General features: G+C 40.4%; 46 protein-coding genes, 1 tRNA gene and 1 pseudogene (2 of these 48 running past the window's edge). 13 read left to right on the forward strand and 35 right to left on the reverse strand.

Translation table 11 applies throughout. The features are described from left to right. Positions 1 to 495 carry the 3' portion of a lipopolysaccharide biosynthesis protein gene (locus QWY93_RS00530; protein ID WP_290246243.1) on the forward strand. Its footprint begins 999 nt before the window's first position, so the window shows 495 of its 1,494 coding nt (coding positions 1,000–1,494); the start codon falls outside the window, past its left edge; the stop codon is at positions 493 to 495. Positions 496 to 615: 120 nt separating this feature from the next. On the opposite strand, the gene QWY93_RS00535 is transcribed toward QWY93_RS00530, so the two are convergent. Continuing rightward, on the reverse strand, positions 616 to 1,005 hold the full coding sequence (locus QWY93_RS00535; protein WP_290246244.1) for a DUF302 domain-containing protein: 390 nt from the start codon (positions 1,003 to 1,005) through the stop codon (positions 616 to 618). 599 nt (positions 1,006 to 1,604) lie between these two features. Here QWY93_RS00535 and QWY93_RS00540 point away from each other — a divergent pair. Continuing rightward, a tRNA-Asp gene (locus tag QWY93_RS00540) sits at positions 1,605 to 1,728 on the forward strand. A gap of 457 nt (positions 1,729 to 2,185) precedes the next feature. Here the strand turns inward: QWY93_RS00540 and QWY93_RS00545 are convergent. The 8 genes from QWY93_RS00545 to QWY93_RS00575 form a co-directional block, all read right to left on the reverse strand. Then, positions 2,186 to 3,283, reverse strand: coding sequence for a DegT/DnrJ/EryC1/StrS family aminotransferase (locus QWY93_RS00545; RefSeq protein WP_290246245.1), 1,098 nt, complete (start codon positions 3,281 to 3,283; stop codon positions 2,186 to 2,188). After that, the gene (locus QWY93_RS00550) at positions 3,258 to 4,568 is read right to left on the reverse strand and encodes a glycosyltransferase family 4 protein (RefSeq protein WP_290246246.1); all 1,311 of its coding nucleotides are present in this window, start codon (positions 4,566 to 4,568) and stop codon (positions 3,258 to 3,260) included. The genes QWY93_RS00545 and QWY93_RS00550 overlap by 26 nt, the downstream gene beginning before the upstream one ends. 114 nt (positions 4,569 to 4,682) lie before the next feature. Then, positions 4,683 to 5,864 carry a glycosyltransferase family 4 protein gene (locus tag QWY93_RS00555; RefSeq protein ID WP_290246247.1) on the reverse strand — a complete coding sequence of 394 codons (1,182 nt, stop codon included), beginning with the start codon at positions 5,862 to 5,864 and terminating at the stop codon, positions 4,683 to 4,685. A 327-nt stretch (positions 5,865 to 6,191) separates the two neighbouring features. Further along, a complete protein-coding gene (locus QWY93_RS00560) occupies positions 6,192 to 9,143 on the reverse strand; it encodes an FAD-binding and (Fe-S)-binding domain-containing protein (protein ID WP_290246248.1) in 2,952 nt (983 codons plus the stop codon). Between the two features lie 65 nt (positions 9,144 to 9,208). After that, the gene (locus QWY93_RS00565; protein WP_290246249.1) at positions 9,209 to 9,955 is read right to left on the reverse strand and encodes a class I SAM-dependent methyltransferase; all 747 of its coding nucleotides are present in this window, start codon (positions 9,953 to 9,955) and stop codon (positions 9,209 to 9,211) included. 183 nt (positions 9,956 to 10,138) lie between these two features. Next, the gene (locus QWY93_RS19615; protein ID WP_353959645.1) at positions 10,139 to 10,564 is read right to left on the reverse strand and encodes a class I SAM-dependent methyltransferase; all 426 of its coding nucleotides are present in this window, start codon (positions 10,562 to 10,564) and stop codon (positions 10,139 to 10,141) included. Continuing rightward, positions 10,545 to 10,880 carry a class I SAM-dependent methyltransferase gene (locus QWY93_RS00570; protein WP_290246250.1) on the reverse strand — a complete coding sequence of 112 codons (336 nt, stop codon included), beginning with the start codon at positions 10,878 to 10,880 and terminating at the stop codon, positions 10,545 to 10,547. Before QWY93_RS00570 ends, QWY93_RS19615 begins: the two co-directional genes overlap by 20 nt. Before the next feature lie 29 nt (positions 10,881 to 10,909). Continuing rightward, positions 10,910 to 11,278: a hypothetical protein gene (locus QWY93_RS00575; RefSeq protein WP_290246251.1), complete on the reverse strand. Its 369-nt coding sequence runs from the start codon at positions 11,276 to 11,278 to the stop codon at positions 10,910 to 10,912. Positions 11,279 to 11,470: 192 nt separating this feature from the next. Between QWY93_RS00575 and QWY93_RS00580 the strand changes: the two genes are divergently transcribed. After that, positions 11,471 to 11,821 (forward strand): single-stranded DNA-binding protein, encoded by a 351-nt coding sequence (locus QWY93_RS00580; RefSeq protein ID WP_290246252.1) that lies wholly within the window; start codon positions 11,471 to 11,473, stop codon positions 11,819 to 11,821. Positions 11,822 to 12,105: 284 nt separating this feature from the next. On the opposite strand, the gene QWY93_RS00585 is transcribed toward QWY93_RS00580, so the two are convergent. The 5 genes from QWY93_RS00585 to QWY93_RS00605 form a co-directional block, all read right to left on the reverse strand. Then, positions 12,106 to 12,744 (reverse strand): carbonic anhydrase family protein, encoded by a 639-nt coding sequence (locus tag QWY93_RS00585; protein WP_290246253.1) that lies wholly within the window; start codon positions 12,742 to 12,744, stop codon positions 12,106 to 12,108. A gap of 33 nt (positions 12,745 to 12,777) precedes the next feature. After that, positions 12,778 to 14,421 (reverse strand): SulP family inorganic anion transporter, encoded by a 1,644-nt coding sequence (locus tag QWY93_RS00590; RefSeq protein ID WP_290246254.1) that lies wholly within the window; start codon positions 14,419 to 14,421, stop codon positions 12,778 to 12,780. A 135-nt stretch (positions 14,422 to 14,556) separates the two neighbouring features. Continuing rightward, positions 14,557 to 14,826, reverse strand: a complete 270-nt coding sequence (locus QWY93_RS00595; protein ID WP_290246255.1) for a hypothetical protein — start codon at positions 14,824 to 14,826, stop codon at positions 14,557 to 14,559. Positions 14,827 to 15,058: 232 nt separating this feature from the next. Next, positions 15,059 to 15,955, reverse strand: coding sequence for an aldo/keto reductase (locus QWY93_RS00600; RefSeq protein WP_290246256.1), 897 nt, complete (start codon positions 15,953 to 15,955; stop codon positions 15,059 to 15,061). A 42-nt stretch (positions 15,956 to 15,997) separates the two neighbouring features. After that, entirely contained in the window at positions 15,998 to 16,984 is a 987-nt protein-coding gene (locus QWY93_RS00605; RefSeq protein WP_290246257.1) for an aldo/keto reductase, read from the reverse strand. Between the two features lie 206 nt (positions 16,985 to 17,190). On the opposite strand from QWY93_RS00605, the gene QWY93_RS00610 reads away from it, so the two are divergent. Together QWY93_RS00610 and QWY93_RS00615 are read left to right on the forward strand one after the other, a co-directional pair. Then, positions 17,191 to 17,580, forward strand: a complete 390-nt coding sequence (locus tag QWY93_RS00610) for a Dabb family protein (RefSeq protein ID WP_290246258.1) — start codon at positions 17,191 to 17,193, stop codon at positions 17,578 to 17,580. 177 nt (positions 17,581 to 17,757) lie between these two features. After that, positions 17,758 to 20,385 carry a response regulator gene (locus QWY93_RS00615; RefSeq protein WP_290246259.1) on the forward strand — a complete coding sequence of 876 codons (2,628 nt, stop codon included), beginning with the start codon at positions 17,758 to 17,760 and terminating at the stop codon, positions 20,383 to 20,385. 305 nt (positions 20,386 to 20,690) lie between these two features. On the opposite strand, the gene hslV is transcribed toward QWY93_RS00615, so the two are convergent. Together hslV and QWY93_RS00625 are read right to left on the reverse strand one after the other, a co-directional pair. Next, a complete protein-coding gene (gene hslV / locus QWY93_RS00620) occupies positions 20,691 to 21,233 on the reverse strand; it encodes an ATP-dependent protease subunit HslV (protein ID WP_290246260.1) in 543 nt (180 codons plus the stop codon). A gap of 126 nt (positions 21,234 to 21,359) precedes the next feature. After that, entirely contained in the window at positions 21,360 to 23,012 is a 1,653-nt protein-coding gene (locus tag QWY93_RS00625; RefSeq protein ID WP_290246261.1) for a pyruvate dehydrogenase complex dihydrolipoamide acetyltransferase, read from the reverse strand. A gap of 125 nt (positions 23,013 to 23,137) precedes the next feature. Here QWY93_RS00625 and QWY93_RS00630 point away from each other — a divergent pair, with 125 nt between their 5' ends. From QWY93_RS00630 to QWY93_RS00655, 6 genes are all read left to right on the forward strand, one after another. After that, the gene (locus QWY93_RS00630; protein ID WP_290246262.1) at positions 23,138 to 24,097 is read left to right on the forward strand and encodes a YheT family hydrolase; all 960 of its coding nucleotides are present in this window, start codon (positions 23,138 to 23,140) and stop codon (positions 24,095 to 24,097) included. A gap of 29 nt (positions 24,098 to 24,126) precedes the next feature. Continuing rightward, positions 24,127 to 24,825 carry an SOS response-associated peptidase gene (locus tag QWY93_RS00635; protein ID WP_290246263.1) on the forward strand — a complete coding sequence of 233 codons (699 nt, stop codon included), beginning with the start codon at positions 24,127 to 24,129 and terminating at the stop codon, positions 24,823 to 24,825. Positions 24,826 to 24,963: 138 nt separating this feature from the next. Continuing rightward, on the forward strand, positions 24,964 to 25,962 hold the full coding sequence (locus tag QWY93_RS00640; protein WP_290246264.1) for a 3-oxoacyl-ACP synthase III family protein: 999 nt from the start codon (positions 24,964 to 24,966) through the stop codon (positions 25,960 to 25,962). A 17-nt stretch (positions 25,963 to 25,979) separates the two neighbouring features. After that, entirely contained in the window at positions 25,980 to 26,546 is a 567-nt protein-coding gene (locus QWY93_RS00645) for a hypothetical protein (RefSeq protein WP_290246265.1), read from the forward strand. Between the two features lie 89 nt (positions 26,547 to 26,635). Further along, the gene (locus QWY93_RS00650; protein ID WP_290246266.1) at positions 26,636 to 28,216 is read left to right on the forward strand and encodes a toxin-antitoxin system YwqK family antitoxin; all 1,581 of its coding nucleotides are present in this window, start codon (positions 26,636 to 26,638) and stop codon (positions 28,214 to 28,216) included. Positions 28,217 to 28,465: 249 nt separating this feature from the next. Further along, complete coding sequence (locus QWY93_RS00655) at positions 28,466 to 30,778, forward strand: glucosamine-6-phosphate isomerase (protein ID WP_290246267.1); 2,313 nt, start codon at positions 28,466 to 28,468, stop codon at positions 30,776 to 30,778. Positions 30,779 to 31,212: 434 nt separating this feature from the next. Here QWY93_RS00655 and QWY93_RS00660 read toward each other — a convergent pair whose 3' ends face one another. From QWY93_RS00660 to QWY93_RS00675, 5 genes are all read right to left on the reverse strand, one after another. After that, positions 31,213 to 31,725 carry a cupin domain-containing protein gene (locus QWY93_RS00660; protein WP_290246268.1) on the reverse strand — a complete coding sequence of 171 codons (513 nt, stop codon included), beginning with the start codon at positions 31,723 to 31,725 and terminating at the stop codon, positions 31,213 to 31,215. A 250-nt stretch (positions 31,726 to 31,975) separates the two neighbouring features. Continuing rightward, entirely contained in the window at positions 31,976 to 32,839 is an 864-nt protein-coding gene (locus tag QWY93_RS00665) for an ROK family protein (RefSeq protein ID WP_290246269.1), read from the reverse strand. 88 nt (positions 32,840 to 32,927) lie between these two features. Beyond that, positions 32,928 to 33,284: a glycoside hydrolase domain-containing protein gene (locus tag QWY93_RS19620; RefSeq protein WP_353959601.1), complete on the reverse strand. Its 357-nt coding sequence runs from the start codon at positions 33,282 to 33,284 to the stop codon at positions 32,928 to 32,930. Further along, positions 33,215 to 33,508, reverse strand: coding sequence for a glycoside hydrolase domain-containing protein (locus QWY93_RS19625; protein ID WP_353959602.1), 294 nt, complete (start codon positions 33,506 to 33,508; stop codon positions 33,215 to 33,217). The genes QWY93_RS19620 and QWY93_RS19625 overlap by 70 nt, the downstream gene beginning before the upstream one ends. A 194-nt stretch (positions 33,509 to 33,702) precedes the next feature. Next, entirely contained in the window at positions 33,703 to 34,728 is a 1,026-nt protein-coding gene (locus tag QWY93_RS00675) for a LacI family DNA-binding transcriptional regulator (RefSeq protein ID WP_290246270.1), read from the reverse strand. Between the two features lie 1,044 nt (positions 34,729 to 35,772). On the opposite strand from QWY93_RS00675, the gene QWY93_RS00680 reads away from it, so the two are divergent. Next, entirely contained in the window at positions 35,773 to 37,101 is a 1,329-nt protein-coding gene (locus tag QWY93_RS00680) for a DUF6600 domain-containing protein (RefSeq protein ID WP_290246271.1), read from the forward strand. Positions 37,102 to 37,327: 226 nt separating this feature from the next. On the opposite strand, the gene QWY93_RS00685 is transcribed toward QWY93_RS00680, so the two are convergent. Next, a complete protein-coding gene (locus QWY93_RS00685) occupies positions 37,328 to 38,314 on the reverse strand; it encodes a polysaccharide deacetylase family protein (RefSeq protein WP_290246272.1) in 987 nt (328 codons plus the stop codon). Positions 38,315 to 39,640: 1,326 nt separating this feature from the next. Here QWY93_RS00685 and tnpA point away from each other — a divergent pair. Next, positions 39,641 to 40,117 (forward strand): IS200/IS605 family transposase, encoded by a 477-nt coding sequence (gene tnpA / locus QWY93_RS00690; RefSeq protein WP_290246273.1) that lies wholly within the window; start codon positions 39,641 to 39,643, stop codon positions 40,115 to 40,117. Positions 40,118 to 40,154: 37 nt separating this feature from the next. On the opposite strand, the pseudogene istB (QWY93_RS00700) reads toward tnpA, so the two are convergent. From istB (QWY93_RS00700) to QWY93_RS00760, 13 genes and pseudogenes are all read right to left on the reverse strand, one after another. After that, positions 40,155 to 40,875, reverse strand: a pseudogene (istB, locus tag QWY93_RS00700) (IS21-like element helper ATPase IstB). 18 nt (positions 40,876 to 40,893) lie between these two features. Next, a complete protein-coding gene (gene istA / locus QWY93_RS00705) occupies positions 40,894 to 42,141 on the reverse strand; it encodes an IS21 family transposase (RefSeq protein WP_290246276.1) in 1,248 nt (415 codons plus the stop codon). A 52-nt stretch (positions 42,142 to 42,193) separates the two neighbouring features. Beyond that, positions 42,194 to 42,931, reverse strand: a complete 738-nt coding sequence (istB, locus tag QWY93_RS00710) for an IS21-like element helper ATPase IstB (protein ID WP_290246277.1) — start codon at positions 42,929 to 42,931, stop codon at positions 42,194 to 42,196. A 50-nt stretch (positions 42,932 to 42,981) separates the two neighbouring features. Continuing rightward, positions 42,982 to 44,520: an IS21 family transposase gene (gene istA / locus QWY93_RS00715; protein WP_290246278.1), complete on the reverse strand. Its 1,539-nt coding sequence runs from the start codon at positions 44,518 to 44,520 to the stop codon at positions 42,982 to 42,984. A gap of 119 nt (positions 44,521 to 44,639) precedes the next feature. Then, positions 44,640 to 45,104, reverse strand: a complete 465-nt coding sequence (locus tag QWY93_RS00720) for a hypothetical protein (RefSeq protein ID WP_435380180.1) — start codon at positions 45,102 to 45,104, stop codon at positions 44,640 to 44,642. Positions 45,105 to 46,181: 1,077 nt separating this feature from the next. Continuing rightward, complete coding sequence (locus QWY93_RS00725; protein ID WP_290246279.1) at positions 46,182 to 47,381, reverse strand: hypothetical protein; 1,200 nt, start codon at positions 47,379 to 47,381, stop codon at positions 46,182 to 46,184. Between the two features lie 453 nt (positions 47,382 to 47,834). Further along, positions 47,835 to 49,046 carry a glycosyltransferase family protein gene (locus tag QWY93_RS00730; protein WP_290246280.1) on the reverse strand — a complete coding sequence of 404 codons (1,212 nt, stop codon included), beginning with the start codon at positions 49,044 to 49,046 and terminating at the stop codon, positions 47,835 to 47,837. 426 nt (positions 49,047 to 49,472) lie between these two features. Next, the gene (locus QWY93_RS00735) at positions 49,473 to 49,763 is read right to left on the reverse strand and encodes a GIY-YIG nuclease family protein (RefSeq protein WP_290246281.1); all 291 of its coding nucleotides are present in this window, start codon (positions 49,761 to 49,763) and stop codon (positions 49,473 to 49,475) included. 545 nt (positions 49,764 to 50,308) lie between these two features. Continuing rightward, entirely contained in the window at positions 50,309 to 51,376 is a 1,068-nt protein-coding gene (locus QWY93_RS00740) for a glycosyltransferase family 4 protein (RefSeq protein WP_290246282.1), read from the reverse strand. Between the two features lie 520 nt (positions 51,377 to 51,896). After that, positions 51,897 to 53,138: a hypothetical protein gene (locus QWY93_RS00745; protein ID WP_290246283.1), complete on the reverse strand. Its 1,242-nt coding sequence runs from the start codon at positions 53,136 to 53,138 to the stop codon at positions 51,897 to 51,899. Between the two features lie 1,018 nt (positions 53,139 to 54,156). Further along, the gene (locus QWY93_RS00750; RefSeq protein WP_290246284.1) at positions 54,157 to 55,470 is read right to left on the reverse strand and encodes a glycosyltransferase; all 1,314 of its coding nucleotides are present in this window, start codon (positions 55,468 to 55,470) and stop codon (positions 54,157 to 54,159) included. An 87-nt stretch (positions 55,471 to 55,557) separates the two neighbouring features. After that, positions 55,558 to 56,655, reverse strand: coding sequence for a glycosyltransferase family 4 protein (locus QWY93_RS00755; protein ID WP_290246285.1), 1,098 nt, complete (start codon positions 56,653 to 56,655; stop codon positions 55,558 to 55,560). Further along, positions 56,642 to 57,671 carry the 3' portion of a glycosyltransferase gene (locus QWY93_RS00760; RefSeq protein ID WP_290246286.1) on the reverse strand. The gene runs 50 nt beyond the window's last position, so only the last 1,030 of its 1,080 coding nucleotides appear in the window; its start codon lies off the right edge, out of view; it ends in the stop codon at positions 56,642 to 56,644. Before QWY93_RS00760 ends, QWY93_RS00755 begins: the two co-directional genes overlap by 14 nt.

A 57,671-nucleotide genomic window follows, 5' to 3' on the forward strand; every position in this document is an offset into this window, starting at 1 on the left:
AGTTATGCTGTAGCCTTGCCTGTTTTGCTTTTTATTGCTCTTGCCCAGTTGGTGGATAATATTACTTCAGTCAACTATCAAATCATTGCCGTATCCAGACATTATTACTATAACCTGTTTATGGGCTTTTTGACTTTGGTCCTTTTAATTGCCTCCAATTACCTTTTAATTCCCAAAATGGGGGTATCTGGGGCTGCCCTGGCTTCCCTGATCAGCATGGGCTTGATAAATTCCCTACGATACATATTTCTGAAAAAAAGGTACAATTTGACCCCTTTTACCTGGGAAAGCATCAAAACCCTGGCTATCATTGGAATTGTTTGGCTAATCATAGATTGGATACCTGATCTTGAAAACCTTTATTTCAATCTACTAGTCAAAGGAACAATTGTTCTTGCACTTTACTTGCCATTTGTCTATTTCACCAAATGTTCCCCGGATGTGAATATTGTTATGGATAAGTATTTGAGAAAGATTGGTTTAAAGAATCAATAAAATAAAAAAGTCTAAGTCCCGGGACTTAGACTTGATCTTGACAAAAGTTTTAAACTTTGGCATAATAATGGGCCAAATTTAAAACCTGAGTCATTTTAGTTATCAAACTTCCAGCCGCATTTACAGCTCTTCCACCACTTTTTGAAGATTTTCCTTCACTTTAGTTGCCACATCACCTAAGTCCTGGTTCTCCACAGCCATCATAGAAGCTACAGGATCCACTGCAGCAACTTCTACATCACCATTGTCTAATTCCTGCACCACCACATTGCAAGGCAAAAACACTCCTATTTTATCTTCTTTGGAAATGGCCTGGTGAGCAAAATTAGGGTTGCATGCGCCCAAAATTCGGTAATTTCTAAAATTCACATCAAGCTTCTTTTTAAAAGTAGCTTTTACATCAATATCAGACAGCACCCCAAATCCTTGGGACTTCAATGCATCAGTGACTTTTTCAATGGCTTTTTCAAAGGTGATATTTTTCAGGGTTTTATTATAATAATAATTCATAATTGATTTTGATTTGATTGGCTTTAAAATACAAAATCCCATCCACGATTTATGTGAAAAAGGTCACATTTCTCCTTTGATTCCAACATTGACAATACCCTAACCCAAAGAAAGAAATTGTAGACCTAAGAAAGGAAATCAGAATTCTGATTGACTTTTTTCTCCAAATGTTGTTATAAAAGGAAGTTTAACAGAAAATTGAAATTGATTAGCAGATTAAGGAGCTGAGATTATTCCTTCTTTTTTTAGCTTCCTCCCCCTATTTGGGGTATTCTTATCCATTATTAACTTGAATTTTTACCGGGATAAAAATTTTTATTTATAGATAAAATGGCTGTATCTACTTTTCACCATCTTACCTTCTAAGCTTTTCACAATTGGAGTTACCCTTTCTGAACCTCAGCTGTCTATCCAATTACCAAAAATGAAAACCAAAGTCTTTTTTTACTTCTATATTTTCATTTTCATCAATAAAAACACGTTTTTAATAAATATAATGTATATATTTTATTTGTTTGTTCAATTATTTGCAACGGAATCAAACCTATGTTACCTTTGTAATATAAAGCAAAGCGAAAAGCGCTTAAATGCTTACATACTGTAGGGTGTTGAAACTGGCAGACATGCCTCTCTGTCTCAGAGGTGGGGATTCCGGGATAAAGCAAATATCGAGCTCGTGTTTTGCCTAACTGCCCCGTGGAGGTTCGAATCCTTCCCCTACAGCTGGTTATTTTGGGTTTATTGTTAATTGACTAAAGCTATGGGTTCTGTTCATAGCTTTTTTTTTGCCTGATTTTTAAACCTTATGGGGATTTAGGGCAAATATAGAGTTTTTCTGAAGCTATTCGGTAATCGGAGCTATTCGAAATTTTTAATCCCGAATCTTGATAAGCAGAGTTTCTAATCCTGAAGATTGGAATTGGAAAAATAAAAGTAATCTTTCTCCAGGAGTTGATAGTAATTGGGCTTGAACGGAAAAGTGATGGCAGGAGTAGCACTTGTGCTGCTTAAACCAAGGGAAGGGAGTTGCTTTCTTTTCCAGGGCGTTACCTTGAGTTGAAATGATTTACCCCTCCAGTGCGGGGTTATTGTTTTTATTTTTGACACTATCAAGTTTCAACAGCTACAATGGTTTTATTTAGAAATCTTCCAATTATTAACCTTCAAACATTAAAATTATCTACGCACCAAAAAACCTACTAACCTCTACACATACCCTCCTGACCTCTTCCTCTTTTAAATAAGGGTGCAAAGGTAGGGAAAGGGTGTTTTGAGCTATTTTATGGGCCATGGGGAATTCCCTTTCACCGCCAAATGCAGGTATAGCAGGCACTTCCAATGGATAATGAATGGCTGTACCTATCCCTTCCTTGTCTAAAAAAGTCCTCAGTTCATCCCTTTCACCAGTTTGGATGGCCAAAAGGTGAGCATTATGATCCTCGGTCAATATGCCACTATCCACTTGAATTCCTTTAAGGTGCTGAAGGTGCTCCAAATACAATTTCGCCAAAGCTTTTCTTCTATTTTGCCAGGCTTCAAAATAATCCAATTTCACATTTAAAAATGCCGCTTGCAATGTATCGATACGGCTATTTCTCCCTATTAACTCATGGTTATCTCTTTGAAATTGACCATGATTGATCATTAAACGTAGTAAATAAGCCAAACGATCATTTTGGGTAGTCAATAAACCCGCCTCACCTAAAGCACCTAAATTTTTGGTAGGATAAAAGCTAAAGCACCCTATATCTCCCCAGCAGCCAGCACTTTTTCCATTTTGAAAAGCCCCAAAAGCCTGAGCTGCGTCTTCAATTACTTCAATGCCTTGGTTTTTGGCCAATTTCATTAACCTTTCCATATCAACCATTTTCCCATATAGGTGAACAGAGATGATGGCTTTTGTATGTGGTGAAATCAAATGGGCTACTTGATTTATATCCAATAATCCATAATGGTCCACCTCACAAAAAACTACTTTCGCACCCACCATTTTTACCACCTCAGCTGTGGACACCCAGGTCAATGCAGGGACAATCACCTCATCCCCTGCCCCAATTCCTAGCACCCTTAAAGCCAATTCCAAAGCATCCGTCCCATTGGCACAGCCAATGGCATTAGGAACATTCAAATAATTGCTCATCCGATTTTCCAGCTGAGCAACCTCTTCCCCTCCGGAAAAAACTCCTTTTTTTAATCCCTGATCAAATTTGGCTTTAAGCTCCTCGGCCAGATCCTCATGCATTCTGGTAAGCTCAAGAAATGGTATCGGTTTTTTCATCCAGTAATTGGGCTAGTTTTTGGGTCAAAAATTTTCTTTCAAATCGGGAAATATCCCTTTTCTCACTCTCTTCATTCTGATGATCTATCTGTTCTTCCAAAAATTGGGTTATTGAATCTACTGCTTTATGGGCAAATACTTTTCCCGCTCCTGCTTCCGCAATTATTTTGGATGAATCGCCTTCAGGATCCCCTAAAGCAACAATGGTCCTGCCTGTGGCAATATATTCAAATAATTTCCCCGGAATATTCCCCTTTGCATTTTTGGTATCTGTCAGAATCAATAAAAGCATGTCCGCTTTTTCATAAAAGGAAAACACCTCCTTGTGCGACACATATCCAGGAAACTCAACCCGCTTGGACAGCCAGTGATCTTTGGCTACGTAATCCAGTACCTTTTGACTTACCCTGCCAACAAAAGTCAACTTAACCGGCTTTTCTTTAACCTTACAGGCATTTTTTAAGGCTTGCAAAAATGGTACGGGATTCCGGATACTATCAATAATCCCTGTATAAACAATCTCAAAAAATTCCTGTTCAGATTTTTTCTTTTTGAAACTTTCCGGAAGATCAGCACTGTCAAATCCATTGGTAATCAAGGCAATGTCCCGATCGGCGATTTTTTTAAGTTCCTCACGAAAGGTTGGGGAAATGGTTACCACCCCATCCGCTTCCCTGAAAACTCCTTTTTCCAATTTTTCATGCCTTTTCCGGATAGAAGCCATCATGGGTAAGGTATCCAAAAACTCCCAAGTGGACCAAGGATCCCTAAAATCGGCTATCCAGGCAATATCAGTTTTTCGTTTCAAGTCCCTTCCTATCAAATGCATGCTATGGGGAGGCCCAGTAGTAATGACTGCCTTGATTTCATTTTTATGGAGGATCTCCAACAAATAATTAACGGATGGCTTTACCCAAAACACTCGTGGGTCAGGCACTAATGCATTGGCCCTTAACCACATGGCTGTTTGATCCAGCCAGCTTTTGTGTTGCTTTTCAATGATTTTGGCAGGATCCTCTTTTTTAACAGTTTTCCCCTTTTTTAGAAACCGAAATACTCCATAAGGTTCCCAGATCGGAAAATGTAGTACTTCCAGATCTTTTGGCACTTCTTTCAGCAACCCTTCATCCTTCAACTCAAAATCAGGATTTTCAGGAGTAAATATGACCGGTTCCCATCCAAAATCGGGAAGGTATTTGGCAAATTTCAACCATCGTTGAACGCCGGACCCTGCGCTGGGTGGCCAGTAATATGTAATGATTAATACCTTTTTGGGTTTTTCCATCCGGTAAAGATAAAATTTTAACCTGGAGAATTTACTTAAAAAACAATGATAGAAATACCAACTCCCCAATAAAAATGGATTTTTGGCCCGGACTATTTACTGGCCCCGGCAAACTTACTTTTCCTCCTCTTTTTCAGCGTTTACTTTACCATTCAAAAGGAGGTTGTATTTATCCAAAATCAATGCATGCATTTTTTTCCGGTCATACTTCTGACAAACTTCCCGAAACAATCTCTCAGCAAGACCTTGCATGATATCCCTTTTCACATAGGCAAATTCCAAAGCATCCTTAAGGATGGCTTTGTCTTTTACAGGAAATACCAAACCTGTCTTTTTATTAGTTACAATATCCGTATTGCCCATGATATCAGAACAAATGATGGGAACCTGCATAGCTGCGGCTTCAAGCAACACATTGGGGAAGCCTTCCCTATGAGAGGCATGCACCAAAACATCAGAAATAGCAAGGTAATGTTCTACATGATCCGACCAACTGACCTGAACAATTCTAGGGTGATCTTCAATTTTCCTAATGATATTTTCCTCCAAGGGGTTTAAATCTTGTTCAAAATCCCCCAATAGCACCAATTTGGAACGATTGACAATCTTTGAATTCAAAAATGCAGATACCAACTCTTCTATCCCTTTGTCCTTAACCATTCTTCCAATAGCCAAAATGATAAAATCTTCCTCTCCAGGCATTACACGCATGGTAGCAGCCACCAGGTGATTTTCCTTCAAGTTTTCACGATTAAACCGATCCAAATCAACCCCATTGCTGGATCCATCACCCAATACTTCCACTTTCTCAGGGGGAAGAAGATTTTCCCGGATCATAAAATCTTTGAGGGAATTGGCGTTGGGCCAAACATGGGATGCAAACCGGAACGTCCATTTTTCCATGGTTTCAAGTAGTTTCCGTTTATTATCCTTGGTCACGATATAAGGCATGCCTGCAACGGTATGAATCCGCATTTTTACACCCGCAAAATTTGCTGCCATCATTCCCAAAAGGCCAGCTTTGGGAGTATGGGTATGGACTATATCAGGTTTTTCTTTTTTAAATAGCTTCATCAATTGCCATACACATAACAAATCATGGAAAGGGGTGATTTTCCGGGTAAAAGGGATCACTTTATGTTCAACCCCTTCCCTTCGCGTCACTTCATTAATCTCTTTCCCATCTGCACTGACCATCAGAACTTCCCAACCAGCAGCTTTCATATGCTTCATCTGGCCAGAAAGCAATAATTTCAAGGATATAGGAACGGTAGTAATGCGGATAAGTTTTGGCATGGGCAATGGCTGTTTAGAAAGCAAATATAATCCTTATTCAGTAAGGCTAATACTGTTAAGTTGAATTATGAATACACTTATTTGCCTATTATATCAAATATGCTACCAAAAGGGTTTTTCGCCCCAAAAAGGACCCTTTTAAATTGAAAAGATTAACTGGGGACAAATTTGATTTGGGAATTAATAATTAGTCTTCTTGCAGCTATTATAATTTGACCCCAGGTGGTTAAAGTTCTAGGGAATCCGTTCCAAGACCGAATTTCACCCAGTGGATAGTTTAAATATTTAAATAAAAAGGTTGGCAAAAGAGGTTGCCAACCTTTTTATTTAAGACAGCCCAGCTGCGTCAAATAAAATTTCTACAGGATGAAGGGCTTTCTTGCCCGTTCCATCATCAATTTGATGCCGGCAACTAGTTCCAGGAGCTGCAATCAAAGTCGTATCTTCCGCTTTTCTTACTGCCGGGAAAAGTACCATTTCCCCAATTTTCATGCTTACCTCATAATGTTCTTCCTCATACCCAAAGGAGCCCGCCATACCACAACAACCCGAAGGAATGGTTTCCACGGAATAGTTTTTGGGGAAGGACAATATTTTTTGGGAAAACTGGACAGAAGAAAGGGATTTTTGATGACAATGTCCATGCAACATGACTTTCCTCTCAGCCTCCGTAAACTGCTCAGCATTTATTTTCCCTCTTTGGATTTCCTTGGCCAAAAATTCATCTACCATCATGGAATACCGCTTCAATTTATTGGCTGCCCCCACTAGGTCTTTTTTCACCAACCTTGGATATTCATCCCTAAAGGTTAAAATCCCAGAGGGTTCCAGCCCAATCAAGGGCTTGTCCACATTTACAAGGTCTTTAAAGAGTTTGACGTTTTTATTGGCCAATACTTTAGCACGATCCAATAAACCTTTTGAAATAGGACCACGGCCACTTTCCGGATGATCAATCATTAAAACATCATAACCCAAGTGCCGCAACAACCTGATGGCTTTAATGCCAATTTCGGCGTCATTGTAATTGGTAAACTCATCACAAAAGAAATTCACTGCTCCTAAACTTTTTTCCGGGGCAGGTAATTTCGAGTAATTTTTTTTGTACCATTTTCTGAGGCTCACCTTGGCTATCGGAGGCAGGTTCCTTTTTTCTGCCACTCCCAAGACCTTTTTCATTAAAGAACTGGTAGATTTGTTCTCCATTAAGAAATTGGTCAGCCCGGGTGTCATGCTTCCTAATTCATTTAAGGAATTGATATAAGCAAATGCTTTGGAACGCAAGGGAACTCCATTGCTTTTATGGTATTGATATTGGAATTCCGCTTTCAAGCTGGCCATATCCACATTGGAAGGACATTCGGAAGTACAGCCTTTGCAGGACAAACACAGATCCATCACTTCCTTAATTTCAGGATGGTCAAATGGATTGGATTTTGGACTGTTGGTCAAAAACTCCCTAAGGGTATTGGCGCGGCCACGAGTGGTATCTTTTTCATCCCTGGTGGCCATATAACTGGGGCACATGGTTCCTCCTGATACAGGCAACTTCCTGCAATCCCCCGACCCATTACATTTTTCTGCTGCACGGAGAATCCCACCAACATGGCTAAAATCCATGGCAGTTTCATATTCGGGAGTCACCATATCCGGCTTATACCTAAGGGAGGAGGTCATGGGTGCCGTATCCACAATTTTACCTGGATTGAATATATTATCCGGATCCCAGGCATTTTTGATCCTTCTAAATAATTGATAATTATCTTCTCCTACCATGATGGGAATAAAGGCTGCTCTCACCCTACCATCTCCATGCTCGCCACTTAAGGATCCGCCAAATTTCTTTACCAATTTGGCAACAGCCTCTGTAATTTTATAAAAATCCTCTACATCCTTGGATTTTTTTAGATCCAAAATGGGTCTGAGGTGGATTTCCCCTGCACCTGCATGGGCATAATGAACCGGTTTTTGGCCAAATTCTTTCATGATCTCTCCGAATTCATCTATAAAATCAGCCAGATCATCCAAATCCACTGCAGTATCTTCAATACAGGCTACCGCTTTTTCATCTCCCGGAATATTTGCCAATAACCCCAAACCCGCACTTCTAAGGGCCCATACATTGCTGGTACGTTCACCGGTAATGATGGGATAGGCATAGCCCAAGCCTTCTTCCTTCATGGCATCCACCATCCTTTGGGCTTTTTGTAATGCTTCCTCCTCTGTTTGGCCTCGGAATTCAATCATCAAAATCCCCTCAGGATCCCCCTCCACAAAGTACCTGTTTTTACTCTGCTCAATATTTTCTTTGGTACAGTCCAAAATGATCTTGTCCATCAGCTCACACGCGGTGGGATGGTGTTTCATGGCAAACTGGGTGGCCTTCATACTTTCATGGATGCTCCTGAAGTGAGCTGCCACCACTACATCACAGGGATCCGGCAAGGGATCCACATGAATTTTTATTTCAGTGGTAAAAGCCAAAGTACCTTCTGAACCACATAAAAGCTTACAAAAGTTAAATTCATCTGTTTGATCAGAAAAAATTTCTGTATCCAAAAGGTAATCCACTGCATAACCTGTATTTCTTCGCTGGATGGTAGGCTTTGGAAACTGTTTTTTTATGTTTTCCTGATTTACAGGTTCATTAAGTTCCTTATAAATTTGTTGGTAAAGCTGCCCTTCCAGGTTTGATTGCCCCTTCTTCTTTTCAAATTCCTCTTTGGAGACCTTTCCAAAAGTCGCCTCTGAGCCATCACTCAATATAGTATTCAGCTCAAGGGTATGATCCCGTGTGGAACCATAAATGATAGAAGTGGTCCCACAGGAATTGTTACCGACCATCCCTCCTATCATGGCCCGATTAGCAGTGGAAGTTACCGGGCTAAAAAAGTACCCTTGGGGTTTAAGAAAAGCATTAAGTTCATCCCTGATCACACCAGGCTGCACACGCACCCATCCTTCTTCTTTATTAAATTCAAGTATTTTGGTAAAATACTTTGATACATCTACCACAATACCATCCCCCACACATTGACCTGCCAGGGAAGTACCTGCTGTCCTTGGGATAAGGGAAGTATGGTGTTCCCTGGCAAACCCAATTAGTTTTTTTATATCCCCTTTGGACTTCGGTAAGGCTACCGCCAAAGGTAATTCCCGATACACTGAGGCATCCGTGGCATAAAGGGTTCTTATCAATTGATCGTAATGTAAATCACCTTCCAGGTTTTTGGACATTTCCTCCAAAAAAGGTAATAATTTTGCAGCTTCGTTTGACATGCCGTAAAATTAAAACAGTTGCCGCAACTAATAAATAATTATATAAATTATTCTCTATAAAAATATCAATGCAATAGTTTTTCATTTCTGCCAAGCCTGAGCAACATGGGAAATTTCACCCTTAGAATCTGATCCTTTTTCACTTCTTTTTTAACCTCATTCCGAAGGGTATCCACTGGATTTTTTTGATTGGCAGTGATGTAATGCTTTACCGCAGACCAAGTATTAAGGTAACCATACAATTGTTCCAATGTCCATTGGAGGTTGATTTCAAAACAGGGAGCGGGTTGTTCTTTAAAGGGAAAAGGAATCGTAGCATATTTTTCATCCAAATATTTTCTTTCCGGATCCCAATAAGGACCAACAACATTCACGTAAAAATCTTGGATTAAATCCTGAATCCCCTCAACCTGGATTAAATCATACCCCATAATGGCAATAATCCCTCCAGGCTTTAGGGTCCTGTGGGCTTCCCGGTAAAATGCCTCCATATCAAACCAATGGATAGCTTGGCCTACTGTAATTAAATCAAAAGATTGGTCTGGAAAAGGCACTTTTTCAGCAGGACATTGGGAATAGCATATATTATCTCTTTTTGAGGCCTGGGAAAGTTGATTTCCGCTGATATCTGTGGCTTCTACCTTTTCAAAATAGGAAGAAAGGGCGACAGCAACCTGACCATTGCCTGTCCCACAGTCCCAGGCATGGTTTCTTTCCGGGATTAATTGTTTCAAATATAAATAAAAAGCTTCTGGATAATGCGGTCGGTATTTTGAATATTGAGCGGAATGTCCAGAAAAATTATCTTTCATATCTTAAATTTCAATCTCACTGTTCTTTGCATTGAGTCTTTACCCAATATTAGTTTTAGCATCTTAAAAACCTATAAAAAGAATGGCCTTTTGCCAATTTTTAGCCTCTTAATTTCAAACCCTTATGGATCTAATGGGGGAATTAATCCCTTTCTAAATTTAGGGATTTTGCTTTTTTCGGCTCTAAAGCCAATCTTTAGGGCTTTTTTTTCCGAAAACACCCGTGGCACAACCAAAGAAATAATTCTTATAATTCGATTCTAAACCCTTCTTAATCAAACATTCATGAAAATATTGACTATTCTTAAAGCTTGCACAATATTTTCCAAGCATCCTATAATCTCGAGCATTCCCTAAAAAAATTCTTCCAATTAGCGGAATAATTAGTTTTAAATAGAACTTATAAAACCACTTAAGAAAAAGCAACTTTGGCTCTGGAATCTCAATGAAGGCAAAAGAGCCACCAGGCTTTAAAACCCTGTCAATTTCACTTGCTAGAACTTCCTGTTGCTCCCTATTAAAAGTTTTTATTCCAAATGTGGACAACACAAAATCTGCGGACCCAGCTGGGAGGTCATTTTGTAAAACATTAATTTGATTTAAGGAGATATTTTTTTTGTTTTAATCTTTTCAAATGCTCGGATGCTTTACGGTTCATTTCATCCGAGATATCAATGGCAACAACCCTGCCCCTCGGTCCGATCCGCTTCTGAATTTCAGCCCAGGACTCTCCCATTCCCGACATCAGGTCGTAACCATGGGACACCTCATCAATTGCTGGCAAATCTTTAAGACATTGCCTTTTCCAACGAGATGTAAAACCGAATGAAGTGATCAGGTTAGCAAAACCATAGGTTTTTGACATCCTTTCAAATATCCCACTGACAAAATCTGGATCATATAAATCCACTTTTGATTTCTTCATCCAGTTAATTTAAATGGTAAAAAAACCACTCAATTCTCCTTACTCCTCACCAACAAATACCAATCATTGTCCAAGGCCAAATAACCATAATCATAACAATAAACATAAATATTCCCCTTCTTATTGGTATAATGATGAGTGCAGTATTTGAATTGAAAACCTTCCTGCAATAATTTTTCCCGGGTGGTTTTGGTAGTTTCTTCACTCTCCACCATCAAACCTGCCAATACATTCCGGTTCTTTTTTAATGAATTATTAATATTTCTGATCAGGTTGTTCTGGACGGCCTTCAATTGGTTGTTGTAATTATTTCGGCAGTAATCGTCACAAAATTTTTTATCTGCCCTGCCATAAATAGTTTTTCCACAGAAACAGCAAGCTCTATCATTAACAGTCATAAAAATCCAGTTTTAGTTAAAAATTACAGGAATATACATAACAAAACCATTAATAACAAACACTTACAAATGACTATAAATGGGTATAAACGAAAATAATCCGATTATCAAATACCTATTTCACCAAATTTGTTTCATAAGGATTACTTACACTAGTAACCAAAATTATTTTTAACCTAAAATTGTTACATTATGAACACTTTAAGAAACAAAGTTCAATTAATCGGAAGGCTTGGAGCAAAAGCAGATTTCAAGGAATTGGAAAATGGAAATGCCCTGGCCAGAATCAGCCTGGCCACCAATGAGGTTTATAAAAACGGCAAAGGTGAACGCGTAGAAGATACTACCTGGCATCAATTAGTTGCTTGGGGCAAGGTAGCGGAGATCGTCCATAAATTCACAGACAAAGGTTCTGAAATTGCAATTGAAGGCAAACTGATCAACCGAACTTATACGAACAAGGAAGGAGTAAAAAAATACGTCACCGAGGTCCAGGTCAACGATCTGGTTTTGCTGGGAGAAAAAAATAAGGTTTCCCAGTAACTTTAACTTTTCCGGAGCACTTTTTTGCACGGAATTCAACCAATCTTTGGCCATATTGGCTTAAAACCAAGGTAAATATGCCAATAATATCCGAAAATCTGGAAATGAAATGGTGGATTCTCAGCCATTTTCAAACTAGAATACTTTACCACTGGATAGCGTAATTAAATGAATAATCAAACTTTGAAAGCTCCAAAGCACCATGAATTTCATTTAAAACAAAAAAAGAAGGCCATAGAGCCTTCTTTTTTATTTATTATAGTAATTTAAATTACATGCTTTTATTAGTCATGAAGAATGGTTTTGGTGAATTCAACTTCACCGGTTTCCACATCATAATATCCACCAGCAATTCCGACTTCACCTGCATCAAACATTTCTTTCAAAACCGGGCTTTTTTCCAGAATATCATCCATAGTAGAGATAACATTTTGATGGGAAACAGCTTCCATAAACTTAGGATCACCGGGAACCGAATCAGGCATTTCAGCTTTTATTTCCTCAATAGAAGGGTTTACTTTATCCAATAACCCGGTCAAATTACCCATTTTCACCCCGGAACAAGCTCCTTTGATTGCGCCACATTTGCTATGGCCAAGAACAACAATCAACTTGGACCCGGCCACTTTACATGCAAATTCCATACTTCCCAGAATATCCTCATTGATAACATTTCCGGCAATACGGACACTAAAGATATCGCCCAATCCTTGATCAAAAATCAATTCCGCTGAAGTTCGGCTATCAATACAACTTAAAACAATCGCAAATGGAAACTGGCCATCCTTAGTATCATTGACTTGCTCCAGCAAGTTTCGATTTACTTTGAGGTTTTTGACAAACCTTTGGTTTCCCTGCTTAAGAAATTCTAATGCCTTAGCAGGTGTTACTGTTGCTTGGGTTTCAGCAGTATGTGCTTTCATATTCATTTATATTTTTTTAACAATTAAGATCTATTACTTGCTACCCATCAAATCCGTAATCACTTCCTTATGGGAGGTATTTCCATTTTTCCTGTAAGTTAATACATTTTCATGTTCTACTGATACATGATTACCCTCTTCCTGATCGTTTTCCATATTATAAGCTTTTTTAAACCCAATCAGTTTAACACTGATACCTCTTTCCGGTGCCTGGACTTTTTTAAATTGTTGGATCAATTCCAAAATATCATGGGCAATATAAACCGTATCGGAAGCATCAATTACCACTCTTGAATCATCTGGAAGATGGTTTAAAGTTTGTTTGATAGCAGCTTTATTAAGGAAGGATACTTCCTGGGCCAAATCCACATGGATTATATCCCCATCGTGGTAATTTTCTTTTTTGAAATAGTATACTCTTTTGATATTTCCTTTGAGGATAAAGAATACACTGATAACGATTCCCAATGCCACTCCTTTAAGGAGGTCAAGGAATACCACAGCTCCAAGGGTAGCAATAAATGGAATAAATTGGTATTTACCTTGATTCCAAAAATACTTAAACGTAGCTGGATTGGCCAATTTGTATCCGATTACCAAAAGGATGGCAGCAAGTGTAGCCAAAGGAACCATATTAAGAACAAATGGGATACTTAATACGCAAATCAAAAGTAAAAAACCATGGATGATGGCTGACATTTTTGACTTAGCACCAGAATTGACATTGGCGGTAGTTCTTACCACTACAGAAGTCATTGGAAGCCCACCGATAAATCCACTTACAAGATTCCCTATTCCCTGGGCTTTCAATTCAGTATTGGTATTGGTCACCCTTTTCATCGGGTCCATCCTGTCACCAGCTTCAATACAAAGCAAGGTTTCAATACTTGCCACAATGGCAATGGTAATAGCCACTACCCAAACCTCCGGATTGATAATACCGCTAAATTGGGGCAAGCGGATTAAATTTTGAAATTCCTCAGGGCTTGTAGGAACAGGTAAGCTTACCAAGTACTTTTCGGAAATGGCTAAAGAACTTCCTGACAAAACAAACAATTGGTTCACCAACAAGCCAAACATAACTGCAACCAAGGCCGCAGGAATTAATTTCAATTTTTTAAGGAAAGGAATTTTTTCCCAAGCAATCAAAATGCCCAGTGAAATGGCAGTTACAATGATAACTCCTGGCTGGATATCTACAAAGGAAGCGGCCAAATCAGAAAAAATTGCTAATCCGGAACCGATTTCCACATCAGAGCCCAATGCTACAGGTACTTGTTTTAGGAAAATGATTACACCGATACCTGCTAGCATTCCGGTAATCACATTATTAGGTATATAGTTTGATATGCTCCCCGCTTTGAGGAAACCTAACACCAATTGGATAGTACCGGCCAACATTACCGACACCAGGAAAACATCAAATCCACCCAGATCCTGAATGGCTACAATTACAATAGCGGTAAGACCAGCCGCTGGCCCTGAAACACTCACGTGGGAATTACTCAGATATCCTACCAAAATTCCGCCAACAATTCCTGTAATAATTCCGGAAAATAATGGCGCGCCAGATGCCATGGCAATCCCCATACACAAGGGCAAGGCCACTAAAAACACTACCAAGCCCGACGCAAAATCTGATTTAATATTTTTGAAGAGATTCATCTTCTTAGTCATAAAACTTTGTTTTTTATTAATAAAATTTCCTGGGTGAGTTTGAGTTTTTCAAAAAACACTTTCTGTCCCCAAACCAATAGGGTAATTGGGAACTGAATAGCATTATATCCCCTATTCAGGGCCTTAAACAAAACTTTATGACAATTCTGGAGGTGGGCAAAATTGATCCGGCATCACAAAAGCATAGTTTTTTTCCTTGTGCGGATCGAATTTATCTTGATGGATGGAAAGAATTGAAAAATCCACCCATTGATGTTCTTTTTTAATTAAATGTTCTTTGGAAGTTTTGGTGTTTTCTGAATTTTCTTCTTCCTCCACTACCGAATAACAGATGCTAACATCTACATTGCTTTTCACCAAAACCACTATGGCTGGTGTAAAAACAATCAGACCAAAAAACAGCACAAATAGAATGGCTAATTTTTTTCGATGATATGTAAATGCTAATGGGTTCAAAATAATAGCAAGCTGAATCTGGGTAACACCAAAAATAAGGGAAAGTTCATTAAAATCAGAAAAACAGCTTTAATTTTCTTTCGAAAAAAAGTTGTTTTTCAAAACATCACACAAACACAGGTAGTTATTTAAAAATAAAACAATAACCACCCCATAAAACAGGGGTGGTTTTCCATTTTTTTCAACGGTGATTTTGGTAATAATTTTTAGGAAATATTTCTGAAAGTTGGTCTAAATCTTTGGGTAAAGTCCCGTTTTCTTTAATAGCCTCCAGGGTTTCCATAAGTTGTACCTCCGTCCTAATACCTGAAACCACAGATGCTACAGCCTTATGCTGAAGGGGGTATTGCAAAACAAGCTGCCTTGTTCTATCCATATTTTTCCCAAAAGCATGAAGTTGCTTCACTAAATCTTTTACTTCCTCTTTGGACCAATTTAGATATTCTTTTGCTGGTTTGTCCAATAAAAGTCCCTTGGCATAAGCCCCCCTTACCAAAACGCCAATGTCATGGTTTGCCAAAAGGTCCAGGCAAGTTTCCTCAGGCCTCCTGTCAAACAGGCTATATTGCATCATGACGGAAACAATATTGGATTTTTCCACATAAGCTTTTATAACATTAGGCCTGATAGATGAAATCCCATACTCCCTGATTTTTCCTTGATCTTTGAGGATTTCAAAAGCTTCAATCGTCTCATCAATTGGATCCTCAATCGTTCCACCATGTAACTGGTATAAATCAATATAATCGGTCCTCAATCTTTTTAGGCTTTCATCTACAGCATTTAAAATATGAGATTTACTAGGGTTCCAATCCCAACCACTTCCGTCGGGCCTCATTTGGTTTCCCACCTTGGTTGCCAATATGACCTGATCACGCTTACTCTCCAAAGCTTTTCCTACAACTTTTTCATTTTCCCCTGCATCATATAAGTCTGCAGTGTCAAAATAATTGATACCTTCCTCAAAAGCCCGGTTAAGTAACGTTATATTCTCCTGTTCTCCTCCTTTAAGGGACATACAGCCAAAAGACACTTCACTGACTTTAATTTCTGATTTCCCTAATTTCCTGTATTTCATGAAATATTATTTTCGGTTTTTATTATTTATTATTAAATAATGCTACCAAAGATGATGCACATCTGCTTTGATGTATTTTTCATATACATCTTTTACTGCCTCCATTTTTTCCAAAGGTATTTCCGGAAGCTGACTGGCTTTTGCATTTTCGGAAACCTGAGCGGCCCGGGATGCCCCAGGTATCACGGTGCTTACCTCATCAAACATCAAAATCCAGCGTAGTGCCCAGAGCGCCAAAGAAGTCTCACCTTTAAATATTTCCTTAAGTGCTTCCACTGCTTCAAGCCCTTTTTCGAAATTGACACCCGAAAAGGTTTCACCTTTATCAAATGCCTGGCCTTCCCTGTTAAAATTTCTATGATCCCCAGGATCAAACTCCCTGGAGGCTGACATCTTTCCGCTCAACATTCCACTTGCAAGGGGGACTCTAACAATGACCCCTACATTATTTTCTTTTGCGATGGGAAAAAACTCCTCCATTGGTTTTTGCCGAAACATATTAAAAATAACCTGTACAGTGCATACATTAGGGTATTTTACGGCCATCATTGCTTCTTCCACCTTTTCAACGCTTACTCCCAAATTCCTGACCTTCCCCTCCTCCTTCAAACGGTCAAAAAGTTCAAAAATCTCATCCCTTTGGTATACAGAGGTTGGCGGGCAATGCAGTTGGATGAGATCCAATGTCTCCAGCCCCATATTTTTAAGGCTGTCTTCCACATATTTTCTTAGTACCTGGGGAGTGTAACCTTCATTTACATGTGGATCAATCTGCCTACCGCATTTGGTGGCGACAAAAATTTTTTCGGAACGCTCTTTTAGGATTTCTCCTACGGCAGCCTCACTTTTTCCCATATCATAAACATCTGCCGTGTCTATAAAATTGATTCCCTGGTCGATGGCATTATTCAAAATTTCCCGGGCTTTGTTTTGATCGAAAGATCCTCCCCATCCACCACCTACCTGCCAAGTACCCAGCGAAATCTCTGAAACTTTCATTCCTGTTTTTCCTAAAACTCTATAATTCATATTTTTTATTTTAAGATTGATATAATCTGAATGATATTTTTAGCCTCATTTTAAAATTTTCTTTTTTTGAATAAAAAGTACTAATTTAATATTAATTATTGCTTCCAATAATTTAATTCATCCTAATGGACTATTTTCGCTTTTATTAGTATAGTTTTCTACAACCCTTAACGGAAGCCCCAATATTACTTAACTCTATTTAAAGTATGAAAACAAGAAGAAAATTTTTAGGCAGCCTTCCTTTGCTAGGAGTGGGACTTGCTCTTTCCAACCCAATAAAAGCAAAACCAGAAAAATCAATAATGATCCACCAGGTCTTTTTTTGGCTTAAAAACCCTGAAAAGGACCTTAAATCTGTAAAAAAAGGATGCCAAAAACTGGCAAAAATAAAATTTGTTAAAAAAGCTTTTATAGGAGTACCCGCACCCACCGCTAATCGCCCAGTAGTTGACCATTCATTTCATATTTCCCTGACCATTCATTTTGAATCGTTGGATGACCATGATTTTTATCAGAAAAATGATGATCATTTAAAATTTGTGGAACGACACGAACACAAGTGGGAAAAAGTCAGTGTATTTGATATTCACGTTTAAAGACATCAAAAGCTATATTTGGGTTAGTGGGCTTAGGTATCCTAAAAAAATTGTATTTTAAACTTTAGGTTGATTTTCGAGGGACCTTATATGAAAACTGTCTTCTTTATATTTTTAATATTTTTGATCTCCCTATTTCCAAAGGTCAAAGCTGTACAAAACCAAGTCAGCTCTCCTTTGGCTACATTGAACCAAGAAGGTAAAATTGATAGCCTGAATAAATGGTCAGAGGAACATATGGAAAGGGATCTTAACCAAGCCCTTAAAAATTGTCTGGTTGCCCTGGAACTATCCAAAAAAATTAATTACACCTTTGGGAAAACGGAAAGCATGATCAATCTTGGTTGGATATATTACCGAATGGACAATTTCGTCCAGGCCATGGATTATGCTTTCAAAGGTCACCAAAATATTCTTAAATCAAACAACAAAAAGCTCATTGTCCGATCCTACATTAACATTGGAGCCATATATAATGAAGCCGGAGGCCAGTGGGAGCAATCTCTGAAATACTTTAAAAATGCCTACCAGGAAAGCCTTTCCCTTGACAATCCTAGATTAGAAGGAAGGGCATTAAATAATGTAGCCTATACCTATGTCCAGTTAAAGGATTACGACAGTGCCCTTGATTTAGTGATTCCTTTTTTGTCAAGGACCCAAACCCCATCCATGGAGGCTTTCGCAAGAAGAACTTTGGGAGATATCCAATTGGCCAAAAAGGATACTGCTCAGGCATTGGAGAATTACACAAATGCCTATGAAATATTAAAAAAAGAGCTCTCCCACTCTACCCAAGTTTCCTGTATCACCCGGTTAGCGGCAATTTTTCTCAATCAGGGGGAATTGTATAAAGCAAAATTACTTTTAGACAAGGGGCTAGCGATCAGTGAAAAAAACAATTTTCAGGAACATAAAGCTCAAATCAATGACCTAATTTCCCACTACTATCAAAAATTAGGTAATTGGGAAGCTGCATTCAGGTATAAAAACAAATATGCAGAACTGGCAGATAGCCTGGGCCAGCAAGTCAATTCCCAAAATATGGGAAGATTGGAGGCAAAATTTGACTTTGATCAAAAACTGGAAGCCATCAATACCGAAATGGCACTCAGCGAAAAATTGATCAATGAAAAACTGGAACAACAAATTCTTAGGAGGAATATTTTTCTGGCTGGTTTTATTTTAATGCTATTTTTCACTACCATCATTTTTATTAGCCGAAAGAGGATTAGAAAATCAAAAAAAATAGCCGAATCAGCCAATAAGGCAAAATCCGAATTTATTTCCAGCATGAGTCACGAAATCAGGACCCCCTTAAACGGAGTTATTGGATTTTCCGACCTATTATCAGGCACCAAATTAGACAGTACCCAAAGACAATATACTTCCCTGATCAATCAATCAGCAAAATCCCTTATGGAAATCGTCAATGATATCCTTGACTTTTCCAAAATAGAGGCAGGTAAACTGGAAATAGAATTGGCCCAAACGGACATATATAACCTGGGCTTAGAAACCGTAAACCTGATTGCCTACCAAGCACACAAGAAGAATATAGAATTGATCTTGAACATTGAGGAGGATATTCCAAAGTATGTTATGGCTGATCAGGTAAGAATCAAGCAAATCCTTATCAATCTTTTAAGCAATGCCGTAAAATTCACGAAAGAAGGGGAAATAGAATTGAAAATTGAAAAGTTGAATTCTTCAGAACCTGAAACTTCCAAAATCAGGTTTTTAGTACGGGATACCGGGCGGGGAATTAGCAAACAAAACCAGGAAAAGATCTTTGAACCCTTTACCCAGGAAGACAGTTCTACAACCCGAAAATTTGGTGGAACTGGCCTGGGCCTTGCCATTTCCAGAAGTCTCCTGGAAATGATGGAAAGCAAACTTCAACTGGACAGCAAAATGGGAAAAGGAAGTACCTTTTGGTGCGACATAAGCGTTAAAAATATCATTTATCATAAAGAGGAAAATATAAAACTCCTTCCCCAACAGCTTAAAACTTTAGTGGTGGAAGATGTCAAAGCCCAGGCCAAGGTGATTTTGAAAATTTTAAAACAACAAAATATCCAGGCTCATCACGCTTTTGGAGAAAAAGACACCTTGGAACTGCTGAGATCCGGTGAAAAATACGATTTTCTCCTTGTGGATTATCAATTGGAAAACACAGATGGAATTAAACTGATCCGAAAACTAAAAAACCAACTGGGCTTAATTCCTTCCTCCCAGAAAGTTATTTTGATGCACAATTCCTTTACCGAGGACATGAATATTTCTGGAGAAATTCCTGGTTTTTTAATCAAACCCATCAAAAAACACAACCTCATCCAAACCATCAACAATTTTTATAAAGAAGAGGATAAATCCCCATCCCCATCTTATGATCAAAATATCATTGAAGATGACTTTGCCGGATTATCCCCCAACATTTTAATCGCTGAAGACAACCCTGTCAATATGCTTTTGACTAAAAGGGTTCTTATTTCATTGATACCTAATGCCCGTTTTTTAGAAGCAAAAAATGGTTTGGAGGCAGTAAAATTATACCAAGATAATGAGGTTGACCTGGTATTTATGGACATTCAAATGCCCCAACTTAACGGTTACGAGGCTACTGAATCCATCAGGAAATTGGAAACAATCAAGCGGGTCCCTATCATTGCTTTGACTGCAGGAATTCTTAACAATGAAAGGCAGAAATGCCTGGATGCTGGTCTTGACGATTACACCCCTAAACCCATGAACAAAATCACCATAAAAAAATTGATTTTCAAATGGCTTATCCCGAAAGCCATTTAGTAAATAGTCCTAAACGAGATGTCTTTAGGGTACCATATCCGAAATAAATCCAAACCAATAAGCAAGTAATGAAAAAAAACGCCCTAGCTTTGGTCAATCGGCTTTTGGAACCCTTCAATTTGACCATCTGTCAGTTACACCTGTAGTTTTCCAGATGGAAGAACCAACCCTGTCCAATTAATATCAAGGGGCAAATGATTAAAGGTAAGTGGTATTGCTATACCACATACCCATCCCCCCTTTAAACTCATCCCCCAATTATTAGAAAACAAAGAAACACAGCCCAGGGACTGTGTTTCTCCAATTTAGGGATTTACTTTTTCAATGATCAAGTTGCGGTTGGTATAAATGCAAATATCCGCTGCAATATTCAAGCTTTCCCTTACCATCTCCTCTGCAGAAAGGTTTTGTGCAAATTTTTTCATTGCCCTAGCGGCTGATTGGGCATACATGCTTCCTGAACCAATAGTGGCAATATATTCATCAGGCTCAATGACATCCCCTGTCCCGGAAATAATAAGAATATCCTCCTCATTGGCAACAATCATCATGGCCTCCAGTTTACTCAACATCCTGTCGGTTCTCCATTCCTTTGCCAACTCCACAGCTGCCCTTTTCATATTATTCCCATAAGCACCCAGCTTTTCCTCAAATTTTTCCAAAAGGGTAAATGCGTCTGCAGTGGATCCTGCAAAACCGGTAACAATCTTACCATCCTGCAATTTTCTGATCTTATTGACACTGCTTTTGGCCACTGTATTTCCAAGTGTAGCCTGACCATCTGCTCCTACTACTACTTCTCCTTTATGCTTTATGGCGACGACGGTCGTTGATCTTAATTTTTCCATGTCAAATATTTTTTTCCAAAAATCTATAACTATTCAAAAGCAAAAAGCCCTGCCAGTAAAATACTGAACAGGACTTTTTTATTAAGTACTCAGGGTTCCATAATATTGAATGGTTCCCATAAATGTTTAAACCAAAATTCTAACTGGATCTTCCAACAATCCTTTGAAAGTTTTTAGGAAGGCAGATCCTATAGCCCCGTCTACCACTCTGTGGTCACAGGAAAGGGTTACCTTCATTACATTACCGACTTTCATTTCACCATTTTTGACCACAACAGTTTCCTTGATTCCGCCAACGGCCATGATGCAGCTATCAGGTGGGTTTACTATGGCTGTAAATTCTTCGATGCCAAACATTCCCAGATTTGAAATGGTAAAGGTGTTTCCTTCCCAGTCTTTTGGTTGCAATTCTTTGTTTTTGGCTTTTCCACCCAAAGATTTGGCTTCTTCAGAAATCTGGGAAAGGGATTTGCTGTCTGCAAATCGAATTACAGGAACAAGCAATCCTTCTTCAACAGCTACTGCCATTCCAATATGGATATGGTCATTATATCTGATTTTGTCTCCTAACCAGGAAGAATTCACTTTTGGATGTTGGCGAAGGGCAGCGGCAGCTGCTTTGATTACCATATCGTTGAAGGACAACTTCACCGGAGAGATTTCATTCATGCTCTTACGGGCTGCAATTGCATTGTCCATGTTGATCTCCATGGTAAGGTAGAAATGAGGAGCCGTAAATTTGCTTTCCGCCAAACGCTTGGCAATGGTTTTCCTCATTTGGGAAACCTTCTCCTCGGAATAGGACTCTTGTCCAACAGCAGCACCGGCAGCAGCCTGTGGAGCCTGTGCAGCAGGTTCAAAGCTTTCTACATCACGCTTAATGATTCTTCCACCTTCTCCGGATCCTTTTACCTGTGCTAGGTCAATTCCTTTATCTTGGGCCAGTTTTTTGGCCAATGGAGAGGCTTTTATTCTTCCACCTTCGGTGGTGGTAGCAGAAGTGGCCTGAGGAGCTTCAGCTTTTTTACCTTCAGCTTTAGGTTCTTCCTTAGGTTCTTCTTTTTTAGTTTCTTTTTTTGCTGGTTTTTCCTCCTTGGAAGCAGTTTTTTGCTCGTGGGCTTTCAGGAGTTTTTCATAATCCGCTCCTTCTTCACCAACAACAGCAATTACCCCGTCAATTGGAACAGAATCACCTTCTTTAACACCAATATAAAGAAGAATGCCATCCTCATAGGATTCCAGCTCCATAGTTGCTTTATCAGTTTCTACTTCGGCCAGAATATCTCCGGATTTCACCTCATCACCCTCTTTCTTCAACCAAGAGGCAATGGTACCTTCCTGCATGGTATCACTCATTTTAGGCATGGTGATCAGGTTGGCATTGATTCCTGAGGTGTCAATTTCTTCTTCTTCTTCTTCGGAATCACTGGAAGATTTTTCTTCCTCTTCCTCGGAGCTTTCTCCGTTATCGCTGGATTTGGATGCTGAGGAACCCTCTCCTCCATCCTCTACCTCTTTGAGCAGGTCATCAATATTTTCACCTTTTTCACCGATGATGGCGATGACCCCATTAACTGGAACCGCGTCTTTCTCCTCAACACCTATATGCAATAATACTCCCTCATCATAAGACTCCAGCTCCATGGTAGCTTTGTCGGTTTCTACTTCCGCGAGAATGTCTCCGGCTTTAACTTCGTCTCCTACTTTTTTTAACCATGCGGCGATCACCCCTTCTTCCATGGTGTCGCTCATTTTGGGCATTCTTATTACTTCGGCCATAAGTTATTTATATCCTATTCAATTTTTCAGCAATCCAAAAATAGTTCTTAAAATATCTTTATTCAAATTTAATAATAGTATTTTCAACATAAGAAATCCCAATATCGTTAAGATCCTTCCAAAAAATGCCCTTAATCAAAAATTCAAGTTACGATCGCCACCCCCTATTATTCAATGGTCACCTACAAACCATTGTGCCTGGTTTGTTCAGAAGACAAATCACATTACCCTTTGAAAGAGAAAGGATTACCACTCATGACCAGGACTTTCTGGACCTGGATTGGCTCAAAAACAAGTCCTCAAAATTAGTGATCATCAGCCATGGTTTGGAAGGAAATAGCCGAAGACCTTATATGTGTGGAATGGCCAAACATTTTTTTTTAAATGGATACGATGTTTTGACCTGGAATTTCAGGGGATGTAGTGAAGAACTGAATAAAACTGCCATTTTTTACCATTCCGGAGCAACATATGACTTGGACCAGGTGGTCCGCCATGCGGCCCCAAATTATATGGAGATTTACCTGATTGGTTTTAGTTTGGGAGGAAACCTCACCTTGAAGTATATGGGAGAAGCCGTAGACAGAAATCCAAAAATCAAAAAAGCTGTAGCTATTTCAACCCCACTTCACCTAAAAAGCTCTTGTAATAAGATTTCCACCGGAAAAAACATCATCTATTCACGTCGATTCTTGAAAACACTTAAAGAAAAGGTATATTTAAAAGCCCAACGGTTTCCTGATATAATCTCCACCCAGGGCCTTGAAAAAATCAAAACTCTCAGGGAATTTGATGACCAGTTTACCGGCCCCATGCATGGTTTTAATGATGCCCACCATTATTATGAACAATGTAGCTCCCTTTATTTTTTAGAAGGTATCCAGGTTCCCGCTCTTATCCTTAATGCCCTCAATGACCCCTTCCTAAGCCAGGCCTGTTTCCCAGTTGATTTGGCAGTTGCCTTGGATCATATTTTCATGGAATTCCCTCCTTATGGGGGCCATGTTGGTTTTACACCCAGAAAAAGAAAAGAAATTTATTGGTCTGAAAAAAGAGCGTTTGAATTTATCACTTCAGATGAGTAATTTACATACGGATAAAAATCAACCTACTAATGTGCGAAAGGTACTCTCTCGGAAAAACCAAGCAAGAGCTTGAAAGCCGGTTTAATGCGGAAATGCTGGAAGAATTTCAGCCAAGGTTCAATATTGCACCCAGCCAATTATTGCCGGTAATTACCATGGAAAGCCCCAAAGGTTTTTCACATTTTTATTGGGGAGTGACCCCTGATTTTTCTAAAAACAAACCTGTTTCCCAAAAATTTATCCATGCGAAGTCCGAGACTATCAACCAAAGGGTGTCTTATAAAAACTCCTTTAAAAGACGAAGATGCCTAATCCCAGCAGACGGATATTATGAATGGAAAAAAGTAGGCAAAAAAATTAAAATTCCATTCCGGTTTGTTTTACATGATAACAGCTTATTCAGCTTTGCAGGGATTTGGGAGGAATATGAAAATGAAAATGGCCAAATCAACCATACTTTTTTACTGCTTACAGTTCCTGCCAATTTCCTGGTCAAAGACATCAATGAAAGAATGCCCGTCATACTTTCCAAAAATCAAGAACAGGTATGGCTTGATAAATTCAGTCAGGAAGATGATCTCCTGAACCTGATGAAAACCTATCCATCGGAACAAATGGTCACCTATCCGGTTTCCCCAATGATAAACCAGGTGAGCATTGATTCAGAATATATCACCCGAAAAACCAGCCCTATGGATCAATTTGGCAATTACACCTTATTTGGTTGATTCAAACCTTTTTTGGCGATTACCCCTAATTTTTTATTATGTAAATAAAGAAAGAAGCTGCATATTTGGGCTTGAAATTGGAGTTTAGATCCTATTGAATTTTTCAATTGCCATTGGGCAACTTATATAATACAAGCCATGAAAAAATCAAGAATTGCCGGTGTTGGCCATTATGTACCTGAAAATATCATCACCAACCATGATCTTAGCCAAATGATGGACACCAACCATGAATGGATTGTCGAAAGGACAGGTATTCATGAAAGGCGGTGGTTTACTCCAGGCAAAGATACCGTCGCAAACATGGCTGCTAATGCTTCCAGGATGGCCGTAAAAAGAGCTGGACTTGAAATGGAAGAAATAGATTTTATCATTTTTGCCACCTCTACACCTGATTATTTTGCCCCTGGAAATGGCGTATTATTACAAAGGGAATTAGGACTGCAGGGAATTGGGGCATTGGATATCCGGAATGCGTGTTCGGGATTTGTATATGGCCTTTCGGTTGCTGACCAATTTATCAAAACAGGCATGTACCGAAATATCCTTTTGATTGGAGCGGAAATCCAGTCTTCTGCCTTGGATAAGAGCACAGCAGGACGTTCCAATGCGGTAATTTTTGCCGATGGTGCAGGGGCTGCTGTACTCAAGGCTGTTGAAACTGACCAACCGGGCATCCTATCCACCCACTTGCACGCCGATGGGGATTTTGCAGAAGAGCTTTATTTGAAGGATCCTGGCAGCAGCAGGGAAGTCCGGCTTTCCCCGGAAATAATAAATCAGGACAGCTTCCGCATGCAGATGAATGGAAATGTAGTATTCAAACATGCAGTGGTGCGGTTTCAGGAAGTAATCAAGGAAGCCTTGGAAGCCAACAATAAGTCCAAAGAAGATATTGACCTTATGGTACCCCATCAGGCCAACTTGAGGATCAGTCAATATATACAGCAAAAGTTTGGGTTGCCCGACAATAAAGTTTATAATAACATCATGCGCTATGGAAATACCACTGCTGCTTCCATTCCTTTAGCCCTAAGCGAAGCATGGGAGGAAGGGAAAATAAAAGAGGGCGACCTTGTTTGTCTGGCGGCTTTTGGGAGTGGATTTGCCTGGGCATCTGCATTGTTGAATTGGTAATAAAAAAATTAATTGTCATGTACGAGGATATCAGTCTTGATTTGCTAAAGGACAAAAGACTTTTTCAGGAAATCCATCAAACCAAAAACTTTTTTATCCAATTATTTTCTGAACTTGCCAATGCCCTGCCTGAGGAAAAACTTCTGAAAGTACATGAAAAGTCCAAAGGAAAAAAAATAAGCAAGGGCAACGAACTGGAGCATTGCCCCTACCAGGTACTTGACCTGGTCAGGGATTTTGACAAAAAACAGGGATTCAATATTCGATTGCTCAATTGGTGGGGGCATGGCATTTTTATGTTATTATATTATGGAGTAGAAAACATCCCGGATAAACCCAAATACACCTCTTTGGTAGAAAGGGGCTATGAGGTTACCCAAACCGGATCCCCATGGGAATATAAGCAAATTATCAATGACCATAGAAGGGAAGCCCTGCCTTCCATGGACCGTTTAAATGCCCATGTCAATCAATACCATCATGTGCAATTGATCAAACCCCTACCTTACCATAATAATTACCAAGAATTACGGCAAATGCTTTTTGAAGAATTAAATCAAGTAATAAACTTTCACTTACTTTAATGATTTTTATTCGGAATAAATTATAATTTAGAAAAAACATTACCTTTTAAACGTAATTTATCCCTACATCAAACCAGTAATATTGATCCATGAAATACCTAATTCTTTTCCTTGGTCTCTGGATGAGCTCCACTATTGTATGGGGACAAAATCAGACGGTTACCATTTACAATCCAGACTCAACCTTGGTGGCAATGGGTGTGATGAAAGAATGTAAAATGAATGGGTTATGGAAATTTATTGACCCGGCAACCAACAGGCTAATTCAAAAAGGAAGTTATGAAGAAGGGGAAAAGGAAGGCACTTGGACTTCCTATTACCCCAATAATAAAAAGTTTGTAGAAGCCGAATACAAGGACAATAAATTAAATGGTGCATTTAAGCGATATGACAGGGATGGTTTTTTGGTTATGGAGAAAGTCTTCAAGGACAGCATAAGCATTGGGGATTATAAAGAATATTATGGTAGTGCGGACCAACCTGATTATGTCAATCCAAAACAGATCAAGCAGGAAGGGCAATTCAATGATGGAAAAAAAACTGGTGAATGGCTTTCCTATTATCAAAATGGCCAGCTGGCCATCAAAAAAACCTACAAAGAAGACGTGCTTGACGGCCCATACCTGGAATATTCTCCCTATGGGCAATTAATGGTGGAAACAACTTATAAAAACGGGGAACCCCATGGTTATTTTAAGCGCTATGCTTCTAATAACCTAGAAGAAGAAACCGGAGAATATAAGAATGGAGAAAAAGTCGGAAAATGGGTCACTTATTTCCCCGAAACCCGGATTATTTCTTCTGAGAAAGAATACGATAAAAACGGAAACCGCACCGGTACCTGGAAATATTATTATGAAAACAGACGGATTGCTCGCATAGAGCGGTATGAAAATGATATTCCAGTGGGGACTTGGGAAGAATTTTTCCCTGACAAATCCTTGTCCAAAAGGAAGACCTATGAACTGGGAGTACCAGTTGGGGACTATGTGGAATACCATGAAAATGGAAACCTATCCGTAAAAGGGAAATACGAAGCCGGGATGAAATCCGGGCTTTGGAAAAACTTCTATCCAGATGGCCAATTATACTCAGTTGGCGAATATAAAAATGGGGTAAAATCAGGCCTTTGGAAATATTTTAACAAAATAGGAATCCTTATTGCTGAAGGAGAATACCAGTTGGGTTCCGAGCACGGACAATGGTTCTATTATTACGATGGGGGGCAACTCAAGTCAGTGGGAAGTTATTTCTTTGGTTTTGAAGATGGTCCATGGGGACTGTTTTACGACAATGAACAGCTTACCCAGGAAGAGACTTGGGACAACGGCCGTTTAATGGAAGTGGGGCCCTATTATAATTATAATGGTACTGACACCCTTCCAAAGGGGACATTAGAAAAAGGCATGGGAACCCGCATTACTTATTATATCGATGGGACCAAAGAATCAGAAGGGAATTACGAATTTGGCAGACCCCAAGGGGAATGGACTTATTACCATGATAATGGCAATATTGCCTCTCAGGGTACTATGGAAGGTGGGCAAAAGGAAGGAAGATGGAGGTATTATAGCCGTTCGGGAAAACTTAACGATATCATGACCTTTGAGGATGGAGAATTGGAACCAGACACCCTTCCTGAACCGGATTTACCCTTTCAGAATTTTTGACTCCATTAAAAACCACCTAAAGATTAGGCCTATGGAGTTTTGATTGGTGTTAATTGATGAGATGAGAGAAATGAGATATTATAAATTACAAACCTTTATACATTTCACTTTCCAAATCATCCCTTACCCATATACAAGAACTCTTATATTTCCCAGATAATGCTTTCGATTCAACTAAAAGAAAAATAGCCGCTACAAATAATAAATTTTCCAAATTGAATTTGTAAAAACCTTTTAACCAGCTATACTATGGAGTCTAAGGTAGAACAATCTTTTTTGAAGAATTCAGGTGATTCTCCAGGAAATACCCAAATTCCCTATTTATTGGTCAATAATTTTCCCAAACTAGGACTTTTGACAGCCTGTCGTTTTTTGGAATGGGTAGCCGAAAACCCTGAAGGAGTCATTAGTTTGCCTACTGGCAAAACACCTGAATTTTTCATTAAATGGACCCGTCATCTTCTTGAAAACTGGAATTCCCCAAAGGTTAAAGTTCTCTTGGGTCGATATGGCCTTGAAGGGTTGAAAAAACCAGATATGAGAGGTTTACAGTTTGTTCAGATTGATGAATTTTATCCCATCCCCTCCCGTCAACACAACAGTTTTTTTCAATATGTACAAAAATATTACATCCAGGGTTTTGGTCTTGACTACCAAAAAGCCCAGTTGATCAATGGGGATGAAATCAAGCTACATCAAGGTAAGTCTTTTAATGAAGTATTCCCTGAATACCAAATTGACCTCTCACTTCGTCACAGGGAAGCAAGGAACAAACAGGAAGAAATTGAACAACTATCCATTTTTCTGATAGACCAGTGGTGCAGTGAGTATGAACATAAAATCAGGGAAAAAGGGGGAATTGGATTCTTTTTGGGAGGAATTGGGCCTGATGGGCATATAGCTTTTAATATAAGAGGATCTGATGCCTATTCCACCACAAGGCTAACTGCCACCAATTTTGAAACCCAGGCAGTGGCTGCTGGTGATTTGGGTGGCATGGAAGTCTCCTCCAACAGGTTAGTGATCACTATCGGATTGGGCAGCATATTGTACAATCCTTCTACCACTGCCATCATAATGGCAGCAGGTGAAGCCAAAGCCCCTATTGTAAAAGCCTCTTTGGAAAATCCTGTTACCAATATATACCCTGCAACTATCCTCCAAAATCTTAAGAATGCCCGCTTTTACCTTACTCAAGGGGCTGCCTCCCTTCTGGAAGATCAGGTTTTTTCTTTTTACAAAAACGGAAATTGGACTCTTGAAAAAACAGAAAAAGCAGTCCTTTCCCTTTGCCAGGAGCAAAATAAATACGCAAAGAATCTTGAGATTAGAGATTTGGAAACTGGAGAATTCACCCGGTTAATCCCTCATCTTTCGGAAGATAAGGTGGAAACGGTCATAAAAAGTACCATTCAAAAACTCCAACGAGGCCTTCAACAGGAAGAAAATGAAGTTTTGCTACATACAGGCCCTCACCATGACGATATTTCCCTGGGCTTGCTCCCCCATATCACTCACCAACTGCAACAAAACAGTAATAAAACCCACTTTGCCATTTTGACCAGCGGTTTTACCGCCGTCACTAATGCTTTTGTAAAAGAAATCCTTTTTCATATTCAAAAACTCATCCAGGAAAACAAAATCCAAATGTTACAATATGATGATTTTTTTTCTAAGGGATTTCAATCCAAAACCGATAAGGACGTATACCATTACCTGACCCATGTTGCTTCGGATAATCAGGAGGAACAAATTCGTGGTTTATGCCATCGTATGGTACGGGCATTGGTGGAGATTTTCCAGGTAAAAAATAAATCCCAACTCCTAGATAGTATTGAGCGGATGATGGAAATCCTGAACAATTCCTATGATGGGGAAAAAAACCCACCAACAGTTCAGCAGTTTAAGGGGCAGATCAGGGAATTTGAAGAAGAATTGGTTTGGGCCCATTTTGGAGTAAAAGTAAAAAATGTCCATCATTTGAGATTGGGCTTTTATACTGGGGATATTTTTACTGCTCAGCCTGAAAAAAAGAGAGATGTAGCACCGATTGTAAATTTATTTCGGAAAATAAACCCCACCAAAATCAGTTTGACCATGGATCCGGAAGGAAGCGGTCCAGATACCCATTACAAGGTACTTCAGGCTATTGCAGAGGCATTAAGGGAGTGGAAAAAGGAAAAAGACCTAGGACATTTGAGGATTATTGGATATAGAAATGTCTGGCATCATTTTGAACCTTCAGAAGCCAATGTTATCGTACCGGTATCATTGGGAGACCTGGATGTAATGGAAAATTCATTTTCCCATTGTTATCGGAGCCAGGTTAACGCGTCCTTCCCAAGCTATGCTCACCATGGGAAATTCAGCACCTTGGCCAAAAAAATCTGGGTAAACCAGCTCAAAGATATCCAGTTGCTTTTGGGTAAGGATTATTTTTACCAACATGAAAGCCCCAGGGTAAGGGCAAGCCATGGATTGATTTTTTTCAAGGACATGGATGTCGATGAATTTCTCATCCATGCCAGGAAGTTAGAAGAGTCGATAGAGGGGATGGCGTAGATTGAAAGATATTAAAAATCCATAATTAAGGAATTGCAGATGCTTAGAAAGTTGAAAGATTTTATTGTTGAAAGGTTGACAAAAAACTAAATTTCATTGGACATTAATGTCCTAAAAATACAGCCTAACTTCAAATAGGGCGAATACTCCCAGCTAAGGTAACCCGGGCAGTCCCCTTTTTTAGCAGCTTTACAGGTATTACTGTCCCCCTTTCCGCAAAAGTCCAAACCATCTAAAATTCTAAAAAACTAAGCCTTTTCCTTTCAGTGACAATATCCAGGGTTGTAAATCCTGGTTTGTTAGGGTTTCGGGATTTCAAATTTAAAAAAGCTCCTTATTGGGTAATAGCCCTTTAATTGGGCCTAAATCACCATTGAGGTCACCCCCAAAAAAAAAGCCTCCTTTTTAGGAGGCTTAATCATTTTTATATCTAATTAAGTTCTTTGGAAATCATCCTGTACCCTGACAATATCCTCTTCATTGGAAGGGTTATCAGGGTCGGTGTGCATCCAGATTTCTGCGACCACACCCCAATTGTCTAAACCGACTAATCGATGCCTTTCTCCCTGGGCCAATTCCACTACTTCACCCAATACCAGGTTTTCAAGTTTTCCCTCTTCGTCTGTTGGGCTGGTAATAACTCCTCCTTCTCCACCTACCAATTTCCAGATTTCTGCCCTTCTGTGATGGTATTGCCAGGAAAGTCGCTTTCCTGGAGCAACCAATAGGATCTTGGGACTAAGCTTTTGCTTTAATTGTGCTTCAGAAAATTCCACACTTGAAAAAAACTGGGATCTGAATTTCCCAATTTGGCTTTCATCAATCACAAAAAAGCCTCCCCAAGGTCGTTCCCTGTCTTCTGCGGCCACTATATATTCATTGAAATCCAACCATTCTTTGATCTGGTTGAAAATCTCTGCTTTAGTAGCACTTTTTTCTATTTTCATATATCATTAGGTTTAATGGTTATTTCTTAATCAAAATTAAAAATACTAAAACATTATTCCTTATGCGGAATCGTTTTATTCAACCTGAAAATCAAATTAAATAATGAATTCGCCCAATTTGAAATTATTTTGCATTTCATCAACGGAGATATTCATCCAAAATTATATTTCATCTGAGTTCATTATCTACCCTTACATTTTATAAAAAAAAATTCAGAAAGATTAATTCCCCCCTTTTTCAAGGCTTTATTTAAAATGCCCAACAGTGGGCTGCTCCCATTAATGCGGCTTTTTCCCCTAGCTCTGAAATTTTTACAGGAACAGATATCCCCTTTTGATTTAGCTTTTCCTCGAGAAAAGGCAAAAAAATGTGAGCTGCTTTGCAAATATTTCCTCCGAGGAGGATAATTTCGGGGTGATCTTTTGAAATAATCTTTTCTAAAAACTCTGCAAGGCTTTGACCAAACTCGCGTCCTAAATCCTTAACAACACCCTGATTTTCATTGTCCTCTATTATTTCTTTAACCCCTTTAATACTTTTCCCTGTCCTTTCCTTATAATTTTGGGTAAACCATCTTGTGGAAATATAATCTTCCAGAATTTTCCCACGGAATGGGCTGGACCAGAGCGCTGCATCTTTGGCAAAGCCACCTGAATAGCGTGAACTTCCCAAGCCTGTCCCCAAGGTTAAACCAATAGCTTTTTTGACACCAATACCAACTCCACAACAAACCTCTCCCTGTAAAAAACAAGCAGCATCATTTTCAAACCGAATCTGACCCTCAGAAATACCCAATGACTTTGCAAGAAGAGATTTAACATTGACTCCATAAAGTTCTTTAAATTTCCCCTGGTCAATAATCCATGAAATTCCCCCAGCATAATCAAAAGGTCCCGGCATGGCAATTCCTATTTGAAAATTCGGGTCACTTTTTTTCTGGACCTCTCTTATACAATTAGTCCAGGCATCGAGAATCAACTCTTTTCCCCCCTTACTATCCACCTTTTTTCGGACAATGGTATTTTCTTCCATGCTGTGAGTAGCAAGGTTCACCACACCTGCAGTGATATGCGATCCTCCAATATCAACACCTATTACTTTTTTTTCATCCATCTTTCAACTCATCCCAGTCATTGGTTGGTTATTATCCTCTTCATAATCCTTTTGCCTTTACAGAAGTTAATTAAGAAAGCTATATAAATTAACTATTTTCCATTTTTTGATGCTGCTTTACTTTTAAATCCATGATTTGGATATTATTCTTCATTGGATAGTGAAAAAGGGAAATTTTCCTGTTTCGTTCCCTATTCCTATTAGGTGAATTCCCCATTGTAACATCCAAAACGGCCCCCTTCATCAATTGTTTATGGCTCAACCAATTTTTGGAATAGTTTTCACCATTGATCTCCAGCCTGTTGATATATTGATTTTCGGCACTGTTATTTGGTGCATTGATCAACACATCCTTTCCATTTTCAAGATGAAGGGTCATCTTTTTGAAAAGTGGAGTTCCCAAAACATATTGATCAGTGCCTGGACAAACTGGATAAAAACCCATTGCTGAAAAGACATATCAAGCCGATGTCTGTCCATTATCTTCATCTCCACATTAACCATAACCATTGTTTCCCTTATCCAATATTGGGCTTTCCAGGGCGGTCCTGCATAATTATACAAATAAATCATATGCTGTATTGGTTGGTTCCTATGGGCATATTGGCCCATATTGGGGATTTGTATTTTCCTAATTTCATGGATCACACCCCCAATAGTAGCTTTCATCAAAAATTGGGGCTTGGGAAAAAACTTTTTCCAATTGTTCCAAAAAGACACTCTTTCCTCCCATCAAGTCAGGAGGAGTTGAATTTGATGATGGATGGATTAATACCATTTGCCAATATGGGAAACATAAAGGGTACCCAATCCCCTCATGAAAATCTTTTGATTTGAGACATTAAATAATTTCACCCATCACCCTAACTTCCTGAAGACTGCCTTTCTTTGAGGGAAGCTGGCAATACCACTTTGTAATCCTGTCCATTTTCTTCCTTATTGTTGATCAGATTAAACATAATCTTTATGAGATTTTGGGCTATTTCCTCCTTAGGCTGCACAATACTGGTTACAGATGGAGTACTGAATTTAAAAAATTCATTATCATCAAAAGCTATGACAGCTAGGTCTTCAGGAATTTTCACCTTCAACTCCTTCAAAATCTGCATTCCCTTCATTGCAAGATAGTTGGTTGCAAAGAACACGGCCTCCAAGTCTTTATTTTGGGTAAAATAATCCTTCATTGCCTTTTCGGCCTCCTCAGAAGTATAAGAATCAAATGGAATCTTTAAAATTCTTTCTTTGATGCCCTCATTTTTGCACATCTCTTCATAAGCCGCTTTTCGTTCATGCATTTGGGACTGCTCAGAGTCGAGGGTAATAAATCCAATTTGTTTTCTTCCTTTATTCAAAAACAGATCAAGCCCAAGCTTGGTCCCTTGGAAATTGTCAATTACCACATGACTGCAATCCACTTCCGGCATTACCCTATCAAAAAGTATCAAAGGGTTTTTATCATTGGAAAGTTCTTCGATAAATTTGGAATCCATCCCCATTGGAGGGGTTAAGATGTATCCATCTACCTGCAAATCCCTGAACATCCGGATCAATCCTGTAGTTTTTTCCGCATCATTATTGGTACTGCAATAAATGATTTTGTAACCATCAGTAAAGGCCCTGTCCTCAATCAACTTAGCAATGGTGGCAAAAAACGGATTGGAAATATCCTCCACCATAAATACAATAATATTGGATTTCCCGGTGCGAAGGCTTTTGGCCAACTGACTGGGCTGGTATCCAATTTCCTTTACATAATTCCGGACCTTATCAATCAATTTCTGGCTGATCCTGTTTTCTTCTGCTTTTCCATTCAAAACAAAGGAAACCGTGGTGACTGAAATATTTAAGGCTTTGGCAATAGCTTTAATAGAATGTTTCTTTTTTTGCATAATGGGCTATCAGCTTAAAAAGCAATGCTTTTGAATCCAAAGAATATTTTAAATTCAAATATAATTTATTTTGTTCAGATCTTCACTAATAAGGCCCTTCTCCTAACGGCTAAATCGCTTTAAATAAGGAAGTAATTTCGATTTTAAATTTTATTAAATCAAAGCTTACATTCCCAATTTCAAAATATAATTAGCTTTCTATCTAATTGACAATCAAAATAATTAAAGTATTTTGATTAAAAATAATGGGGCAACCTTTACCGTTCCAATTTGGAATTTCCCTCCATAAGGATCAATATGGCTGGGAGGTTTCTTAAAGAAAATTGTACCCCATAATAAAGGGAATACTTTTTTAAGTAAAAATTATAGATCAACTCCTAAAGGAATTGGCAGAAACTTTCCATTATAACTTCCCCTGGATTGGACCCGGGGTTATTACTATTGAATCCTTAAAAAGCTTACTTTCCAGATGTTTACCATTCCCTTTATTTATTTATATATTCGGTTTTCCTGTTTTTCAGTCAAAAAATATTGAAAGTGGGATAATGGCTTTTTGATCAAATGGGAAAATCCTAGTATTAAAACATACCTAAGCCCCGGAAAAAAAATAAAAGTATCTCACAAGGATTCTCAAGCCTGCAGGGCTTGAAAAAAAATAACCCTTGGATACTCCCAGGGAAAACATGATATCCGCTCCTCCTACCCAACTCAAAAGGAGTTGAACTTGATGGTGGGAAAATACATCTCTATAGCATTTCAGTGAAAACTTTTAGGGTTCACAGGTATTGTAAGTGGTAAAAACCTCCAGTTATAAGAAGAAATAAAATTTTAAACCCCTTATTATCAGTTATTTGACAAATAAACAAAAAAATTGGAATGATTTTGGTTTAATTCTTTATAGATAATTACTTATGGTATTAAATTCTTTGTAATCAGAATTAAATTTTAGATTTGTGGGTTTTCGACAAAACATTTATGCTAAAATGAAAAATCTGAACCTACCTGGGATTATCCCGTAAGTACAGTGAAAACTAAACCACTTGTATGATGAAAAAGGAAAAAACAACCCGATGGTTGGGGATGGTCATTTTGGCTTTTGTCATGGCCAGTTTTATTTTCCCCAAAACCGCCAAGGCGGACAGTAGAATTGGTGTCTCCTTTCAGGTATTTTATGATGAATTGGCACCTTATGGAGATTGGGTGAATGATCCAAGATATGGTTACATTTGGTTGCCTTATGTAGGGGCTGACTTTCATCCTTATGGTAGCCATGGACATTGGGCCATGACCCAGTATGGCAATACCTGGGTATCCCATTACGAATGGGGCTGGGCTCCTTTTCATTATGGCCGGTGGTTATATGATGATTATTATGGTTGGGCCTGGGTGCCGGGTTATGAATGGGGACCTGCCTGGGTCAATTGGAGAACCGGAGGAGGTTTTTATGGCTGGGCTCCTTTAGGTCCTGGTGTATCAATACATGTGGGCATACATATACCAGCTTTTCATTGGGTATTTGTTCCGCACAGGAGGTTCACCAGCAGACATATATACAGGTATTATGCTCCCAGAACACGAATCAGGAATATTTACAGGCATACCACGATAATTAACAACACCTATATCCACAATAAAAATGTATATATCAGTGGTCCTGACAGAAGACATATCCAGAGGTACGCCCGGAGTTCTGTGCCTGTTTACCGCATCCACGACAGTGGTAAACCTGGAAGGGCTTCCTTGAAAAGGAACACCTTGAACATTTACCGTCCGGATGTAAGGGCTTCTTCAAGAAGTGTAAATACAAGGCCTTCAAGGGTTACAAGTGCCCAAAAAGCTAGATCCAACAGATCTTCCTGGAGAACAGAATCACGAAACAACTCCCCAAGGATGGCAACACCTTCCAGAAGGCCCTCAGTTTCTGAAAGGAAAAATGTTTCCAGAGGTTCATCCTCAACATATTCAAGGGGAAAGTCCAACCAAATTGAAAGACGATCATCTGCCCAGCAAGGAGCTAGCAGAAACCCTGCTTACCGGGGATCTTCCAGAAACCAGTCTCCTAAAGTGGTAAAGCCCGAACCTTATAACAAAAGGGTTCAAAAATCTACCACTCCCAGCAGAAGAACCGAAAGGGTAAACCCCAGAGAAAGAAGCAAAAGTTCTTCTCCCCAGTATCAACAAAGATCCAGTCAAAGCAGAGGCGGAACCATTAAGAAATCTAGTTCCAGAGGAGAAAAATCATTCTCAAGCCGCTCCAGTGGTAGCAGAAGATCAAGCCCAAGTATTAGTAATTCTTCTTCCAAGAGAAACAAAAGTGTATCCGCCAGCTCTTCAAGAAGATCATCAGGAAACAGCAGAAGGGGGAATCGATAAGAAATTAAAATATTGAATGATAAATAGGGAACTATCTACAGGGGTAGCAGCAGAGCCCATTAGGGCCCGGAAAATTAGGATTACTTGCACCTTCAATTCTTATCAGCAGGTAGATCAAAAAAATGTGGAATTTAAATTGAGTTAATTCAAAAAATCATCATTTTAAATTAAATACGCCTAAGTATTCCATTTTTTAACCATTAACAAACCTCTCGTTCAAAAATTACTATATCACTTTAAGAGGAGATTTTGAAAACATTTCCGTGATAGACTTCATGTTTTTACTTTCCATTTGGAATTTTTCACGGAGCGTATCAAAGTGCTGTAAAATCTCTTCCAACAATAGAAGGTTTTGTTCGGGGTAGTTACCAAAATTATGAGGGTGCCACCATAGGTGATAAACTTTCTTTTGGGAAGCAGCCTCAGATAATTCGGATTTTATTCGGTCTACTCGCCTTCTGTTAAACAAGGAATTCTTTTTATAGGGTCTTAAAAGCCGGGAAGCTGGAATATTTATTGGATACCCCACTCTCCTATCCAAGGTTTCCATGGAGTAATGTGTCTTTCCCCCCATAGGAATAACGGTATCCCCTGTTCTAAAAATCTTTTTTATCAGTTTTTCATCCTCAGTATGTTTCCAGAACCAATCTTTTGGATTACTTCTAATCGCATGAAAACCTTCCTCAAAGCAAATGGCCTGATAATCATCATTATACTGATTTCGGGGAAAAACCAGGGATTCCAGGTTTAAACCAAATTTATCATAAGCAATTTTCCGGGCAGCTCGCAGGTCTTCACGAAACTGGCTAAAGGTCTGCCAAGGCTCCATGGTATAATAATGGGAAAAGGTATGGCTGGCCACTTCCTGTTTAGGGGTTTGGATAATGCTTTCAATTAATTCCGGTGCAAATAAGGACCTGCCATCAGTTTTCCCTTGTTGGCTCACCCAATGATAAGGTGAAAGGTCAGGATTTCGATAATAGGGTTTATTATCGGGTAGGTAAGCTTTCCATTCCTCCCAATTTTCTGCAAAAAGCATCCCCACTGTAGCCCAAGAAACTTCAATTTCATATTTTTCAAAAAGTTGCAACAAACGGGGAATAATTACCCTGGCATTACGGTAATAATATTGCATTTTTTGCAACTGAACTTTATCCAGCCTTCCCCAGTGCAGCTCAAAATCTAAAGAAATTGTAAAAATAGCTTTTTCCATGCTGCTACAATTAAATTAACTATAGGAGTTTAAAATAAATGCAAGATTTAGGCCATCCATTTTCTCGCAAATCAATACTTAAATACAAATTAAGCCATTTGAAATACAAAAACTATTGTTTTTCAAAATAAAAACAAAATTTTACCCCAAACAATAAATTAAGGGCTAGCCCTATCCTTATAACATTAGTCAACAGGGATATTTTCATTTAAGTTCCCCCATAAAAATACAGCAGGCCATCTTTAAGGATAAAATAAGAATTCCTTTTTATCCCCCTTTTATGTCTAAAACCTCAGTATTATTCAACCCCTAACAGGGTTGACTGAATTTCAATCCTTATATCCCCGGGTTTCACCCAGGGTTATTTTTATTGAAGCCTTAACAGGCTTCACAGTTAGGGATCCTTGACCTTCAATTTGGTATTTCAATTCTCAAAAAAGAGTGTGCAGGTTACCAATAAATAAACTACCATAGTATCCCCGGAATAATAATTGAAGCTTTAACTGGCCTCCCAGCCAGGGATCCTTGACCTTCATTTTGACATTTCAATTCTCAAAAATAGGCAAGCAGATCACTAATATCATTGACTGCCCGAGAATCTACCGGTATAATTATTGAAACCTTAACTGGCTTCACAACCAAAGGATCCTAGACCTTCATTTTGACATTTCAAATCTCAAAAATAGACAAGCAGATTACCAATATCATAAACCACCAAAGTAATTCCCAGTATAATTATTAAAACCTTAACAGTCCTCACAGCCACGGATCCTTAACCATCATTTTGACATTTCAATTCTCAAAAATAGGCAAGCAGATCACTAATATCATTGACTGCCCGAGTATCGACCGGTATAATTATTGAAGCTTTAACTGGCCTCCCAACCAGGGATCCTTGCCAATCAATTTGGTATTTCAAATCTCCAAAAAAGGAAAGCAGATTACCAATATCATAGACTGCCCGAGAATCTACCGGCATTATAATTGAAGTTTAAACTGGCCTCCCAGCCAGGGATCCCTGAAAATCAATCCTAAATATTCAAACCTTATTAGGGGAATCTCTTGTTTGAAATATTTATTGAATTAGTTATCAATTTCTAATTCAGGATTTGGGCAAAAATTCTGTTGTGAAATTCATGCCTATTTCTTGGCAAATGCCATTACAAGCCTGAAGGGCTTGAATAATATTAACCCCGGGAGCATCCCGGGGTTAAGGAAATCCTCCTTTCCCCAACTCCGGAGGAGTTGAATCTAAAAGTTTGGTTTTAACAAGAATTCATTTTAATTTATTATTATTCTTTTCCTTTATAAAGATTTTTTCAAGATATGAACAGCTACAGGCAAATTTATTATCACCTAGTTTTCGGAACAAAAAATAGAGAAAATTCCATCCCAGAAGAACATTGCACTTTATTATATAAATATATTTGGGGAATCATTAAGAAAAAAGGATGCAACTTATATAGAATCAATGGGATGCAAGAGCATATCCATATATTCACAGACCTTCATCCTTCAATCTGCCTGGCAGACTTTATTAAAGATATTAAAGTTTCAAGTAGCTTTTGGTTGAAAAATCACGATAATTTTCCCAAGTGGAATGGATGGGCTAATGGATCGGGGTCTTTTACTTGTTCCCATAAAGAAAAAGATAGTGTCATAAGCTATATCAAGGGCCAAAAAGAACACCATAAAAAAGTATCATTTATAGAGGAATATGAAGGGCTTCTTAATGAATATGGTATTCCTTGGATATTCCGGATGATATTGACCCCTGTTCCGGGCATATTGACCCCTCTTTAGGAGAGGTTTGGTTTAATAATCAGATGGCCTGACAATTTTACATTTTTTTTCTGAGACTTTCCCCTTTCAGCTCGATTCTGTAGGAGACGTGTACCAACCGGTCAAGAATGGCATCTGCGATGGTCGGCTCACCTATGACATCGTACCAGCTTGAGACAGGGAGCTGACTTGCAATAATAGTGGATTTTTTACCGTGCCTGTCTTCGATAAGCTCCATAAGATCGATCTGTTGCTGTTTATCCAGGTTTGTCAGGCCGAAGTCATCGAGGATGAAGGTCCGTTTTTGCCAGTTTATCAAAGAACCTGATGGCAGTGCCGTCCAGTCTGACCATCTTGATTTTGATCATGAGCTTTTGGGTGTTGAAGTAAGCGACCTTTTTCCCATGCACACAGGCCTGGTGGCCAAGGGCCGAGGCCAGGTAACTTTTTCCACAGCCGGTAGCCCCCGTGACAAGTACAGCATCCCCATTGGTTATATATTCCCCGGTTGCCAGGGTTGCCAGGAGCATATCATCCAGGCCCCTGGTTTTGTCCAGGGAGAGTTCTTCCAGTGAAGCTTTGTAACGGAACCCTGCGTTGGATTCCAGTCTTTTAAACCTCCTGTTGTCTCTTTCCTGTTCTTCTGCCTGTAACATAAGCTCAAGTCCTTCGGCAAGGGAGAGGCTTTGGTTTTTACGGGTCTCCTGTAGCGTTGTCCATGTTTGGTGCATGCCGTGGAGCCTGAGTTTGATAAGTTGTGTTTCGATCGGATTGGGCATAGTTGTTTAAAGTTTAAGTTATTGATATTGGTCATAATATGTTTTTCCCCTGACATTCCCGTGTTCAGGAAGTTCCCTGGCAGACGGCTCCGCTGTAGCTTCTGTCATATTGTTTTCCAGCATGTTCTTGATAAAGGTATAGGAGTATACTTTGTACTCCATGGCTGTATTGCAGGCTTTCTCCAGTCGCTCCTTATCCACCTTCCTGCCCAGGGCGAGCAGCCCGTCACAGGTCCTGTAAAGCTGTTCGGGGATCTTGCCCTGTTTAAACAGCAGGGAGATGTACCTGGACAAGACCTTTGAGTGTTGGGCGGCTTTGCTGCGGTAATATTCAGGACTTCTGTCCCTATAATGCTGGTGCTGGGAACACAGGTGTTCTTTGAGCGTGGAATAACTCCCTTGATTGAAGCCTCTGCTGTGTATGGCCACCCGTTCCCCTTTATGGAACACATAGAGCATACTCCGTGTATAGATCACCTTTACCCTTTGGCCTATCAGTGTATAGGGGACACTGAAATAGTGGTTGTCCCGGGCCAGATAGATGTGGTTGTTTTTGGCAACGGTCAGCCGGGCATAGTGTCTCAGCTCGAAGCGTTCCCCGGGGAGTTTCCCCAACAGGCCCTTCTCATCGGCGAGAAACTTCTCTTCCCTGCAGTAGGGCTTTTGCTGCATCCGGGTCTGGTTATGGGCTTTTACCTTTTGGCCAATGGCCCTGTTTAAACTGTGTATATCGAAGAACTGCATATTCCTGAGCCTGGCATATACCCGGGAGTAAAGGACCTTTACCTGGTTCTCTACCAATGCCTTGTCCTGCGGCTTCCTCGCCCTGGCAGGCACTACAGCCGTGCCGTAGTGGTTGGCAAAATCCTCAAGGGCCTGGTTGATACTTGGCTCATACTTGTCGGCTTTGTTCACTGCGGCTTTCAGGTTATCGGGGACCAACAGCTGTGGCACACCCCCCAACTGCTCCATACAACGGCTTAGGGCATATAGGAAGTCCGGGATGGTCTGGGAGGCCACGGCCATGGCAAAGGCATAATCCGAATAGGGAAGGCAGGCCACAAACAGCTGGCACCGGACCTCTTCTCCGGTTTCCCTGTCTATGTAGGCGATGGGCTTGCCTGCAAAGTCTATATACAGCTTCTCTGCAGGCTTATGCTCAAGTACCATGGATGGCTTTGCCCGGGCAAGATCCTGTTGGTTGAGGTGGTGGCAATGTCTATTCCGGCGATGCTGGGCCAGTGTTTCCGGCGTATACTGGGCCACGGATTCCGGGAATCATTGGGCCACTTTCCAAGTGCAATAATAGGGTTAAAATTTAATTGTCCAACTTCTTTTTGCTTCTCATGGATTCTCCTTCCAGTTCTATCCTATGTGAGGAGTATACGAGCCTGTCGAGCACGGCATCTGCAATGCTGTCATCACCAATGGTTCCATGCCATTGGCTGACCGGTATCTGTGATGCAATGATCGTTGAACTTTTCTCATAGCGGTCTTCCATGATGTCCATAAGGGCAATCCTGGCCTGCCCATCCATCGGGGCCAGACCAAAGTCGTCCAAGATGAGCACATTGGTTTTTTCGAGCTTTTTGAGCAGTTTATGGTAGGTACCTTCCAGCTTGGCCAATCTTACCGCATCAAAAAACCTGGCCGTATTGTAATAAAGCGTCCTGAACCTGTGCTGGCAGGCCCTGACCCCAAGACACTGGGCCAGGTAACTTTTCCCGGATCCGGTGGCCCCGGTAAGGATGATGTTCGTCCGGTTTTTGATGAAGGCCAGTCCGAGCAATCTCTCAAACAGCCCCCTGTCCAGGTTACGGGAGTTATGGTAATCAATGTCAGTTGCCGCAGCGGCCTGTTTAAACCCTGCCTGACGTATGAGGTTGTCTATGCTTTTGTTCTGCCTGTACTCCCATTCGCTGTCCACTAGAAAGGCCAACAGTTCGTCGGCCGACATGTCCTGATAGAGATGTTCTGTCAGATTCTTGTGGTAAAGTTCCGCCATGGTACCCATGCGCATCTGTTTCATTTTTTCAATGGTGTTGTGTTCGTTCATAATTCATTTGGTTGGGATATTATAATTCGTTTCATCAAGAGGGCGGCCTGTCAGCTGTAGGAGCCCCTGATGTTCTTGTGACCCGGGGTTAAATGATCCTTGGCAGGAGGCAGTTCCTCGAGGTCCATTTTGTTTTTAAGTATCCTTTCAAGGGTATGGTAGGAGGCTTTTTCGAAGCCCAGTGCCCGTTTACAGGCCCTTTCCAGACGCTCCTGTCCATAGCTTTTCAAGAAGGAAAGAATCCCCTGTGCCTGTTTGTAGCCGATTTCGGGATAGGTGTACTGGCCGATCAACGTTCCGATATACTCCTGGGTGTTCGGACCAACTTTTTGTGCCCTCCGGTCAAAGTATTCCGGGCTCCAGTCATTGTAGTATTGGTGGTTGCTGGGCATATGTTCCCCGATGGTGATGTACTGGCCTTGCCGGGAAGCCCTTTTGTGGGATGCGATCCGCTCCTGACGGTAAAATATCTCCACGGTGTTCCGGTTGTACTGTAACTCCACGCTCTTGCCCATATAGCGATAGGGACAGCTATAATAGTTTTTGTCCTCTCCCAGGTAAACATGGGAGGATTTCTGGACGGTGGCCTTTTTATAATAACGGATGCTGTAGATGCTTTTGGGAAGGGGCTGCAGGAACTCCTTTTCGATGTCCAAAAACTGGCTTCGCCTGCTGCCCTGTCCATGGCTGAGCAGGTAGTCATTGTACTCCTCCAGTTTTTCTGCAATGGCCGCATTGAGCTCCTCCAGGCTGAAGAAGGTATGGTTGCCCAAGGGGTAATAGATCCGTTGGTAGACCAGGGTGACCGAACGCTCCACGAGTGATTTGTCCTGCGGGCTATAGGGCCGGGCAGGATCAAGGGCGCAGCCGTAATGGAGGCCAAAATCCGAAAAGGTCTTGTTGAGGACCGGGGCATATTTTGAGGCCTTGTCCACTGCTGATTTGAGATTGTCAGGGACGACGGCATAGGGTACCCCGCCCATCCAGCCCAGACAATAGACCAGACAGCTGATAAAATCCTCCCGTTTTTGGCTGGGCACCGCCCTTATGTAAGTGTACTGGCTGCAGGGCAGGACACCAACAAAAACCTCTACGGCTATCTGCTCCCCAGTCCGGCGGTCAACGTAGTGCAGCTTCTTTCCGCAAAAGTCCACGAAAAGCTTTTCCCCGGCACGGTGGGACAGCTTGCCACTGGCGTTGTTGCGCTTCTTCCATTGCCGGTAGTGCCAGGTGAACTGGCTGTATTTATAGCCTTCCGGATTTTGGGAGATATATTCCTTCCACAGTACCTGCAGGGTACAGCCGGGCTTTTTCATCTCCCCGTCGATGTGGGGAAAACACCCCGAGAGATGCTCATAACGTTCCTTTTCGGTCTGCCCTGTCTCGGTGAAAAGTTCCTGTAGATCTTTGCCGTCAAGGGAGAGCAGTTCCCCGTACCCAAGGGAAAGATCCCTGAAACGCCTGACATAACTGTCAACGGTCTTTCGGTTGACGCCCAATAGGTCTGCCACTTTTCGGTTGCTAAGCCCCTTCTGCTTGAAGGTGATCAAACTTCTTAAATCCATGATGTCTATTCTTTGTCCTGCCATGTAGTTGCTGTTATTCGACTACAAGGCTAATAACTTATCATGGAAAGTGGCCCAATGACCTCCGGTACCAAACAGCTCGGGAATCCTAAAATGGCCCAGTGACCTCCGGAAAACCGACTCTATTTTTGGCCCAGTGATTCCCGGAATGGCTGGCCCGCTATCACCGTAAACCGTGGCCCAGTGACCTCCGTTTTAGACAGGCAAAACTGGCTACGGCCGTATCCATCGGGATAGGACTGCCTGTACTCTTCCCATAAAAGAGTTTTGGTCACCCCTTTGCGCTGGAGCTCTTTTTGATAATAAGCAAGGTTGGAGATAAAGTGTTCGTACCGGGGATCTTTGTAAGAAGGGTCCCCTGAAAGGAACTGTTTCTCAATCTCAGGTACCTCCATGGACAGGAGCTTCTCCGTCGTAAGCCCTGTTTTCTTATTGTTTTCCAACAGCTTGTCCAGCTTAAAAAGATAGCTCTTGACTGTGTTTTTGCTCATCTCCAGCATGCGGGCTATGGTTTTGATGCCCTTGCCCTGCTGCCGTAAAATAATCATCTGCTTGATCTGACTCATCGGTTTTGGTTTACCTGCCATCGGATTATACTTAGCGGTTTCGAAAATGTCCGCTAAAAAACCAAAACCATTCCATAGAGGGGTCAACTTGCTCCGGAATTTAAGCCTCAAAGGGGTCAGCTTGCTCCGGATTTAGCTCAATTTTTTCTTCAGGGGGTCAACATCCGCCGGAATGACAGGCGATTCTGGCCCTTAAAGCCACTTTGGTACCTGAATAATTGCCTAATTCGGAGGGGTCAGTTTACTCCGGATTATCCATTCCTTACCAAAAAGAATATCTTTTGAAATAATCCCTTTTTATTCAACCCCTAACAGGGTTGACTGAATTTCAACATCCTTATATCCCCGGGTTTCACCCAGGGTTAATATTATTGAAGCCTTAACAGGCTTCACAGTTAGGGATCCTTGACCTTCAATTTGGTATTTCAATTCTCAAAAAAGAGTGTGCAGGTTACCAATAAATAAACTACCATAGTATCCCCGGAATAATAATTGAAGCTTTAACTGGCCTCCCAGCCAGGGATCCTTGACCTTCATTTTGACATTTCAATTCTCAAAAATAGGCAAGCAGATCACTAATATCATTGACTGCCCGAGAATCTACCGGTATAATTATTGAAACCTTAGCTGGCTTCACAACCAAAGGATCCTAGACCTTCATATTGACATTTCAAATCTCAAAAATAGACAAGCAGATTACCAATATCATAAACCACCAAAGTAATTCCCAGTATAATTATTAAAACCTTAACAGTCCTCACAGCCACGGATCCTTAACCATCATTTTGACATTTCAATTCTCAAAAATAGGCAAGCAGATCACTAATATCATTGACTGCCCGAGTATCGACCGGTATAATTATTGAAGCTTTAACTGGCCTCCCAACCAGGGATCCTTGACCTTCAATTTGGTATTTCAAATCTCCAAAAAAGGCAAGCAGATTACCAATATCATAGACTGCCCGAGAATCTACCGGTATTATTATGGAGGCCTTAACAGTCTTCACAGCTGGATTTTTTTGTCCAGTCAAATGTATTCACTCCCCCTATTTGAAATGGGAATTGAATTCATTTACAATTTGCTTTTTCGGGGGATTGTTATTGCGAAGACAATAAAGCTTGATTTGATTTTTTTAGAGGAGATGCCTGTTGGGGTAATTTGAGGGAGAGATAAATCATAGCCAATGCAAAAATGGGGAAATAAAAGCTTTTCATCCGCATCATAATTCCCAGATTGCCCAAAATATTGGCATATAAAATTGAAATAAGAAAAAATACAAGCATTCCAAATTTTAGAAAAAAAGGTAATTCGGACCAATTTTTTAATTGGAAACGGTACAATAAAAAAAGCAGGCCTAATAAATAAAATGCATTTTCACATGAGGCCATAAAAGAAAATGCATGATAAGCATCAAAAAACAATGGGCGAAACCAAAAAGTAAATAGTCTATAGGGTTGGGAATAAGCCTCCATATTTACAGCCGAATCAACCCCAGGACCGGATAACAGGTTCAGCTGCCCATTAATAAGTTCAGGGATTCCCTGCCAGGTCAAATTTTCGACCCCGGAATAAAGCAAAGCCAGGGGAAGAAACCCTATTGCTAACCCTATTGCCAACAGAGATAATATTTTTCTCCTAAGGCCCTCCCTTCTCCATTCCAGAAGCCCTACCAGGCCGAGTGCAAATAACAGTATCCAACCCAGATAGGGCCTTACCATGATCAAAAATAGAAATGCAACAAGCCCAAGCAAATAATGCTTTGAAGGGCTATTTAAAACAAATAATAATGCTGCCACACCCCAAAAGCAAAGGGCTTCTTTCCCCACTCCGGCTGTCCAGAAATGGGGATTGGGAAAGTAAAATATCAACAAAATCCAAGGGAATACCCCCTTAGTGTATGGTTCAGGAAGAATTCTATATGCCAACTGATAAAGAAACCGCCAAGCCCAAAAACCTACCAAAGCATAAAGAAGATTTCCGGTAAGAAAGCTCCAATTCAATATTTTATAAGGAATATAATTGAGGGTGTACATGAACAAATAACCCGGACCAAAAAAATCTCCCCAACTATCCCCATTAGGATCAGCCAATGGCCCACTTAGGTTCCAATAGCCCAGGCTGTCTCCCCCATTTTCCATGATGTACAGATAAAAAATAAAAGATAAACCGAGGTGATAACCAAGGATTAACTGCAAATGAATGCCCCAGGGCTTGGGCATGTTTTCCTTTTTGGCCAGCCTGATATTGCTGTAAAAGGTGAATGCAATTAATAATATTATAACCAGGTATTGGGTCATTAATTTTTACTAGCTGTACTTTATTAATTCAAATGATGAAGGCCATCCCACACTCGCTACCCGTCACTGCGAGGAGGACCAGAGGGAGGACGAAGCAGTCTCGACTTCGGTAGACGAGATTACCTGCCTACCGCAGGCAGGCTTCGCTCACCCTAAAGGGATTCGCTCGTAATGACGTCCTAAGGTGACAGTCCCGACTTCTTCAGACGTCACTGCGAGGAGGAACGATGCGGCAGTCTCGCCTTAGTAACACGAGATTGCTTCTCCCGGCCAACCGGGATCGCAATGACGTTATAGGATGACAGTCCCGCACTCCGAAAACCGTCACTGCTTTCCGCCTCAGGCGGAGAGGAAGTCCCGGCTTCGGCAGGCAGGCTTCTTTTCTGGCCCTTCGTCTCCGCTCAGGGACCAGAAAAGAAGCAATGACGGAATTCGATGACATTCCCCTTAATCCTAAAATCCCTCCAAAGCCCTAAGGTAATCCGCTATACTTTTTTCCAAGGAAAAGTGCTCCATGGCAAAATCACGGATTCCTTCCTTTTCCATTTGAAAACCTTTTTTTGACCAGCATAGGGCTTTATCTACAAAACCTGCATCATTATGATCCAGAATATGGACAAAATCCAACCCATCCAAAAGATCTTCCACATCCCCTATTCCCCGGGAAACAATAGTAGGCAAGCCCATCATTAAATAATCCCCTAATTTAATGGGAGCAATTCCCTGCATACTTGGCTTTGGTTTACGGAGACAAAATGCCCTATCGGCAGCAGCAAGATAGGAAGGGACATCCTTTGCAGCAACACTTTTACAAATCACATGTTCTTGCCAGTTGGCTGATATTTTCCCTTTTACAAATTCCAATTGTGGGCTTAGGATTAAGAACATACTATTGGGGTTTTTCTGATAAAATGCAGTAAAAATTGCCCACATTTCCTCCCAGGCATATTGGGGGCCCAGACTGCCTTGGTAAACCCAAAGGGTAGTTTCTTCCTCCAGACCTAATGATTTCCTGATCTTTTCCCTTAACCCCTCTTGAAATGCCATTCCATTGGCATTCCTGCCATTGCTTACTTTATAAAACTTATTCCGGTAAGCATCGCCCAAATTTCCCAGGTGAAATTCAATGGCTTTTTGGCTTCGGGTCAATACCCTATTGGCGGTTTGAAGCTGCAATGTTTCCTGCTTCTTCAAAAGTTTATACTGAAAATCAGACTTTTTTAGCCCTGCAAAATCCAGGCGCTCCTCCAAAGGCAATCCATCAGCATCAAAAACAGTTTTAAATTTCCATTTTCTGAGCCAGGGCTTTAGCCGGTTGAGCATCCAGGCAGGCATGGTGCTCCGGGGCATCACCATATCTACCGGTTGGGTTTCCAGGTATTTTTTTAAAAAACGGGTTCCCCTTAACACCGTCAAATACGTTCCCAAAGCAGGGTGCGGATACCTTGCTATTCTGAAATGGGTGTAAACTATATCCAGTTTTGTTGATAAAACTTTAATTTCCCTGACCTTTTCCTTAGGAGCCCATGAAAATTGCAATACCTGGCAACGGTAATTGCCCCTTTCCTGTAAACCCGATAAAATAGGTAGAAAAAGGCTTTCCAGGTAACTGGTACGATCACTGTCCCAGGTGATGAATAGGAGTTGGGTGGGTTTAGTGTTCAATTTATATTGTATTATTTAACTGGTATGTAGTGGGCCCGCCTACAGTAAACGTCATTGCGAGGACGACCAGAAGGAGGACGCGGCAATCTCGTTCAGGACACGTCACTGCGAGGAGGAACGACGAAGCAGTCTCACTATTAAATGTGGATTGCCATGTCAAGCGAAGAAGTTAGGTTTCCCCAATTTGAGATTGCCTGCCTTCAGTAAACGTCACTGCGATCCGCCTCAGGCGGAGTGGCAGTCCCACCGTAGAAAACGAGATTGCCTCGCTAACCCTAAAGGGATTCGCTCGCAATGACGTTATTAGATAACAGTCCCGACTTCCTACACGTCACTGCGAGGACGGTCCCGATAGTTATCGGGAGAGGAACGTGGCAGTCTCATATTCAGAGGACAAAATCGAAATCCATTTCACCAATGATCAATTTAAAGTTCATCATATAAATCCTTCCATTCGGGATTGGATGAATTGATCAAATCCAACTTCTTTTGCCTACTTCCTGCTTTCAATTGTTTTTCCCTAGAAATTGCCTCCTCAATAGAATGAAAACTTTCAAAATATACCAATTTACTCAAGTGATATCTAAAAGAAAATGAGCTCTTGATTTCATTATTCTTATGTTGATAAACCCGACTTTCCAATTTGGCCGTAACACCTACATAAAGCGTTGTATTATTTTTGTTTGTCATTATATATATACAACCTCCTTTTTTCATGGTACTTGGGTTTTAAAAAATGTCATTGATGATTGCCTACCTAGGTCTAGTCTCCGGTAGGTGAGATTGCCTGCCTACCGCAGGCAGGCTTCGGGGCATTCAATGGTTTATTTTGAAAAAACAACTTTAGTATGCCCCTCGCAATGACGTAGGAGAATGACGGTCTCGGCTTCGTAAACGTCACTGCGAGGAGGATGCCGATAGTTATCGGGAGACGACCGCGGCAGTCTCATTTTCAGTAGACGAGATTGCCGCGCCCTTTTCTTGCCCTCAATCTATCGCAAAAGGGCTCACAATGACGTTGAAAAAAGACAGTCCCGACTTCGTACACGTCACTGCGAGGACGACCAGTGGGAGGACGAGGCAGTTTCGTTCAGGACATGTCACTGCGAGGAGGAACGACGAAGCAGTCTCTCTTTTAAATGGGGATGCCATTTCAAGCTAAGCGATTCCGTATCCTGAATACGAGATTGCTTCAGTCGGCTCATTCTTCACCTCCTTCGCAATGACGTTGGAGAATGGCAGTTCTGGCTTCGAAAATATCCCTAGGCTTCCCCACTTAATTCCACCATCCAACCTTGGATCTTTTCCCAGTTTTTTGCTAAAGTATAATCCTCCTCCACCATTTTTCTTCCCGCTTTTCCCATTTTTTGCCTTAAGGTTTTATCTTCCATTAATGTGGATAAGGCATCCACCCATTCCTCTTTGGAACCGGCCAAAAAACCATTAATCCCGGGTTGAACCACGGTTTTGTTCATCCCAATTGGGGATGCCACTACGGGCAAACCTGTGGCCATATACTGGATCAGTTTATAGGCACATTTTCCCTGTTCCCAAGGAGAATGTTTTAAGGGCATAATGCCTATATCCAAAGCTGATAAATAATCAGCCTCTTTTTGTTCCTCCCAAACCAATTTTTCTTCCTTGCCACTAAAGCCAACACCCTCCCCATTGGCAATAATGGTCAGGGAAAATCCATGCTTTTCTTTCAATTGCTCAAGTGCAGGAAGAATCCCTTTCAAATACCTTAAGGTTGTTGGAGAACCTATCCAACCGATTTTAATCTCCCTTTTTCCATTAAGGTGGGCCGGATCATAACGATTTAGGTCAACCGAGGTGGGTAAGATTTTAATATTTTTGGCACCGGCCACAGAAGCCCTTCGGGCCAAATAACTATTCCCCGCCCAAACCATGAAGCTGTTCTTCATTACTCTGTCAATTTTCTTCCCAAGCAATTTTCGAATCCTCGCTTGAGGGTGCTGATCATAATTGTGAAAGATCGCATCATCATAATCAACTATATAGCGGACTCCCATTCCCGCCCAAAACTTTTCCAACCAGGCCGGAAAAAAGGGAAACAATTCTTTTTCCAGGATCACCAAATCAAATTGTCTGGCCCTTAAGACCCAGCCAAACCTTCTCCAAAAGCATTTCCAAACATTTCCTTTGCTGATTTTTCTTTTATTATACAATTCCTCCAGGTAGATGTCATTAAAAAAAGGGGCTACTGTACATTGGTGGCCTGCCTTTTCCCAGAGGGGAATATACTGGTATGTTCTCAACCGACTGCTGGCGCCGGTCCTGGTATATTTGGGCAAAAAAAGGATTTTCAAATGGTTATTTGTTTTATGGTAATTGTTGAAGAAGCAGTCTCGACTTCGCTAACCGTCACTGCGATCCGCCACAGGCGGAGTGGCAGTCTCATATTAAGAACACGTCACTGCGAAGAGGAACGACGAAGCAGTCTCAGCTTAGTAGTCGAGATTGCCGCGCCCTTTTCCTGCCCTCACCCTAATGCAAAAGGGCTCGCAATGACGTTTTTAGATAACAGTCTCGACTTCGTACACGTCACTGCGAGGCGTTGCGGGGAATTGTGGGCAGGAAGCCGCGGCAGTCTCATATTTGGTAGACGAGATTGCTTCGGGGCACTCATCGGTTACTTTTAAAACAACACTTTTTTTTGCCCCTCGCAATGACGGATAAAATTGACAGTCACGTCACGTCACTGCGAGGAGGAGGAACGACGACAAAGCAGTCTCGACTTAGAAACACGAGATTGCTTCAGGGCATTCAACGGTTACTTTTAAAACAAAACCCTTTTTTGCCTCTCGCAATGACGGTATTTGATGCTAACTATTCCTTTCTAGCTGCTTCTTTCTGGGCAATAATTTCTTTACGCCGTTGATAATATCGCTGTTTCTCCAAATACTTCAGGTACCGGAGTTTTTTATTGTATACAATCAGGAAAAATATAAAGAGGACAAAATAAACCATCATCATATTCTTCATCCGCATAATAGCCCCTAAATTCCCTAAACTATTGGCAAAAGCCAAGGTTACAGGAATTAAAGTTACAAATCCCACTTTCAAAAAAACTGGCATATCCCTTAAAGCTTCAGGGGTCCAATTCCGGACAATAAAAAAACTTAACCATAAGTACAATGCGTTTTCAAAGGAGCTCAAAAAGGCCATAATGTTATGTGCATCAATAAAAATTGGTCGATACAAATAGGTAAAGATCCGCATAGGCAAGGAATAAGAAGAAATATCCACCCCAGAACCTACATTTCCTGAAGACAATAATCCCGCAGTTTTATCCGTCAATTCTTCCATCGACTCCAGAGAAAAATCTTCTATTTTTAAAAACTCCAAAGTACTTGAAGATAAATACACTGTAGCCACCATTGCAACAATTCCTAAAGTGAATTTATATTCTCTCCGGATTTCCGAACCTAAAATAATTGCAATTGCCGCCCCTCCAATTAAAGCCTGTCCCATATGGGGTCTGGCCATATAAACAAAAAATAAGGCAATAGCCCCTTGCCACCAACGGGTATTGTATTTTTGCACGGCAAACATAAACCAGGCAATTCCCCAAAAACATAAGGCATCCTTGCCCACTCCAGCCGACCAAAAATTAAAATTGGCCATATAAAAAATGGTGGGAAATAAAGGAATATTTAGAACTTTATGATTTGTAGGGAAATATTGGGCTGTCAAAACAAACAAATACCTTATTCCACAAAAGCCTAAAAAACCATATAAAATATTCCCTGTAATATAATTCAACCCCAAAATTCTACTGGGAAAATAATTTAACCATAAAATAAAGGTTGTACTTTCCCCAAAGTATTTCATCCATGTTTCTTCTCCTTTTATCAAGACCTGTTCCATCCCTAGCTTCCAATATCCTTGCGAATCCCCTCCAAAATTAAGAATGTACCAGGTAAAAAACAGGCTAAAAAAAAGATGGTAAAATAATAGATAGTGGAGATGGAGCTCGTATTTATTAGGAAGCCCGAATTTCCTTGCCATACTTATATTAGTACTGATCAAGGCAATAAGGCATACGATGATAACGATTAAGTCGAGCAAAATTTATGATTTATACCCCACCCTAACCCTCCCCTTTAGGGGAGGGCAATAAATCGGGAGTTTTTTAATTGGTTATGTTTTAATGCAATTTTGTAAATATAGGGAGACATTTCCAGCTTCGCCAATCGTCACGGCGAGTAAGAACGAGGAATCAGTCTCGAACTCGTTACCGTCACTGCGAGGACGACCAAAAGGAGGACGAAGCAGTCTCAACTTCAAAAGACGAGATTACTTCGCTCACCCTAAAGGGATTCACTCGTAATGACGTCCTTAAATTACAGTCCCCGCTTCGCTAATCGTTACTGCGAGGAGAAACTACGAAGCAGTCTCGAACTCGTTACCGTCACTGCGAGGACGACGCAGGAGGACGAAGCAGTCTCATATTCGAAAGGCGGGATTGCTTCGGGGCATTTAACGGTTCCTTTAAAGGAAACACCCTTTTTATGCCCCTCGCAATGACGGAATTCGATTGCAGTGACCGCTTCCCCATTCGTCACTGCTATTGAAGTAGTCCATGCTTCGGAAAACGAGATTGCTTCATTCCGTTTCTCTTCATTCGCAATGACGTCCTAAGGCGAGATTATTTCGCTCACCCTAAAGGGATTCACTCGTAATTACGTCCTATGATGACAGTCCCTGCTTCGCTACCCGTCACTGCGAGGAGGAGGAACGACGACGCGGCAGTCTTGTCTTCGGCAGGCGAGATTGCCGCGCCCTTTTCCTGCCCTTACCAAAGCGCACAAGGGCTCGCAATGACGTTGGAAGATGACAGGCAGGACTTCGCTACCCGTCACTGCAAGGAGGAACGACGAAGCAGTCTCAAATTCAGTAGACAAGATTGCCGCGCCCTTTTCCTGCCCTTACCCAAGCGCACTAGGGCTCGCAATGACGTTGGAAGATGACAGGCAGGCCTTTGCTACACGTCAATGCGAGGACGACCAGAGGGAGGACACGGCAGTCTCGACTTTGAAAACGTGATTGCTTCGGGGCATGCAACAATTTGTTACCAAGGGACGCCTCACTTATGCCCCTCGAAATGACGGATGATCCCCTTCTCCCTCAACAACTCCAAATACAATTCTTCCACCTCTCTCACATACCTTTCTGCGGAATAATGTTGCCTGGCCCTTTGATGGCCGGCTTCGCCCAATTTTTTTCGGAGCTCAGGTTGGTCAATTAGGATTTGTATTTTTTCGGCCAAATCTTTTGGGCTATATGGTGGAACCAAAAAGCCGGTTTCTCCATCCACCACCACATTTTGTAAGCCGCCTACCCTGGTGGCCACTACGGGCAAATGGTGCATCATCGCCTCTGCAGCTACCAGGCCAAAACCTTCGTTTGCGGAAGCCAAACAAAATATATCCATCAATTGATAATAGGGGGCTGTATATTCCTGAAATCCTACACTGATCAGTTGATCTTCAAGCTTCAACTCCCGGGCTTTTAATTTAATATTTTCTAAATCAGGTCCTTTCCCCACTAATAGGAATTTCAGTGAGGGATTATTTATGATTTTCATCGCCTCCAGGATATCCGAGAACCGCTTTACCTGGTCATAAACCCTGCCTATTGATCCCAGGATAATATCATTTCCGCAAATTCCTAAAGAAGCTTTTAAATGTGATAATTCGTTTTCCTTAACTTCTTTAATCTCCCCAACCCCATTATTAATCAGCATTAGTTTTTCATGGGAGACTTTTACTTTATCGTTTAAAAAAGAAACTACAGTTGGTGCAATCCCTATAACTTTATCAGCAACTTTTACCCAAATCCGTTGCAACCAAATGGCTTTCCTTGACCTTCTTTTCGGATCAGAAGTTTCTTCCAAGATAACCACCGGTACCTTTCCCAATTTCCCTCCAATGGCTGCCATACTCATTCCTTCAAAAATAGCCCCATGAATTATATGGGGTTTGAAGTCTCTTATTACCTGTCTTACCTTTTGATGTTTACTCCATTCAAAAGGATTTTTAAAACTCCCTATGGGAATCAGTTCCACCCCTTCTTTTTCCAATGCCTCAGCAATGGGGCCACCAGCCTTGGTACAAATGATTTTTAGTGCATATTTATCCTTATCCAATCCTTTGGCCAGGGTCAGCCGGGTTTGTTCCACTCCACCTGAGGAAATGGTTTCAATGCAGTGCAGGATACGGATTTTGTTTACCCCATCCCCAACCCTTCCCCTTGAGGGGAAGGGAGCGGATCTTGATTCTTTATGAGCATGATTTTGAGTATTAAGATTCAATTTTTCTATTTCCACCGTGGCATGTGTCCTCACATGACACTCAATTATAATATATCGCAATTCTTTCACCGTGGCATGTGTCTTCACAGGACACACGCATTTGATTATTTTGTTATTCCGGACTGTGGGGACACAGGCCAGGGAAAGGAGGAATAGCTCAACCTAATTTGCTTCCTATTTCCTCCTTTCCAATAATGAACTATATAATTCCTTCAAATCAGCAGCATATTTTTCAGGGGAGAAGCGCTTCAATGCTTCCTCTTTAGCTTTATTCCCAAGAACCTTCCTTTCTTCAAAAGGCATTTCGATCAATTGTTTCATTTTGGCTTCCAAATCATCGAGGTTATGGGGATCAACCAACCAACCTGTTATTCCATCTTCGATAATTTCAGATGGACCTCCCACCTTGGTTGCGATACAAGGAAGTCCGGCCATCATTGCTTCTACCAGTGAAATAGAAAAGCCTTCCGAAAAGGAAGGCAAAATAAATGCATCCGCACCAGAAAGTAATTCCGCAATATCATCTCTAAAACCTAAAAATTCGATTTTATTTGAAATATTTAAATCCCTGGTTAATCTCTTAAGCTTGCCTCTTTCAGTTCCCTCCCCTACTACTTTTAGATAAACACCTTTTTCAAAACCTGAGTTTATTCTTGCTATGACCTTAATTAAACCTTCCAAATTCTTTACAGGTACAAGCCGACAGGTAATGATAAAAGTAAAACCATTAGCAGCAGGTTTTGTTGACTCTTTAATTCCAGTATTGTCAATTGCTACCGGATTATAAACAACCGTTGTTTTCTCTCTATGGACCTCCTTCAAAGACACCAATTGATCAACCACCGATTGGGAAATTCCAATTACTTGATGAGCCCAGAGGTAGGTAAACCTAAAAATGTATTTCCAATAACTGTGGTGATTGGGAAAGCCAATTTCTTCACCTATACGGACTGGCACCCCTGCCAATCCTGCAGCAATTAAACCATGAAAATTGGCTTCTGCACCTGAAGTGTGTACTACATCAGGCTTGGATTTTTTTAAAAAGTGTGTTATCCTTTTAATTAATGAAACATTAGGTATTTTAACTGCCTGATCTAGAATGGTTATGTTGGCTCCCTTTTCTTTTAATTCTTCCGCTACCCTTCCTCCTGATCCTAATACCAATATTTCAAAGTCTATTGTTGAATCTATCCCATAACAGTGAAAGGTTAAATTCACTCTTTGCTCTACCCCTCCAAAATCTAATAAAGGAATTATTCTAATTATTTTCATTAATAACTTGAGTAAAAAGACCTATCCACTTTTCCATAATGGAGTTAGGTGAATACAGCCCTACTTTTTCTTTAGCATTGGTAATTAATTTTCTCCTCAAATCCTCATTTTCTATCACTTGGGCTATGCTTTGTGCCAGTTGCGTTATATCATTCATTTCGACAAGTATACCTTTTCCATTCTCAATTAATGTCAGTGGACCTGAAAATGTTTTGTAAGAAATTACAGCATTGTAAGTGTCAAAACCTTCCAAAATCATGATAGAAAAGCTTTCAGATTTGGAAGTAAGGACCATGATGGAGGATTCTAATAATTTCTTTTTAAATTCATTCGTGGCAGGAAAAATTTTTAAAGACGTACACTCAGGATGAATTAAGTTTCTGTAAAAATTAAGATCTTGGTTACTTCCTTGAATATAAAGGTGATATTCCCAATCCTTAAAGTCCGAATAGATTCTATTCCAAGCGTATATCTGATGGTCAAATTGTTTTAATTTTTCATTCCTTCCTCCCGAAATTATAATTTTCCTTTTTGTTAAATCATCGGAATTAAGTTCATTGAGGAAAATAAAATTTGGTATAACTTCAATGTTACTTAATCCATACTCAAACTTCTCTAAATCATTTAAGACTACAATTTTATTGTAAAGTTTATAAAATAGCTTTTTAAAAGGGAATGATTTTTGGATTATTTCAACGGAAGAAGCATGAATTTCTAAAATTTTGGGAATTTTATTTCCAATTAATGGAAGTATAAAAAAATCAACACTAGAAAGTAAACTGATACATAAATCAGGTCTAAATTTTTTAAAAACATCCTTTATGTATTTTATAAATGATATTCCATACAAAATCTTTTCATAAAAAGGCAAATCCTGATAGGTTCTATTCATATTAAAAATCTTCAACCTACCATCAAATCTTTCCTCATAATCAGAATGATGTTTTTTAACTACTACACAAATCTCATAATCTTTATTTAAAATGAGCCATTCAATCTTTTTATTGGTAATATTT

The sequence above is a fragment of the Echinicola jeungdonensis genome (genome assembly GCF_030409905.1).
Lineage (GTDB): Bacteria > Bacteroidota > Bacteroidia > Cytophagales > Cyclobacteriaceae > Echinicola > Echinicola jeungdonensis.

Excerpts from the sequence above, each read along its gene's own strand:
- QWY93_RS00535 (WP_290246244.1), bottom strand. The coding sequence starts at position 1,005 with ATGAATTATTATTATAATAAAACCCTGAAAAATATCACCTTTGAAAAA.
- QWY93_RS00545 (WP_290246245.1), bottom strand. The coding sequence starts at position 3,283 with ATGAAAAAACCGATACCATTTCTTGAGCTTACCAGAATGCATGAGGAT.
- QWY93_RS00550 (WP_290246246.1), bottom strand. The coding sequence starts at position 4,568 with ATGGAAAAACCCAAAAAGGTATTAATCATTACATATTACTGGCCACCC.
- QWY93_RS00555 (WP_290246247.1), bottom strand. The coding sequence starts at position 5,864 with ATGCCAAAACTTATCCGCATTACTACCGTTCCTATATCCTTGAAATTA.
- QWY93_RS00560 (WP_290246248.1), bottom strand. The coding sequence starts at position 9,143 with ATGTCAAACGAAGCTGCAAAATTATTACCTTTTTTGGAGGAAATGTCC.
- QWY93_RS00565 (WP_290246249.1), bottom strand. The coding sequence starts at position 9,955 with ATGAAAGATAATTTTTCTGGACATTCCGCTCAATATTCAAAATACCGA.
- QWY93_RS00570 (WP_290246250.1), bottom strand. The coding sequence starts at position 10,880 with ATGAAGAAATCAAAAGTGGATTTATATGATCCAGATTTTGTCAGTGGG.
- QWY93_RS00575 (WP_290246251.1), bottom strand. The coding sequence starts at position 11,278 with ATGACTGTTAATGATAGAGCTTGCTGTTTCTGTGGAAAAACTATTTAT.
- QWY93_RS00580 (WP_290246252.1), top strand. The coding sequence starts at position 11,471 with ATGAACACTTTAAGAAACAAAGTTCAATTAATCGGAAGGCTTGGAGCA.
- QWY93_RS00585 (WP_290246253.1), bottom strand. The coding sequence starts at position 12,744 with ATGAAAGCACATACTGCTGAAACCCAAGCAACAGTAACACCTGCTAAG.
- QWY93_RS00590 (WP_290246254.1), bottom strand. The coding sequence starts at position 14,421 with ATGACTAAGAAGATGAATCTCTTCAAAAATATTAAATCAGATTTTGCG.
- QWY93_RS00600 (WP_290246256.1), bottom strand. The coding sequence starts at position 15,955 with ATGAAATACAGGAAATTAGGGAAATCAGAAATTAAAGTCAGTGAAGTG.
- QWY93_RS00605 (WP_290246257.1), bottom strand. The coding sequence starts at position 16,984 with ATGAATTATAGAGTTTTAGGAAAAACAGGAATGAAAGTTTCAGAGATT.
- QWY93_RS00610 (WP_290246258.1), top strand. The coding sequence starts at position 17,191 with ATGAAAACAAGAAGAAAATTTTTAGGCAGCCTTCCTTTGCTAGGAGTG.
- hslV (WP_290246260.1), bottom strand. The coding sequence starts at position 21,233 with ATGGAAAAATTAAGATCAACGACCGTCGTCGCCATAAAGCATAAAGGA.
- QWY93_RS00625 (WP_290246261.1), bottom strand. The coding sequence starts at position 23,012 with ATGGCCGAAGTAATAAGAATGCCCAAAATGAGCGACACCATGGAAGAA.
- QWY93_RS00630 (WP_290246262.1), top strand. The coding sequence starts at position 23,138 with ATGCCCTTAATCAAAAATTCAAGTTACGATCGCCACCCCCTATTATTC.
- QWY93_RS00635 (WP_290246263.1), top strand. The coding sequence starts at position 24,127 with ATGTGCGAAAGGTACTCTCTCGGAAAAACCAAGCAAGAGCTTGAAAGC.
- QWY93_RS00640 (WP_290246264.1), top strand. The coding sequence starts at position 24,964 with ATGAAAAAATCAAGAATTGCCGGTGTTGGCCATTATGTACCTGAAAAT.
- QWY93_RS00645 (WP_290246265.1), top strand. The coding sequence starts at position 25,980 with ATGTACGAGGATATCAGTCTTGATTTGCTAAAGGACAAAAGACTTTTT.
- QWY93_RS00650 (WP_290246266.1), top strand. The coding sequence starts at position 26,636 with ATGAAATACCTAATTCTTTTCCTTGGTCTCTGGATGAGCTCCACTATT.
- QWY93_RS00655 (WP_290246267.1), top strand. The coding sequence starts at position 28,466 with ATGGAGTCTAAGGTAGAACAATCTTTTTTGAAGAATTCAGGTGATTCT.
- QWY93_RS00660 (WP_290246268.1), bottom strand. The coding sequence starts at position 31,725 with ATGAAAATAGAAAAAAGTGCTACTAAAGCAGAGATTTTCAACCAGATC.
- QWY93_RS00665 (WP_290246269.1), bottom strand. The coding sequence starts at position 32,839 with ATGGATGAAAAAAAAGTAATAGGTGTTGATATTGGAGGATCGCATATC.
- QWY93_RS19620 (WP_353959601.1), bottom strand. The coding sequence starts at position 33,284 with ATGGGTTTTTATCCAGTTTGTCCAGGCACTGATCAATATGTTTTGGGA.
- QWY93_RS19625 (WP_353959602.1), bottom strand. The coding sequence starts at position 33,508 with ATGAAAGCTACTATTGGGGGTGTGATCCATGAAATTAGGAAAATACAA.
- QWY93_RS00675 (WP_290246270.1), bottom strand. The coding sequence starts at position 34,728 with ATGCAAAAAAAGAAACATTCTATTAAAGCTATTGCCAAAGCCTTAAAT.
- QWY93_RS00680 (WP_290246271.1), top strand. The coding sequence starts at position 35,773 with ATGATGAAAAAGGAAAAAACAACCCGATGGTTGGGGATGGTCATTTTG.
- QWY93_RS00685 (WP_290246272.1), bottom strand. The coding sequence starts at position 38,314 with ATGGAAAAAGCTATTTTTACAATTTCTTTAGATTTTGAGCTGCACTGG.
- tnpA (WP_290246273.1), top strand. The coding sequence starts at position 39,641 with ATGAACAGCTACAGGCAAATTTATTATCACCTAGTTTTCGGAACAAAA.
- istB (WP_290246277.1), bottom strand. The coding sequence starts at position 42,931 with ATGAACGAACACAACACCATTGAAAAAATGAAACAGATGCGCATGGGT.
- istA (WP_290246278.1), bottom strand. The coding sequence starts at position 44,520 with ATGGCAGGACAAAGAATAGACATCATGGATTTAAGAAGTTTGATCACC.
- QWY93_RS00720 (WP_435380180.1), bottom strand. The coding sequence starts at position 45,104 with ATGGCAGGTAAACCAAAACCGATGAGTCAGATCAAGCAGATGATTATT.
- QWY93_RS00725 (WP_290246279.1), bottom strand. The coding sequence starts at position 47,381 with ATGACCCAATACCTGGTTATAATATTATTAATTGCATTCACCTTTTAC.
- QWY93_RS00735 (WP_290246281.1), bottom strand. The coding sequence starts at position 49,763 with ATGAAAAAAGGAGGTTGTATATATATAATGACAAACAAAAATAATACA.
- QWY93_RS00755 (WP_290246285.1), bottom strand. The coding sequence starts at position 56,655 with ATGAAAATAATTAGAATAATTCCTTTATTAGATTTTGGAGGGGTAGAG.